The 57,671-nt window shown below is 67.2% G+C and carries 38 protein-coding genes and 9 pseudogenes (1 of these 47 running past the window's edge); 21 read left to right on the plus strand and 26 right to left on the minus strand.

Annotated elements, in window-relative coordinates:
- Nucleotides 1-329 precede the first annotated feature (329 nt).
- Nucleotides 330-1,009: pseudogene (locus ACFZCY_RS38855) on the minus strand (hypothetical protein).
- Between the two features lie 80 nt (nucleotides 1,010-1,089).
- Here ACFZCY_RS38855 and ACFZCY_RS38860 point away from each other — a divergent pair.
- A complete protein-coding gene (locus tag ACFZCY_RS38860; protein WP_391184588.1) occupies nucleotides 1,090-1,596 on the plus strand; it encodes a WYL domain-containing protein in 507 nt (168 codons plus the stop codon).
- A 181-nt stretch (nucleotides 1,597-1,777) separates the two neighbouring features.
- Here ACFZCY_RS38860 and ACFZCY_RS38865 read toward each other — a convergent pair whose 3' ends face one another.
- From ACFZCY_RS38865 to ACFZCY_RS38875, 3 genes are all read right to left on the minus strand, one after another.
- Nucleotides 1,778-2,134: a hypothetical protein gene (locus tag ACFZCY_RS38865; RefSeq protein WP_391184591.1), complete on the minus strand. Its 357-nt coding sequence runs from the start codon at nucleotides 2,132-2,134 to the stop codon at nucleotides 1,778-1,780.
- On the minus strand, nucleotides 2,131-2,400 hold the full coding sequence (locus ACFZCY_RS38870) for a hypothetical protein (protein ID WP_055558216.1): 270 nt from the start codon (nucleotides 2,398-2,400) through the stop codon (nucleotides 2,131-2,133). The genes ACFZCY_RS38865 and ACFZCY_RS38870 overlap by 4 nt, the downstream gene beginning before the upstream one ends.
- A 189-nt stretch (nucleotides 2,401-2,589) precedes the next feature.
- On the minus strand, nucleotides 2,590-4,065 hold the full coding sequence (locus ACFZCY_RS38875) for a tyrosine-type recombinase/integrase (RefSeq protein ID WP_391184594.1): 1,476 nt from the start codon (nucleotides 4,063-4,065) through the stop codon (nucleotides 2,590-2,592).
- Between the two features lie 819 nt (nucleotides 4,066-4,884).
- Between ACFZCY_RS38875 and ACFZCY_RS38880 the strand changes: the two genes are divergently transcribed.
- The gene (locus ACFZCY_RS38880) at nucleotides 4,885-6,018 is read left to right on the plus strand and encodes an SAVED domain-containing protein (protein ID WP_391184597.1); all 1,134 of its coding nucleotides are present in this window, start codon (nucleotides 4,885-4,887) and stop codon (nucleotides 6,016-6,018) included.
- 117 nt (nucleotides 6,019-6,135) lie between these two features.
- Here the strand turns inward: ACFZCY_RS38880 and ACFZCY_RS38885 are convergent, their stop codons facing one another.
- The 4 genes from ACFZCY_RS38885 to ACFZCY_RS38900 form a co-directional block, all read right to left on the minus strand.
- On the minus strand, nucleotides 6,136-7,896 hold the full coding sequence (locus ACFZCY_RS38885; RefSeq protein WP_391184599.1) for a ThiF family adenylyltransferase: 1,761 nt from the start codon (nucleotides 7,894-7,896) through the stop codon (nucleotides 6,136-6,138).
- The gene (locus tag ACFZCY_RS38890) at nucleotides 7,893-8,891 is read right to left on the minus strand and encodes a cyclic GMP-AMP synthase DncV-like nucleotidyltransferase (RefSeq protein WP_391184602.1); all 999 of its coding nucleotides are present in this window, start codon (nucleotides 8,889-8,891) and stop codon (nucleotides 7,893-7,895) included. The genes ACFZCY_RS38885 and ACFZCY_RS38890 overlap by 4 nt, the downstream gene beginning before the upstream one ends.
- Before the next feature lie 623 nt (nucleotides 8,892-9,514).
- Nucleotides 9,515-10,033 (minus strand): ImmA/IrrE family metallo-endopeptidase, encoded by a 519-nt coding sequence (locus ACFZCY_RS38895; protein ID WP_391184605.1) that lies wholly within the window; start codon nucleotides 10,031-10,033, stop codon nucleotides 9,515-9,517.
- Nucleotides 10,020-10,337, minus strand: a complete 318-nt coding sequence (locus ACFZCY_RS38900; protein WP_391184609.1) for a helix-turn-helix domain-containing protein — start codon at nucleotides 10,335-10,337, stop codon at nucleotides 10,020-10,022. The genes ACFZCY_RS38895 and ACFZCY_RS38900 overlap by 14 nt, the downstream gene beginning before the upstream one ends.
- 487 nt (nucleotides 10,338-10,824) lie before the next feature.
- On the opposite strand from ACFZCY_RS38900, the gene ACFZCY_RS38905 reads away from it, so the two are divergent.
- The 3 genes from ACFZCY_RS38905 (at nucleotide 10,825) to ACFZCY_RS38915 (ending at nucleotide 11,816) form a co-directional block, all read left to right on the plus strand.
- The gene (locus ACFZCY_RS38905) at nucleotides 10,825-10,983 is read left to right on the plus strand and encodes a hypothetical protein (RefSeq protein WP_391184613.1); all 159 of its coding nucleotides are present in this window, start codon (nucleotides 10,825-10,827) and stop codon (nucleotides 10,981-10,983) included.
- Nucleotides 10,984-11,075: 92 nt separating this feature from the next.
- Nucleotides 11,076-11,354: a hypothetical protein gene (locus tag ACFZCY_RS38910; RefSeq protein WP_391184616.1), complete on the plus strand. Its 279-nt coding sequence runs from the start codon at nucleotides 11,076-11,078 to the stop codon at nucleotides 11,352-11,354.
- Between the two features lie 273 nt (nucleotides 11,355-11,627).
- Nucleotides 11,628-11,816 (plus strand): hypothetical protein, encoded by a 189-nt coding sequence (locus ACFZCY_RS38915; RefSeq protein ID WP_391184618.1) that lies wholly within the window; start codon nucleotides 11,628-11,630, stop codon nucleotides 11,814-11,816.
- Between the two features lie 62 nt (nucleotides 11,817-11,878).
- On the opposite strand, the gene ACFZCY_RS38920 is transcribed toward ACFZCY_RS38915, so the two are convergent.
- Complete coding sequence (locus tag ACFZCY_RS38920; RefSeq protein WP_391184621.1) at nucleotides 11,879-12,745, minus strand: hypothetical protein; 867 nt, start codon at nucleotides 12,743-12,745, stop codon at nucleotides 11,879-11,881.
- Between the two features lie 294 nt (nucleotides 12,746-13,039).
- Between ACFZCY_RS38920 and ACFZCY_RS38925 the strand changes: the two are divergent.
- Nucleotides 13,040-13,132, plus strand: a pseudogene (locus tag ACFZCY_RS38925) (transposase); the annotation flags it as partial.
- 480 nt (nucleotides 13,133-13,612) lie between these two features.
- On the opposite strand, the pseudogene ACFZCY_RS38930 reads toward ACFZCY_RS38925, so the two are convergent.
- Nucleotides 13,613-14,841: pseudogene (locus tag ACFZCY_RS38930) on the minus strand (MFS transporter).
- Nucleotides 14,842-14,978: 137 nt separating this feature from the next.
- A pseudogene (locus ACFZCY_RS38935) lies at nucleotides 14,979-15,789 on the minus strand (IS5 family transposase).
- 89 nt (nucleotides 15,790-15,878) lie between these two features.
- Here ACFZCY_RS38935 and ACFZCY_RS38940 point away from each other — a divergent pair.
- The 9 genes and pseudogenes from ACFZCY_RS38940 to ACFZCY_RS38980 form a co-directional block, all read left to right on the plus strand.
- Nucleotides 15,879-16,316, plus strand: a pseudogene (locus tag ACFZCY_RS38940) (hypothetical protein); the annotation flags it as partial.
- 77 nt (nucleotides 16,317-16,393) lie between these two features.
- Nucleotides 16,394-16,978 carry a hypothetical protein gene (locus ACFZCY_RS38945; RefSeq protein ID WP_391184623.1) on the plus strand — a complete coding sequence of 195 codons (585 nt, stop codon included), beginning with the start codon at nucleotides 16,394-16,396 and terminating at the stop codon, nucleotides 16,976-16,978.
- A 36-nt stretch (nucleotides 16,979-17,014) separates the two neighbouring features.
- Nucleotides 17,015-17,161, plus strand: coding sequence for a hypothetical protein (locus tag ACFZCY_RS38950; RefSeq protein ID WP_391184625.1), 147 nt, complete (start codon nucleotides 17,015-17,017; stop codon nucleotides 17,159-17,161).
- 174 nt (nucleotides 17,162-17,335) lie between these two features.
- Nucleotides 17,336-17,434, plus strand: a pseudogene (locus tag ACFZCY_RS38955) (integrase); the annotation flags it as partial.
- Nucleotides 17,435-17,517: 83 nt separating this feature from the next.
- Nucleotides 17,518-17,712: a hypothetical protein gene (locus tag ACFZCY_RS38960; protein WP_391184790.1), complete on the plus strand. Its 195-nt coding sequence runs from the start codon at nucleotides 17,518-17,520 to the stop codon at nucleotides 17,710-17,712.
- Between the two features lie 332 nt (nucleotides 17,713-18,044).
- The gene (locus ACFZCY_RS38965) at nucleotides 18,045-18,485 is read left to right on the plus strand and encodes a hypothetical protein (RefSeq protein ID WP_391184627.1); all 441 of its coding nucleotides are present in this window, start codon (nucleotides 18,045-18,047) and stop codon (nucleotides 18,483-18,485) included.
- Nucleotides 18,482-21,337 carry a tetratricopeptide repeat protein gene (locus tag ACFZCY_RS38970; protein WP_391184629.1) on the plus strand — a complete coding sequence of 952 codons (2,856 nt, stop codon included), beginning with the start codon at nucleotides 18,482-18,484 and terminating at the stop codon, nucleotides 21,335-21,337. Before ACFZCY_RS38965 ends, ACFZCY_RS38970 begins: the two co-directional genes overlap by 4 nt.
- Nucleotides 21,338-21,894: 557 nt before the next feature.
- Nucleotides 21,895-24,660 carry a DEAD/DEAH box helicase gene (locus ACFZCY_RS38975; RefSeq protein WP_391184631.1) on the plus strand — a complete coding sequence of 922 codons (2,766 nt, stop codon included), beginning with the start codon at nucleotides 21,895-21,897 and terminating at the stop codon, nucleotides 24,658-24,660.
- A gap of 310 nt (nucleotides 24,661-24,970) precedes the next feature.
- Complete coding sequence (locus ACFZCY_RS38980) at nucleotides 24,971-26,290, plus strand: hypothetical protein (protein WP_391184633.1); 1,320 nt, start codon at nucleotides 24,971-24,973, stop codon at nucleotides 26,288-26,290.
- A gap of 480 nt (nucleotides 26,291-26,770) precedes the next feature.
- Here ACFZCY_RS38980 and ACFZCY_RS38985 read toward each other — a convergent pair whose 3' ends face one another.
- The 3 genes from ACFZCY_RS38985 to ACFZCY_RS38995 all read right to left on the minus strand — a co-directional run bounded on the left by ACFZCY_RS38985 (nucleotide 26,771) and on the right by ACFZCY_RS38995 (nucleotide 30,079).
- Nucleotides 26,771-27,466 carry a tyrosine-type recombinase/integrase gene (locus ACFZCY_RS38985; RefSeq protein WP_391184636.1) on the minus strand — a complete coding sequence of 232 codons (696 nt, stop codon included), beginning with the start codon at nucleotides 27,464-27,466 and terminating at the stop codon, nucleotides 26,771-26,773.
- Nucleotides 27,467-29,104: 1,638 nt separating this feature from the next.
- On the minus strand, nucleotides 29,105-29,611 hold the full coding sequence (locus ACFZCY_RS38990) for a hypothetical protein (protein WP_391184639.1): 507 nt from the start codon (nucleotides 29,609-29,611) through the stop codon (nucleotides 29,105-29,107).
- Nucleotides 29,612-29,815: 204 nt separating this feature from the next.
- Nucleotides 29,816-30,079 (minus strand): hypothetical protein, encoded by a 264-nt coding sequence (locus ACFZCY_RS38995; RefSeq protein ID WP_391184641.1) that lies wholly within the window; start codon nucleotides 30,077-30,079, stop codon nucleotides 29,816-29,818.
- A gap of 710 nt (nucleotides 30,080-30,789) precedes the next feature.
- Between ACFZCY_RS38995 and ACFZCY_RS39000 the strand changes: the two genes are divergently transcribed.
- The 5 genes from ACFZCY_RS39000 (at nucleotide 30,790) to ACFZCY_RS39020 (ending at nucleotide 39,275) form a co-directional block, all read left to right on the plus strand.
- A complete protein-coding gene (locus ACFZCY_RS39000) occupies nucleotides 30,790-32,286 on the plus strand; it encodes a hypothetical protein (RefSeq protein ID WP_391184643.1) in 1,497 nt (498 codons plus the stop codon).
- An 11-nt stretch (nucleotides 32,287-32,297) separates the two neighbouring features.
- A complete protein-coding gene (locus ACFZCY_RS39005; protein WP_391184645.1) occupies nucleotides 32,298-33,098 on the plus strand; it encodes a hypothetical protein in 801 nt (266 codons plus the stop codon).
- A gap of 12 nt (nucleotides 33,099-33,110) precedes the next feature.
- Complete coding sequence (locus tag ACFZCY_RS39010) at nucleotides 33,111-37,574, plus strand: hypothetical protein (protein WP_391184648.1); 4,464 nt, start codon at nucleotides 33,111-33,113, stop codon at nucleotides 37,572-37,574.
- Nucleotides 37,555-38,670: a hypothetical protein gene (locus tag ACFZCY_RS39015; protein ID WP_391184649.1), complete on the plus strand. Its 1,116-nt coding sequence runs from the start codon at nucleotides 37,555-37,557 to the stop codon at nucleotides 38,668-38,670. Before ACFZCY_RS39010 ends, ACFZCY_RS39015 begins: the two co-directional genes overlap by 20 nt.
- 194 nt (nucleotides 38,671-38,864) lie before the next feature.
- On the plus strand, nucleotides 38,865-39,275 hold the full coding sequence (locus ACFZCY_RS39020) for a hypothetical protein (protein WP_391184651.1): 411 nt from the start codon (nucleotides 38,865-38,867) through the stop codon (nucleotides 39,273-39,275).
- Between the two features lie 14 nt (nucleotides 39,276-39,289).
- On the opposite strand, the gene ACFZCY_RS39025 is transcribed toward ACFZCY_RS39020, so the two are convergent.
- The 10 genes and pseudogenes from ACFZCY_RS39025 to ACFZCY_RS39070 form a co-directional block, all read right to left on the minus strand.
- Entirely contained in the window at nucleotides 39,290-40,381 is a 1,092-nt protein-coding gene (locus tag ACFZCY_RS39025; protein WP_391184654.1) for an integrase core domain-containing protein, read from the minus strand.
- Nucleotides 40,382-40,501: 120 nt separating this feature from the next.
- Nucleotides 40,502-41,409: pseudogene (locus ACFZCY_RS39030) on the minus strand (integrase); the annotation flags it as partial.
- A 989-nt stretch (nucleotides 41,410-42,398) separates the two neighbouring features.
- Nucleotides 42,399-43,460, minus strand: coding sequence for a DUF317 domain-containing protein (locus ACFZCY_RS39035; protein WP_391184658.1), 1,062 nt, complete (start codon nucleotides 43,458-43,460; stop codon nucleotides 42,399-42,401).
- A 12-nt stretch (nucleotides 43,461-43,472) separates the two neighbouring features.
- Nucleotides 43,473-43,736, minus strand: a complete 264-nt coding sequence (locus ACFZCY_RS39040; protein ID WP_391184661.1) for a hypothetical protein — start codon at nucleotides 43,734-43,736, stop codon at nucleotides 43,473-43,475.
- A 53-nt stretch (nucleotides 43,737-43,789) separates the two neighbouring features.
- Nucleotides 43,790-44,266, minus strand: a complete 477-nt coding sequence (locus ACFZCY_RS39045; RefSeq protein ID WP_391184663.1) for a DnaB-like helicase N-terminal domain-containing protein — start codon at nucleotides 44,264-44,266, stop codon at nucleotides 43,790-43,792.
- Between the two features lie 65 nt (nucleotides 44,267-44,331).
- Nucleotides 44,332-44,871, minus strand: a pseudogene (locus tag ACFZCY_RS39050) (methyltransferase domain-containing protein); the annotation flags it as partial.
- A 34-nt stretch (nucleotides 44,872-44,905) separates the two neighbouring features.
- A complete protein-coding gene (locus tag ACFZCY_RS39055) occupies nucleotides 44,906-45,364 on the minus strand; it encodes a hypothetical protein (RefSeq protein ID WP_391184666.1) in 459 nt (152 codons plus the stop codon).
- 68 nt (nucleotides 45,365-45,432) lie between these two features.
- The gene (locus tag ACFZCY_RS39060; protein WP_391184668.1) at nucleotides 45,433-46,362 is read right to left on the minus strand and encodes a hypothetical protein; all 930 of its coding nucleotides are present in this window, start codon (nucleotides 46,360-46,362) and stop codon (nucleotides 45,433-45,435) included.
- Nucleotides 46,363-46,925: 563 nt separating this feature from the next.
- Entirely contained in the window at nucleotides 46,926-47,627 is a 702-nt protein-coding gene (locus ACFZCY_RS39065) for an MFS transporter (RefSeq protein ID WP_391184671.1), read from the minus strand.
- A gap of 153 nt (nucleotides 47,628-47,780) precedes the next feature.
- Nucleotides 47,781-48,443: pseudogene (locus tag ACFZCY_RS39070) on the minus strand (hypothetical protein); the annotation flags it as partial.
- Nucleotides 48,444-49,935: 1,492 nt separating this feature from the next.
- Between ACFZCY_RS39070 and ACFZCY_RS39075 the strand changes: the two are divergent.
- The gene (locus tag ACFZCY_RS39075; protein WP_391184674.1) at nucleotides 49,936-52,485 is read left to right on the plus strand and encodes a tetratricopeptide repeat protein; all 2,550 of its coding nucleotides are present in this window, start codon (nucleotides 49,936-49,938) and stop codon (nucleotides 52,483-52,485) included.
- Between the two features lie 773 nt (nucleotides 52,486-53,258).
- On the opposite strand, the gene ACFZCY_RS39080 is transcribed toward ACFZCY_RS39075, so the two are convergent.
- Entirely contained in the window at nucleotides 53,259-53,966 is a 708-nt protein-coding gene (locus ACFZCY_RS39080; protein ID WP_391184677.1) for a hypothetical protein, read from the minus strand.
- Nucleotides 53,963-57,671: the 3' portion of a CHAT domain-containing protein gene (locus ACFZCY_RS39085; protein ID WP_391184680.1), read on the minus strand. It continues 407 nt past the right edge of the window; only the last 3,709 of its 4,116 coding nucleotides appear in the window; the start codon falls outside the window, past its right edge; the stop codon is at nucleotides 53,963-53,965. Before ACFZCY_RS39085 ends, ACFZCY_RS39080 begins: the two co-directional genes overlap by 4 nt.

Here is a 57,671-nt window from a genome sequence, read left to right on the forward strand (position 1 = left end):
AGGCATGGCGCGGTATCGCGACTCGATACGACAAGACGCCCGAGAGCTACCTCGCCGGCCTCCACCTCCGTGCCTCGATGATCTGGATCGACGACATCCTGAAGGCAACTGGCTGATCACAACATCACACAGGCCCTAGTACTGCAACGGTGCTTGCCGTGACTGCTGACCAGGTCGGTCGTTGGTGTGGTTATGGGTGGGGACCTTGCTGATGTCAGGTTGTGGGTGAGTGAGCTGAACGCTGTGCACGAGCGGTTCGCGCACCGTTTCAACAGGTCGGAGCCGAGAGAGTCGGCACTGCGCGAGTGCCCATAAATCATCTGCACAGCTCAGGTCGCTCGTCGGTATTCGTGGAGGGTTCCGCCGAGCCGATCTCGTCTGCGGACTTCCAGGAGGGTGAGATGGGCTTGTTGCGTGATGGGGGCGGGTAGTGGGCGGAATGAAGCGGCTTGTTCCAGGGCTCTGTGCGGGCGGTGTTCGTTGTAGAAGGATTCGTACTCGCGCAGGGCGTGGAGGAGATGTCGCTGGTTCCAGATCAACGTCCGGTCCAGGAGCTCGCGGCGGCAGGTCTGTATCCCACCTTCACTCCCAGCACGAGCAGCTCGCCGTGGAGGCGTCGGTATCCCCAGCTCGGGTTCTCCTTCGCTAAACGCAGCACCAGGATGCGGATGGAGCGTACGGTGCGCGGTCGTCCCGGGCGGTTGGGCCGGCAGGACGCGGTGTGGCGGCCTGCGGCGAGGTTGCGGTGCCAACGCAGTACCGTGTCGGGGCGTACGAGTAGCCGTAGTCTTCGCAGGACGTGCGGTGGCAGCCGGTGCAGCAGCGCCGCCAGGAATGCTCGATCGCCCGGCGTGAACCTGATCTTGTCTTTCCCGAATTGGCGTTCCAGCACGGTGATCTGGTAGCGCAGGGCGAGGATCTCGGCGTCCTTGTCCCGGTCGGTCATCGGCAGCGGGCGAAGTATCGCGAACGCGTTCGACACACCTAAGTAAGCCAGTCGCAGCAGCACGATCGATCATCATGACGCGCTGACGGCAGCTGCGCGAGAGCGCCGGCTCGAGCGACCGCGGCCAGATTTCGGGAAACCTGATGCACCGACCTGATGCACCGGCCCCCACCAGGGCGGATGAGGTTTCCGGCAAGGGTACGGCCACCTCGCGCAGGGTCGAGCCCTATCGCCAGATCCACCTGCTCCTGAGGTGGTACCTGCTGGGCTGGGACACCGACAAGGAGGACTGGCGCGTGTTCCGCATCGACCGCGTCAGTGAACTCCAGGCGCAGAGCAGGACGTTCGCACCACGCGCGCTGCCCGCGGGGACCGGCGTCGACTACCTCCGCCAGGGCATCAACAGAAACCGGCAGCGTGTGGTGGTCACGATCGACGCCCCGATGACGGAGGTGGCGGACGCGTTCGCGCATGAGGACATCGACCTCACGGCGGCCGCCGGAGGCGGGACCCACGCCGTCCTCATGCTCGACTCCTGGCAGTGGCTCCTGCCGCGTCTCGCCTTCCTCGACGCCGACTTCCGCGTCGAGGAGCCCACGGAGTTCCGCCAGGTGCTGCGGCGGTTCGGCGCCCGCCTCGGCCGACAGTGACCGGCCCGCCGTCCCGGCGGCGCGCGACATCACGAGCCCGACAATTCGAGGAGAACCCGGACGGCGGACTCCAGCGCGTAGTTCATGGACCCGCCATTGGGCTCGTAGCTTTGGCAGGCGGGGCGTCACGCTGCCCACGGGGGACCCGCGGCTGAATGCTGACCGTGAGGCCGTGGTTCTCTCAGGCGCTGGTGTTGCTGAGGTCCTGGATGCGGGCTTGTATCAGGGGGAGGATCTCGGCTGTGGCTTGTTCGACGGAGGTGGCGAGTACTTCGGAGTTGAGCTTGCGGTGTGGCACGTGAGCGAGTTTGTCGCGCAGTGCGATGGGGCCGCTGTATGCCTGTGTCACGGTGCCGTGAGATGCCTGTTTGAGCATTTCGCCGAAGGTGAGCATGCAGTAGGCCAGGGCGAGGAGGCGCTCATTCCCTGGCTTGGGTGTTCCGTCGCGGAGGATTGAGCGCGCTTGGTCGAGTGCTGCCGTTGCGTCGGTCAGGCGTAGCAGTTCCCGGTTCTCCCGGTCCGTGCGTGTGTTGGTCACGCCGCCCCGCGCAGGTCGTTCAGAGGTTCGGTTTCTTCGACTTCCACTCCGGGGCCGCGTGGGACGACTTCCACGAGGGCGCCGAGGATGCTGGACAGGTCTGATTCGAAGCTGGTGATGTCGAAGTAGGAGCGGTCGGCGTCCAGGGTGGCGACAAGTTCCCCGGGCTCGGTGCTCAAGGCGAAGGAGTGCAGGCCATGCCGACGTCCGAGCTGGCGAATGGTCGTGGCATTGGCGCGGAGCTTTGCGGTGGTGGCCGGCCTCACGGCTCATCCTCCCTAGCGCTTTCGGGCACCGGAATCGGCAGGAGCCAGAATATAGGAGTGTGGCAGCAGGATGGGCCTGCTCGGGAGGGGCGCAGGGAGCGGTGTCCTCTTGCTCCGTACGGCGGTGTACGACCCCGAGTCTTCTGCTACAGAGTGGTACGGCTCGTCGCGGAGAGTTGCCGCTGGGGGTCAAGGGGTCGCAGGTTCAAATCCTGTCGTCCCGACCAGCGTTTTCGCAGGTCGGAGGCCGTTTTTCCAGAGATGGGAGAGCGGCCTTCTTCGTGTTGTGCGGCGTGGTGGTCGCATGGTGGTCGCATGCACGCCTTGGGGTGCGGAGGCGCCGGGTGAACTGGCGGTCGGGGCGGCGAAGTAGGGCAGCGTGAGGCGCGCCCGGGGCCTGTTCGGGTGGTCGCGGCGTGGTCGCAGCCAGGCTGGCCAGTGCGGATGGCAGTCGGCGGCCGGGTCGGCTTGGGCGAGTGCGGTGTCGATGGCGTCCACGGCGTCGTGGGCGGCTTGCTGGGTGAGGTGGCTGTAGAGGTTGGCGGTGGTGGAGAGGGTGGAGTGCCGCAGGGTTTTGGAGACGACGGTGAGTGGGGTGCCCGCGGTGATGGAGAGGGTGGCGGCGAGGTGTCGCAGGTCGTGCAGGGTGATGCGGGGGACCCCTGCTTCCTTGGCGCGTCGGCGGAAGCGGTCCAGGACGGTTTGAGGCCGTAGCGGGCGGCCGTCGGGTCGGCAGAAGACCAGTCCGGTGAACGGGTCGTCGGAGCGGTCAGCCAATGCTGACTGTGGCGCGTTGGCTGCGCGGCGTGTGAGCGCGGCTGCCACGCGCGGGGAGATGGCGACCCAGTTCTTGCTGCTGCGGGTCTTGGGTGAGGTGATGACCAGGCGGGCGTTGTTGATGGCTGAGAGGGTGTAACGGACGTAGAGCACCCCTTCGTTGAGGTGCACGTCGTGCCAGTGGAGGGCGAGTGCTTCTCCTTTGCGCATGCCAGTGCCGATCAGGAGTTCGCACAGGTCGGCGATGAGTGGGTCGGTGTGGTGGCAGTAGCGCAGGAAGCGGGTTGCTTCCTCGGCTGTCCAGATCCGTCGCTCGGCGGTGGGTGGTCGGGGCAGGACGGCGGGGCGTGCGGGGTTGTGGGTGAGGCGGTGCTGGCGGACGGCGTCGCCCAGGGCGCTGGAGAGGGTGGCCAGGCACCGGTAGACGGTCACTTGGCCGCGGCCTGCGGCGAGCTGTGTGTGGACGAATCCGGTGATGTGGCGGTGGCCGAGCTCGTCCAGCTTGAGCGCGCCCAGGGCGGGGATCAGGTCGCCGGTGACGTAGTCGCGATACCGGGCCAGCGTGGTTGGTTTGAGCACGTACGCCTTCGTCTCCACCCAGGCAGAGAGGTAATCGGCGACGGTCTGGTTCGGGTCGCCGTTGAACCCGCCGGCCTCGCCCTCGAGGATCCGTTGCAGCGCGGCCTGGGCGGCGTTCTGGGTGGGGAAGCCGCCGCGGCGGATGGTGGTACGGCGGTGGTCGGGGGAGGGGAGGTCGACGGCGAAGGTCCAGCTTCCGTGGTCACAATCGGTTGCCAGTCGTGGGCAGCGGGTTCCGATCTGGTGGCGGCGTGCGTCGCGGCAGCCACAGCGCCGGTAGACACGTCCACGGTGGGTGACGGAGCGCATGGTGATCGCCTCCTGGGTTGGTGCGATGTGCCGACGATCCCAGTCTCCGTCGACGGGCACACCACGCGATCACTTCAGGCTCCATAGGCCTCTGAGCTGGGTGTTCCCCTTGTCGTGGCGACAAGTGCGGAGATCTGCCGGGCGCGGTAAAGAAAAATAGTGGGCCAAGCGTCGAAGATCTCGAGTGCCCAGCGGCGCATCATGCGCGGTATCCCCGGGACAGCCGGGATGCTGGACGAATTCCTGCGCCGCGCCGCCGCTGGCGCGACCAGTACCGCCCCGCCCGCACGGCAGCAGGCCGACCACCAGGCCGCGCTCGACGAGCTGATGCCGCCCGAGCGAGCGGCGGCGGGCCGTCAGATCGCCCGCCGCGACCAGCTCGCCGCCGCAGCCGCCACCCGGGTCGAAACCGCGCTCCGCATCACCCGTCAAGCTGCCGCCGTCGACTGGCCGTGCCCGCACTGCCGGGTCCTCAGGGGGAGGAGCCTGATCCGGCCGTCGCGAAGGAGGCGTTCGACCGCGAGACGTACAAGCAGCGCAACGCCGTTGATTCGGAGGGAATGGTCGTGCGCGGGCTCTGGTCGGCGAGCTGTTTGGCTGTTCGCGCACGTCGGCTCTTCGTGCGGCCGCCTCGCGAACGACGCCCCGTTTTTGTCAAGTTGCTCTAATGCGAGCGGGACTGTCGCCTAACGTCGGATGCGACGGATACGAGGGCGGATGAAGGCGGCAGCGATGAGCGGGGGCAGCAGAACACGCAGAGGGGGCCAGTCGGCCCAGCAGGTGGCTCTGGAGGTGTGGGTTCGCAGCGGAGGCCGGTGCGTGCTGTGCAACAGGTACCTGCTGGAGGGGCCGATGTCGGGGCGGACGGTGCGCTTGGGCGAGATTGCGCACATCGTCGGACAGAGCACGCACGAGCGCTCACCGCGAGGCACGGATCCGCTGGAGGAGACGCTGCGGGACGAGGCGGACAACCTCATGCTGCTGTGTGCTCAGGAGCACACCGAAATCGACGCGAAGGCCACACAGGACGTCTTCACCGTCACATGGCTGCGTGGTCTGAAGCAGGAGCATGAGGACCGCATCAGGCACGTGACCGGGCTAGGTCCCAGCCGTGCCACCACAGTAGTGCGGATGGTGGGGCCGGTGCATGGGAAGGCTGTGGAATTGTCGCGGCAGACTGCCGCGAGCGCGGTGACGGCGCGGCATCGATTCCCGCTGTTCTTGGAATCCTATTCCCGTCATGGGGTGGAGATCGATTTGCAGCACACGCCTGGTGAGGGAGCCACGGCGTCCGGGAACGCTCCGTCTGCAGCGGCCGCAAGCCGCAGCTACTACCGACAGGCAGTACAGGTCATCGATGAGGTGATCAGGCATCAACTGCGGCCGGGCATCGAGCGTGGCTCTGTGCAGCACGTGAGCGTGTTCGGGTTCGCGCGCCTGCCGCTGCTGGTGTACCTGGGGTCTCGGCTGGACGACACTGTGCCGACAGATGTCTATCAGCGTCACCGGCCCGAGCAGTCCTGGGTGTGGCCCGATGAGAGCGGGCCAGGCACGGAGTTCAGCGTGCGTCCGACTCAAAGTGGGTCGGCCTGTGACGAGGCCGTAGTAGTCATGAATGTCTCGGGGGCGATCAACCCTCACGAGATCCCCGCAGAGCTCACGGCCCTGCGCCGCTACGAGATCAGCCCAGTCGGCACGGCGACCTGCCCGGACATACTACGGCAGCGTGCATCCCTGCGGCATCTTGAGGACACGTTCCGAGACTTCCTGGCACGGCTGGAGACCGAGGCAAAAACACTGCGACGGCTCCACGTCCTGCCTGCCATCCCCATGTCCGCGGCGGTGGCCCTGGGTCGCGCCCATCATCCGCAGGTCCATCCGCAATTGGTGATCTACGAGCGGCTGGCGGGGAGTTACGTGCCCACGCTCGAGGTAGGGCAGACCACCAGCTGACACAGCGGGGGGCGGCACCGCTGTTCCGGACGCCTGCGGGCGACTGCCAGCACGCACAACACCTCACTACCCTCGTGTTCCTCGCCGAGGCACGCCGGGACGGGACGTAGGGCGCGCCTATCGGTCCAGGTCCGTGTGGGCGATGAAGTGATGCGCCGGGAGGGTGCCGGTGTGGGGCTGGGCGCACAGGTGGGTTCCTGATACGGGGTGGCGCATCTGGGTGCCCAGGAGGTTGACCAGGGTGGCGGTGGTTGCCATGAGGTCGGCGGCGGAACCGTGAAAAGTGGGGGCGGAACAGCCGCGGGTGGGGCGCAGTTCGTCGCCTGGGGCCGGTTCGGTCCACAGCCGGTGGTAGGGCTCGAGGCTTGGAGTGTCCAGGACGTGCCGCCCGCTGGTGTGGTCGATGGTGGAGAGACTCTCGGGGGTGTTGGGGGCGGCGATGGTGAGGATTCCCAGGCTGGCGGTGAGGCTGTCCGTGGCCATCTGGGCGAGAACGGCTCTGCGGTGGGGGCGTTGAGCGAGGAGGTCGAGGAAGCGTCCGGCGGCCACGCTGACGGTGGCGTCGATGATGAGGTTCGCGTGGTCGGCGGCCTCTAGGAGAGCGGAGTCGGGGGGCGGGCCGGTGATGTCAATGGTGATGTCGTCCTGGATGGCGCGCAGGCGCTGAGCCAGCGCGGCCGCCTTGTTCATGCCGATGTGGTTCTCGGTGTAGTTCTGTCGGACGAGGAGCCCGCCGGTGATACGGCCGGGATCGCTGAGGGTGAGCCGTGAGGCGCCGGCGCGGGTGACCAGCTCGGCTGCCCACGAGCCGATGCCGCCGCAGCCCCAGATGTGGACGTGGGCGCCGTGAAAGGCGTGGACGGGGCGCTGGGCGTCCCGGCGGGTGGTGACCTCGGGGCGTTCGTCGGAGAGGTAGCACCATTCGATGGCGGCTTGGCGAAGTTCGTCGGGCAGGCTACCCAGGCGGCTTGGTGTTCTGCGACGGGCAAGCAGGCGCAGCGCGTCGCTGGGGTGGGGCTGCAGCCGGCCGGCGAGGAGGAAAGGAGGTGTTGTCGGTGTGGTGGGGTGCCGGACGGTTAGGACGAAGTGCTGGGCGGTTTCCTCGGGGTTGCGCAGGGCACAGGCGGCGAGTGCGGTCAGCAGCGTCTGGGATGCAGCGCTCGGCCGCGGGGCGGAGCCGGGCGTGTCGGCGGTGGTGGAGTCGATGAGTGTCATGAGTTCGGCCAGAGTGCTGCCGGCCCCCAGGGGCAGTGAGTGGTTCACTGGCAGAATCGGGGTGCGGTGGCTGTGCACGTCTGCGGGCCGGTCGGTCAGGTCGAGTCGGTCGGGAGTTCGCGGGGTGAGCCAGCCTGTGCTCGGGTGGTGCGGGACGGGTTCTCGCACGACCACCGTAGGAGCGCCTGGTGTGTGGTGCAGGATGCCGCCGACAGGGTGGTAGAGGGCGGTGTCGGGGTCGAATTTGCCGGCCGCCGCGTCGGCGAGCCACTCCCACAGTCGGTTCATGACGGGGGTGATTCCGGCGGTGGGGTCCCATTCCCGGGCGGGGTCGAGGTAGATGCACAGCCGGTTGCCCTGCAGCACGTGCGGGGCGCCGGCGAACCGGTGGTGCGTGGTCTGCACCCAGGGCGGGGCCGTGAGGGTCGGGGGAAGGATGAGGAGGAAGTCCTCGACCTCCCCCACGAGCAGGCCGCCCGGCGCCTGCGGCATGTCGCCGGTGCGGACGCTGACGGGGACGATGACCAGGCCGCCTGGGCCGGTGCGGGGGTGGCCGGTGACGCGCAGGTCCTGGCGGTGCCCGGCTGCGAGTGCCGTGAGCTGGTCCAGCAGCTCTTGCTGCCACGGGTTGGGCCGGGCCCGAGGCGTCTTGCGCTTGCTCATCCGGCACGCCCGTTTCGGGACGTGGTGGTGATCAGCAGCGGGGTCGTGAACTTGGGGGTCGTCGGGTTGACGGAGGCGGTGGGGCGGGGTAGGTCGGGGAATGATTCGCCGAACAGGTTTCGCCACAGCCGCACGCTCGTGTCGTAATCCGGCTCGTCGTAGGCCTCGCGGATCTGGCGGGCATGGGTGTGGATGCGGTCACGGAAGTAGGCGTAGGTCGCCTGGTTCCAACGGTGGTCGAAGGTGACGCCCGACCCGGATGGGTCGGGGATGGAGGGCTTGGCGAGGCGGTCCTGCAGCCACGCGTCGAGGTCCTCGACAATGCTGAGCAGAGCGGTGGGCACATTGCTGTAGCAGCCGGGCTCACTGACAGCCTTGATCTCACTGACTCGCTCACCGAGCAGGGTGGTGAGGATGATGGAGCGGGTGCCGGTGAAGGACTTCCGGTGGTTTCGCAGGTACTTCATCAGGCGGATGACCTTGCGCAGGTTGCCGTCGGCGATGCGATCCTTCTTCTGCATCCAGGCGGTGAAGCCGGCCGGGTTGGTCTTCTCCCACAGGTCGTCGTCACGGTTGATGATCACTTCGCGGCCGTCCTCCAAGTGGAGGTAGGGCACGATGTCGACGTGCATGGAGTTGGCGTAACTCAGCTGCACGCAACGGCACTTACGAGTGTGTGGCATGCCCCCGTAGACGCTGTGCCGGTGGAGGGCGGCGTAGACCTTGTCGAGGTACGTCTTCGGACTGTCGGCCACGACCTCGGCGAGGTGGAGCATGAAGTCCGCGTCGAACTCGGCGCCGCCGACGGGGTTGATGATGGTGCGCTGCGCCCACGACCCCTGTCGCTTCTTTCCCAGGACCAGCGGGCCGAGCTCGGGGTCGGCCTTGAGCGCGCTGTAGATGGTCTCGACACGGATGGCGAGGAGATCGAGCTTGGTCTGGCTGAGGTTCACGGTGTCCCGGAGGAACACCTCGAAGCCGCTGATGTGCTGCACGGCGGTGATTCCCTTCTGTACTGAGCTGGCAAGGGGCTCAGATGGCGGTTGTCTGGGCGTGATGGGGCCACGCGGATGCGTCAGGGGCATGCCGACGGGTATGAAGGCATGGGCCACGGAGAGTGGTGGAGGGCGCGGGGACGCGCCTACGAGGCGGGTGCGCACGTATGGGTTGTCAGGCAAACGCGAGGGTCCTGGTAGGGACTCGCGGGGAGACCGGCCGTGGCACTTCGCAGAGGGCCGGGCGATGCGTGGCATCAGCGGATGGCCGCTCGCTCGCGACGGCTGGCCACCGGATAGAGGTCGGTGCAGTCCGGTCAGTGGTGCCGAGGCCGTCACGGCCAGGCACGTACACGCGGTACCGCCCGGGTGGACTCCTGTCAGCCTCACGCCGAGCAGGGGTCACCCCATACACAGAGAGACTGGTCACTCTCTGCCGTAACCAGTGCACCACATAGGGCGACACTCTCGCAAGACGAATTTTGAACGTCAGTTTCACTGACGTTATCCAGCACGCGTGACCGCTGATCATTGCTCAGCAAACCTATGTGAAGGTTTAATTCAGCGGAGACCTGGTTCGACGCAGCCGACCGGCGGGACCCTTGCCGACGGTCGGAGCGCTGTCAGTGGGCGGGACCGGAGACGATGCCGAGGTTCATCAGGCGGTAGGTCATCGCCATCTCGCTCAATTGGAACTGCTTGGCCAGCACTCGGACAAGATCGTCCGTCGTTCGGAAACTGATGCACTGAGCAGCCCGGCGGACCATCTCCTGGGGGGCCAGCAGCGCTGCGGCGAAGCGGTTGGCGTCGATCTCCTCACGATCGGTGGCCATGCTCGACACCGCGTTGCGGTAGTTCACTCGTGCGTCGGTGTCCAGGATCAACGGCCGCCCCTCGTGTAGGCGCAGGTGCCCCAGCTCGTGCGCCACTGTGAAGCGCTGCCGCTCGTGCGAGTGGGTCTCGTTGACACCGATGACGCAGCTGCCGTCCTTGCGTAGGAGCATGCCTGAGACATCGTCGTCCATGCCTTGAGGGACAACGAGGACATCGAGTCCCCGGGCCAGCTCGAACGGGTTGACCGGGGGCTCATTGATGCGGAACTCCCGCAGCAGCACACGTGCCGCAATGTCAGCCTTCGCCATGACCGTCCCTCATCTTGGCCGCCTGCGCCCACACGGCGGCGACATCGGCAGCATGCCGGGCAGGGAGACCAGCCGCCCCATCGGGACGCAGAGGAGGAAGCAGATCCTCCGGCTGCACGCCCAGTGCAGCGGCAATGAGAACGAGCCGGTAGAGCGGCGGCGCCTGCGTCCCGGCCTCGATGTTCGCGATCGAACCGCGCGACAGCCCCGCTTGACGCCCTACATACGCCTGCGTCACCCCCGCGCGCCTCCGCGCCTCTCGGATGAGCCCAGCCACGGCCGTGTTGAACGCCTGCTCCTCCACATCGCCCCCAAGTACCGCCAGCCTCCCTGACAACCTAACGCCCTACCCCCAGCGCTGCCAGGCCTCCGTTCGAACATGACTGGGCACTCACGGTATCCGCTCGCCACCTGGCCAAAGCATGAAGCAACAGGTCAGCGGGAGTTCGGCACCCGGCCGGTTCGCTGTGGCCTCCCTCGAACACTCACCGTAAGAACCACTCCTCGCAGCGACTCCATCCAGGTGAGCGTCAGCGCCAGAAACCCAGGCCCACCAGACGGGAGCCATGCGACAGCCCTTGGCTGGGCACGTACAGGGGCGATCGCGCACCTCCGCTCCCCCATGAGCGAACCGCCTCTGGCGCAGCCTGAGCCTCAGCGAGGCAGCCTGCCTGCGCCCGTCGAAAGCCTACGGCCTACAGCATTCCCATTACATCTGCAACATTCTCAACCAACATGCAGGGCACCAGGCCGGCTGGCAGCTGCTGTCCCTCCTCGTAGGCGGCTACCAGATGAGCTGGCACATCGCGTCCCGGGATGCTGGCCTGTTCACCCACGTCGAGCACGTCCCCGCCAGCGATCCGCGCGCCCAGTGGGACGGACACAGCACGACCGCGAAGTACGAGCGCATCCAGCAGCACATCGAGCGCCTCGCAACGGACCGCCCCTGAGCAGCACGACGGGGCGCCCTACCAGTCCGGCCAGACCAGGGCGCCCCACACGGCGAGATCACCGTACCCGAGCAGCACAGGAGCAACACGCGATGATCACCGCCGACAGCACCACCCGCCTCACCCTCGCCAACCTCCGCATCATCACCAGCCACTGGGGCGACCTCCACCACGCCCTCGCCACCACCGGCACCGCCACCTGGCCCCCGCCGGGAGGATGGCCGACTACCTCGCCTCCGTCGACCGTCGCACTGACGACGAGCGCGAAGCCGCGACATGGCAAGCCCGAGCGCTCCGCGAACTGGAACGCAGCCCCGAGCAGATCGGCGAGACCCGCGCCCCCATCCGGCTCCGCATCCTCGACACCATGACCACCGTCGAGGCGGACTTGGTCGAGCTGGCCGACCACATCGCCGCCCGCGTCCAGCGCCCCCCGATGAGCCGCGCCCCCCCGCGGCTGGCCCGCCGCCGACCGCGCGCGCCGCGACCAGCTCGCCCGCGAGGACGCGGCCGATCCGCGCCGGTGGCGATACGTCGGCACCCGCAGCGGCCGACGCGCCTCGGCCTGGTTGCTGGCCCGAGTCCAGGGGCATCCTGGCCCGTTCGATCGACTCACCGACGACCAGCTCCGCCGCATCGCCGCCGTGGCTGGCCAAGCCGTGTGGCGCGTCGAGAAGGCACTCGACATGGCCGCCCACAAAGCCGCCCTCGCCCACCCGTGCCCGGACTGCAGCGGCCAGCTGCTCATCGAGGCCGGCGGCGGCGAACGGCCAGCGGTGTGGTGCTCGGACTGCGGGCGCACCTGGCACGAGCCGGAGCCCGCCGCAGCATGACGGTGCGCGGCCCGCTCCGGAGGGTGGTCAGAGCCGACTGCGGCCTGGCCACCCCTTCGGGCTCAGGCTCCGTTCTGCTGCTGCCCGTTGGCATCTGCCTGTCCTGGCACGCCCGGCCCGGTGGCGATCGCCTGCACCAGCGTGGTGAGGACTTCGGCACGCTGCTCCTGGCTCAACTCCGCGTCCGCGACCAGCCGCTCAGCAGCCAGGTAGCGGGAGAACTCAAGCGGCTGGTCGAAATAGGCTCGCAGGTGAGAAGACGCTACCTCCTGGGACTTTACGAACGTTCGGCTGACGTATCCGGCCAGCGCCGCCGACACCGCGCCCAAGCCGCCGGCCACCACACTTCCGGCTGTCGTGCTCGCGTTCAGCGCGATGGCAACGAAGATGACCAACAAGCCGAAGCCGACGAGCATGGCGAGCTGTGCATTTCGAAACGATCTCCGTGCCTGGCCAGTCGCGATGTCGTGATACAGCTCCAGGCGAGTATGGGTCACAGTCCACAGCTCCGGCAGGGAGAGACGGGACGCGCGAGACGGCACGTCTCCATTGGCGACGTTGGTGCTTCCGCCCGCCTGATAGACGCGCCCGGAGCCGGAACTAACCGCCGCTCTGGTTCCCGCCGCCTGGTCCGCAACGCGCAGTGCCGCCTCCAGGTCACGCTCCGCGACGCGCACCCGCTCACGGCTTTCCTGGATGCCCTGGTCTTCACGACGCCGGGCCCGGACCACGTACACCATCAGTCCGGTGATCATGCCGATCGTCGCGCTGAGAAAGAAGACCAGGTACATCAATGGGCTGAAACTGAAGCCCGGCAGCGCAAAGGTCACGGTTAAGGCCAGTGTGGCAGTGGCCGCAACCACCACACTGAGCATCCAAGGATGGAGGAATCGACTGCTGGCGCGGTTGGAGGGCTCGCTGCTCGGCATAGTTGATCAGCATGACGATCATCCACGATGGCGTCCACCGGTTCCACGCAGATGATCTCCACTACGGGGCAGGTGACGGGCTGGTTGCACGGGCGCATGATGACGACCGGCACCGCGCGTCGTCACCACACATCCGGCCCGCCGCCGTGCCATTCGATCTGCGGGGAGTCGAGGTCCATCTCGTCCGCGTCCTCCAGGCCGGCGTGCCGCAAGGACTCGCGGGGATCGGACGGCCCTTACGCGGTGCCGAGGATCGTGCCGTCCACGCGCACCCGCCGGCCGCCGCCCGGTGAGATCGACGACACCGGCTTCCTCAAGAAGGGCACCACCTCCGCCGGGGTGCAGCGCCAGTGCTCCGGCACCGCCGGCCGCACCGAGAACTGCCAGGCCAGGGCCACCAGGCAACGTTGATAGATACGATGGCATGACCCTAGATATCGGAGGCAAGTGCCATGCAGGAGAGTGAATTAGGTTGGGGTGAGCCAGTTGTTATCCTGACGGCTCTCGGCTTGGAGTACGAGGCAGTGCGTGCGCATCTGACGGGCATCCGGCGGCTGGTGTATGGAGACAGATTTCTACGCGTATGACGGGGCTAAGCACGCCGACGACGGAGTGCTGATCCGCCCCGTCGCGTGGGAAGCCTCGTACAGTCTGGAGCAAGCCGCGCAACACGTGCTGCGTGGAGAGGCGTGGATGGAACGTATCACTGCGGGGCGCTCGAATCCGGTCGGGAGGGGCAGAGCCTTACAACGGCTAACAAAATGAGGTGGGTTGGCCTTGTATGCCGTAGCCGGGCCGGGAATCGAGGTCTCGGCTCAGCATGGGGACGTCGGCGCGGTTGTGTCGGATGAGACCGTGCTCGCCGAGCTACTCGTGCGCGTCTGCGTTTCCTGGCCAGTTGAGACGCCTGGCAAAGTGGGCTCCCGCTGTCAGGGCCATGAATACCGCAGTGCAGCCGCCGAGCACCATGACCACGGATAGAGAAGTGCGGTCCAGGACCATTCCCCCCAGAAGCGCGCCGATGGAGATCGTGGCTTGGAAGGAAGCCGTGAACAGAACCGATGCCGCTTCAGGGACAGACGGAGCCGCCTTGGAAAACCAGGTCTGGGATGCGACCGGCACTGCGCCATAGCCGACGCCCCACAAGATCAGCAGGGCAACGGCACCGCCTCCCAGCGGCCCACCATGGGAAGCAGAAGAGTCGCCGCTGCAATGAGTCCGGCCGCAAGTCCGAAGACAGTCCGCGGATACTGTGCCAACCGAGCACCCGCGAGAAAGTTGCCGAGGATACCGGCAGCGCCGTAGATCAACAGGAACGTGGTGATCAGGCCGTCGCCGGCATGGGTGACCCGTTCCAGGAACGGCGTCACATAGGTGTAGGTCCCGAAGTGGGCGAGCACGATCAGGAACGTCAGCAGGAGCGCGAAGCGGGTGTTGCTACTGCGGAACATGCCCCTCAGATCGCTCAGCCGGGTGGCCTGGACGGGAGGTAACGGGGGCGCGACCAGGAGCAGCATGATCAGCACCCCGACTGTCAGCGCCCCCATGACCGCGAATGCCGTACGCCACCCAGCGAGATCCCCGAGAAGGGTGCCGGTCGGTGCCCCGAGGACGGATCCCAACGGGACAGCGGAGAAGATCACGGCGGTTGCCCTGCTGACCGAGGTCGGCGGCACCAACCGTTCGGCCAGCCCAGCGCCTATCGACCAGAACCCACCGATCGTGATCCCCACCATGACCCTGGAGACCAGCACGAGCCAGTAGTCGGGTGCCGCAGCAGCAAGGAAATTCGCCAGGGCCAGCAGGAGCATGAACACGCACAGCATCAGGCGACGGTCGATGCGTGCCGTGGCCACAGTGACGAGAGGAGCAGAGACCGCCGCGAGAAAACCCGGCATGGTCATCATCAGCCCGGCCACACCGTCTGAGATGGTGAAACTGGAGCCGATCGAGGTCAGCAGACCGATAGGCAGGATCTCAGTGGTGACGATGGCGAAGATTCCCAGCATCACCGAGACCACGGCTAGCCAGCCGATCAGCGGCGATGGGGTCGGCAGAGCTGCGTCGTCGACTGGGTTGGCAGTGGTGGGGGACATGGGCTCCGTCCTGGGATGGGCAGTGCGTTGACGAACAGCTCAGCAGGCGGTGTCCCCGGTCGGCTGGCAGAACTACGACAGCACCCTCGCGCTCCGCCGTTGGTGTCGCATTCTTGCCAGACCAACGGCACTTGCGGTCAACACAGCGAGTTGAGTTGTCGGTGGGTGATGAGGCAGCAGGCGAGTTTGAGGAACGCTTCGTGGATGTCGGCTCGCCGTTCCCATCGGATGCGCAGACGTCGGAAGCCGTGCAGCCACGCAAAACTCCTCTCCACGACCCATCGGTAGGTGCCCAGTCCAGTGCCGTGCGGGGTGCCGCGGCGGGCGATCGCGGGCACGATGCCGCGGGCGCGGACCTGTTCGCGGTAGATGTCGTGGTCGTAGCCGCGGTCGGCAAACAGCGAGTCGGCTTACGGCGGGGATGACCGATCCGGCCGCGGACCGGCGGGATCGCGTCGAGCAGCGGGAGCAACTGGGTGACATCGTTGCGGTTGCCGCCGGTCAGCAGGACAGCGAGCGGCGTGCCGTGCCCGTCGGTGATCAGGTGGTGTTTCGAGCCGGCCCGACCCCGGTCGACCGGCGACGGGCCGGTGTGCTGCCCCCTTTTAGTGCTCTGACGTGGGAGGAGTCGACCACGCAGCGGGACCAGTCCAGCCGTGAGACCGCGTTCAGCTCGGCCAGCAGGACCTCGTGGAGCCGTTGCCACACGCCAGCCTCGTTCCAGTCCCGCAGACGGCGCCAGCACGTCATGCCCGAGCCGAAACCCAAGTCCTGCGGCAGGTACTCCCACTGGATCCCGGTGTGCAGCACGTACAGGATCCCGCACAGCATGTCCCTGTCCGGCAACGGCTTGCGGCCGGGACAGCGGAACCTGCGCTCACGCTGCGGCAGCAGCGGCACCAGGCAGTCCCACAGTTCATCCGACACGATCCACGGCGGCGTCCCCATGCCGCACCGAACGCTCAACTGCCGCCCCGGACACGGCAATCGGAAGCGATCCACCTCATTGTGTTAGCCGTTGTTAGGTTCACTTCAAGCCCATCGCGTCAGGGGAGAGTGTGCTGCGTTCTGCTGATTCTGCGCTACGGAACCTGTTATTTCGAAACTTCAACGATGTCGCCGCCATCGAGATGGAGAGCGCCGGGCTTGCGGTTGCATGCGCGTTGAGAGGCATGAAGCCACTCACTGTCTGCGGCATCAGCGACCATGCGGACGGTAGGAAAGCGGTAGCCGACGAGGAGAGGTGTCAGACGCGCGCCGCAGCGCATGCGGCGGCTGTTGTCGCGATCGTGACAGCTCTATCTCCCGTCGCAGAAGAGCCCGAGCCGACCGTCGCCAGCGAGCCTGATGCACAGGCGGCGGGAAAGCTGCAGGTGAACAGCGCGAGCCACGGCGGAGTTGTCAACGCCGTACAGGGCGGCTCACTCACTGCTCACAGCCATATGCCAGGCAGTCCCCGAGGCGGAAGTCACTAATGACCGGAGTCGGACCCTCTGGAGTATCTGGAGAAAGTCAGGAGCCCGTCGTCGAGGATTTCGATACGTACCACTTGGTGCAGCGCAACGATGCCACGAGCGGTGGCGTCATAAACGCTGTCCAGGGCGGGAATCAGACGAATATCTTCCTGACAGCCACGGATCACGGCAACCCCGACTTGGAAGATCAACTGGTCCAAGCCGCCAGCCACCTGACCAACGCAGCCGTCTGGAAGAAGCGTTACGAGGCTTATGAAGCTTTCAATGCTACGTGGGCACAGTTCCACTCATACATGAGAAGTTGTGAAAGAATCCTAACCCGGCCTCTCAGCTCCACCGAGGTGCGGGCGGCGACAGAAAGGCATGCTGAGCTAATCGATGAGTGGCGAATCCAGATGGGGCGCATCACCCTCGTCGACTCGGATATCACTCCAGCGAAAGAAGCGTTGGAGGCAGCCACAAAGGCCATGCAGGAAATGAACCACATCCTAAGTCTCAGGATTTCCATCTTGGAGGGTGAGCACTTTACTGGTCGCGCGCTTCAGGAAAGACGAGAAAAACTAAATAGTGCCAAAAATGTAGCAGATGAACGATTTTGGGAATTCCTGTCACGCTCTTCTGTTAAGCTGGGAATTTCTCGAGATCCTAGCGCCGATCATTAACGCAAGGAAAATCTACAAATATTGGATAAGGTGTTGATGTGTCTTGCTACCGCGCAAGCCGAGGGCATCATCGCGGCAGATTTCTTCCACATCCACATCGCCGTCGGCAGGTGGCTGTACGGGCTGGAGTTCCTGGAGCATGGCACTCGGCGGCTGCACATCACCGGGTCATCGCCCGCGTGACACGTGCCTGGGCAGTGCAGCGGGCCAGGAACCTCATCGCTGACCTGGGCCTACGCAACGAGTCCCTGCGCTTCCTGCTGCGCGACCGCGATGACAAGTACGAGCGAGACGTTCGACGCCGTCTTCCAGGCTGAGGAGATGGAGATCCTCAAAAGTGGGCCACAAGCTCCCCGTATGAACGCGCACTGCGAACGCATCATCGGCAGCATCCGACGCGAAGCCCTCGACCACATCCTCATCATGAACGAGGTCCAGGCCCGCCACCTGCTCGCCGCGTACGAGCGGCACTACAACCAGCACCGACCCCACCAAGCCCGCAACCAGTTACCACCCGACGCCCCGACCAACCCGCCGCGGTGCACCACTTCAACACTCACAACGTCCTGCGCACCCCGGTCCTCGGTGGGCGCATCAACGAGTACAGATATGCGGCACGACGTGGAGCGATCACCTTTCGAGCAACACAGGTCACGGACGCGATCGGCCGGGTGCTGTTCTACAGCCCGACCAGGCACGGCAGCTACGCGGACATCAGGACGCTCGTCGGTTAGGGCTGGTCAGGCTCATGGTGGACGGTTCCGCGGGGAAATCCTGGCGAGCCCCGGCCGGACCGGTCGCCGTCGGCCCTTCTCTACCAGGTCGAGGACATCGTCGTGGTGACCTTGGAGCCCATGCCGGGTGAGGGCACGCACTGGTCGCAGGCGTCCCAGGCTGCTTGTACCGGACTGTCGAAATTGACCATCGGGCGGATCTGGAAGCGGGCAGACGAAGTCCGCCTCTCACGTGGGCCATGGCCCGAACGAGGGCCCGAGGGCGAGACTCGGTCTCGCCATGGACAATATCCGTATAGGGCAGCGTTCGTGGGAGCGTAGGGCGAGGGGACATGATGCTGGAGGAACTGATTCTGGCCGGGGGAACCACGGTGGTCGGGGCCATGGCCACCGATTCCTGGATAGCCGCGCGCGGTGGAGTCGCGAGGTTGTTCCGCCGTCGGGGAGAAGACCAGCAGGCAGCCATCGAGGCCCAGCTGGACAACAACGCGGCCTTGGTCGCACGGGCGGACGACGCCGAGCGGGTCCGCCAGAGCCTGCTTCCGGTGTGGTTGCTGGAGCTGGAATCGTTGTTGGACCAGCACCCGGACGCCGTCGATGAACTGCGTGAACTGATCAGCGAGGTCCAGAAGCGGCTGCCCGAGACGCAGCGCGCATGGGTGCAGAACAACGTTGCCAAAGACGGCGGGCAGCTCTTCGCGGTCCAAGGCGGCAACGTCATCGTGCACCAGGCACCTCCCGGACCGGGAGGCGGCACCGGGGACGCCCAGTGAGCGATGCGGGCCCAGGAACCCGACAGGTCGTCCGCGTCGACAACGGGTTCGGGTACGGCGTCGTCGGTGCCGATCTGCATGTCTTCCCCGACCGAGGTCCGGTCTATCTGCTCTCCGAGTACTGCCCGCCTTCCGTTCCCACGGACCAGGACACCGCATGGTTCACCGCCCAGCCCAGTCGCCTGCTCAACGCCCGCTTCCGGATCGTGGACTTCACCGGCCGCGATCGGGAGCAGGCCGAGCTGGCCGCGTGGCGGGACGGCGGCGGTCCGCGCACCGCGGCCACCTGGCTGCACGGCCCCGGCGGGCAGGGCAAGACCCGGCTGGCGGACCAGTTCGCCGCCGACAGCGCCGCGGCGGGCTGGAAGGTCGTCACGGCCACTCATGGTTCCGGTGCGATCCAGCCACACCTGGGAAGCCAGGACCTGCGACTCGACGGTGCCGCTGGACTGCTGCTGATCATCGACTACGCCGACCGCTGGCCCTTGTCCCACCTGACCTGGCTGTTCAGCAACAAGCTGCTCGACCGGCCACTACCGACCCGGCTGCTGTTGCTGGCCCGCTCGGTCACCCCCTGGCCCGCCGTACGCGCCGCGCTGGAGGACGCCGCGGTGGGGACCGGCGACCACGCGCTGCGGCCGCTGACGGACCGGGCCGGTGAACTCGGCGAGCGCCAGGCCATGTTCACTGTGGCCCGGGACTGTTTCGCCGCCCGCTACGGACTCGTCGACCCGTCCGTCATCGATCCGCCCGACTACCTGGACCGACCGGACTTCGGGCTGATCCTCGCCCTGCACATGGCCGCACTGGTGGCCGTCGACGCCCACACCCGGGGAAGCAGCGCCCCCAGCGACATGGCGGGCCTGTCCGCCTATCTTCTGGGCCGCGAACGCAGGCACTGGACCCAGCTCTACGAGAACCGGCTGGAGGGCCTGGACTTCGAGACTCCGCCCGGCGCAATGAGCCAAGTGGTCTTCACCGCCACCCTCACCGGGGCCGTCGCACACTCAGAGGGCACGGCGTTGCTGAGCCGTCTGGATCTGGAGCGCCCCGGTCGGCTGCTGGCCGACCACACCGCCTGTTACCCGCCGCAGGAGCCCGGTGCCGTCCTGGAACCGCTCTACCCCGACCGGCTCGCCGAGGACTTCCTGGCACTGAGCCTCCCCGGGCACGAGGCGACCGGCTACCCCACCCTTCCCTGGGCGGTTGACGCCACCGGCAGGCTCGTCGCCCGCGACGCACAAGGCTCGCCGCCCGCACACCTCGCCCGCGCCCTGACCTTCTTGGCCTCTGCGGCGGCGCCGCACCGCTGGCCGCACACCGTCCGGCACCTGGAATCCCTGCTGCGCGCGGATCCCGCCTTGGCCGTCGCTGCCGGCAGTGCGGCCCTGACCGCACTCGCCTCCCTCGACCTCGACACCGCGGTCCTGGAGGCCGTGGCCGCGCACATTCCCCGTCACGGTCAGGTGGACCTCGACGCCGGGGTCGCCGCCTTCACTCAGCGCCTCACCGGCCATCGGCTCGCCGCCACCGACGACCCTGCCGAACACGCCCGTCTGTATCAGGACCTCGGGTTCAGGATGTTGCGGGCGGGGCATCGGGAGGAGGCATTGGCCGCCACCGAGAAAGCAGTAGGCATTTTCCGTCGGCTGGCGGCCGCCGCCCCCACCACGTATGAGCCCGTCCTCGCCGCCGCACTGGCCGATCTGAGCGAGCGCGCCCTCCAGGCGGACCGCAAGGAGGAGAGCCGCCGAGCCGCGGAGGAGGCGGTCGGCATCTTCGAGCGCCTGGCCGCCGCCGATCCCACGACGTACGAACCCGGCCTCGCGCTCTCCCTGTCCCACCTCGGCCAAGGCATGTCGGAGGCGCGGAAGCCGGAGGCGGCCCTGGCTGCCACTCAGAGGGCGATGGGGATCTTCCAGCGGCTCGCCGCGACCGCCCCCGCGCTCTACGAGCCGGGTCTGGCGATGGCGCTGGCCAACGCGGCCGTCTACTCCTGGAAGCTGCGCCGTTGGCCGGAGGCCCTCACCGCCGCGGAGCGGGCCGTCGAGATCACCCGGCGGCTCGTGGCCGCCGCCGGGCCCGCGATGGACGGTCCCGACCTCACGCGATCCATAGCGATGGACGAGGCAGGGTTGGCGACGGCACTGACCAATCTCGCGACCTTCCGATGGGGCGCGCGCCACCGCGATGGCGCGCTGAGCGCCCTGCGGGAGGCGGTCGAGATCGGCCGGCGGCTGGTGGCCGTCAACCCCGCCGCCCACGAGCCCCTGTTGGCCACGATCCTTGCCTCCCTCGGCATCTGCCTTGCACAGAGCGGGCAGGGGAAGGAGGCCCTGGCCGTCACCGGCGAGGTCGTGGAGATCTACCGGCGGCTCGCGGCGCGAGGACCCTCCGAGTTCGAGGAGCCGCTGCGCGAAGCGTGTGAGGCGCACGAGGCTGTACGGGACCGGCTGAGCGGCGTGCCCAAAGAGAACGACAGGACCTGGACGCTGGAGGAGCACTATGTGACTCTCCTCAACCAGGACGAGGTCTGGCAGGACGCCCAGGACCGCCGCCACCGCCTTGACGACATGGACGCCCAATACTGCGGGAACGTGCTCCGTTTCCTGCTACGTCGGGCCGACGTCCTCTTCGAGAAGCTGGCGGACGGGCTCGGCACCTCTCCCGAGTCGCTCGGCCGGTGGGAGGGCGAGGACGCCCGGACCTGGCTCGCACGGCAGCCACTCGCCGTCGCGCTGCGCCGCCGCTCGGAGGGCAGGCCCGCCCGGTCCGGACTCTGTTACTGCGGATACGGGATCCAGCCCGGCTGGCATCATGATCACTGCTACCCCGGCATCATCGTCGACTGAACACCGCGGACAGAGGGGGACTAGTGGGGGACGCGGCCGAGTTCGGCCAGAGCGTTGTGGAGGTCGTGCGGGAGCGCTGGGGCGTCGTCCTGGACAACGGCCGGCTCATAGCGCGTTTCACCGAACCGGGATGGAGCTACGGGGAGGAGGTGCCGCGCGCCTGCCCGGAGTGCGACGGACGGATGCACTCACTCCGCAGGCCCTATGAGTCGGCCGGGCGGGTCTATCGCTACGTGGCTGTTGTCTGCCCGGTCTGTCCTGCGGCTTACACCCTCGCTGATCTGGGCGTGAAGACCTACGACAAGCTGTGTGCGCGGTCCAAGGCGGCGGATGCGGGGCCATCGACGGGGACACAGGATTCGGGGACACGCGGCTCCGCGGAGGCGAAGGACGCGGGGCGGGGGAGGGAGCCGGCGGCCCTGCGGCGCAGGGTGACCGCACCTATGCCGGCGGCAAGGGCGTCGTCCTTGCTCCTCGGCCCGTGCCCCACGGAGCCCGGCGTCACCATCACCCCCATCTACGCCTCTCCCGGCCCCGCGTGGCCCGCGGATCTGCCGATGGCGACGGAGCCCGAGGAGCGCCGCCTGCTGTGGTGCAAGGTGACCGACCCGGCGTGGCGCCCGCCCGAGGGGGCGGTATCGGGGGCCGACGACGTCCGGGTCATCCTCCCCGAGGGGCCCGCCTTCGACGACCTGCGCACCCACCTGGCCGACCGGGGCGTACGGTTCCGTTGCGTCCGGCATTGGATGGAGGGTGAACAGGTCGGCACCGTAGCCGACTTCGGTAGTTTGACGGGGCTGGTGGCCCACCCGGCCCTGACGTTTCCGGCTGTGGGCTCCCCGATGCCGCCCGCGCCTGTCGCGGGTCCCGGCGCGCATGCGGCCCGGGACGCGTTCGAGGCCCAATGGGACGCCTTGGAGGACAATCCGGCCGCCGACGACACCCCGTATGTACCGGTGACCGACCTCGTCCCCGAGGACTGGATCCGCATGCTGCCACACCCCACCTTCAACCCGGCCCAGGCCGGCGCCGTCCCGGCGGTGATGGAGGGCGACGACCATCTGGTCGTCGTCGCTCCGACCGGTGCGGGCAAGACACCGATCGGCATGGTCGCCGCGCTGCGCGCCCATGCCCGCGGGCGCAAGGCGGCCTGGCTGGTCCCGCAACGGTCGCTGACCGACGAACTCGACCGGGACCTGGAGAACTGGCGGCGGCACGGACTCGAAGTCGTCCGGCTGACGGGCGAATACGCCGTCGACACCCAACTCATCCGCGAGGCTCACGTCTGGGTCGCCACCACCGAGAAGTTCGAGGCGATCTGCCGGAACGGATCGCTGGGCGGCGCCCTCGCCGAGGTCGGCTGCCTGATCGTCGACGAGATCCATCTGCTCGGTGATCCGGCGCGCGGCGCGGTACTCGAAGCGGTCCTCACGCGGGTGCGCGAGGACAGTGCCCAGACCCGCATCGTCGGACTGTCGGCGACCGTGGCCAACGCCGACGAGGTCGCCGACTGGCTGGGGGCCCGGCTGATCCGTACCTCATGGCGGCCCACCCGGCTGACCTGGCAGATCCCCATGCTGCCCGCATCGCGTGACGGCGAATGGTCCACGCGGGCGGCCACCGCGCGCACAGCCGCAGCCGTGCGGCTGGCGCGGGCCGTCACCGACGAGGGAGGCAGCGTGCTCGTCTTCTGCAGCAGCAAGCGCGGGGTGCGCGCCACGGCGCTCGCCCTCGCCGCGGACAGAGGCGTACCGACGCGTGGCGTCGACGCGGACGACACGGAGCTCGTCCAGCGGCTGTGCGGCAGCGCCGGAGTGGGCCTGCACTACCGGGACTGGCCGTTCAAACGCGAGGCCGAGCGGGCGTTCCGGGCCCGCGAGACCGATGTCCTGGTGGCGACCTCCACCGTGGCGGCCGGGGTGAACCTCCCCGCCCGCGCTGTCATCGTGCGCGACGTCCGGCTCGGCCAGGCCCGGATCGAAGTGTCCATGGTGCAGCAGATGTTCGGCCGTGCCGGGCGGGTGGGGGCGGGTGAGCGGGAGGGCTGGGCCTTCCTGCTGGCGGACGAGACGGAGCGCCCGCAGTGGCAGGCCCGGCTGACCGCCGGCTACACCGTGCGCTCGCGGATCGGCGACGGGCTGCCCGACCACGTCCTTGCCGAGGTGGTACAGGGGCGGGTGAGTTCCCTGGAGGAGGCCGAGGACTGGTGGACCGGGACGTTCGCCTTCCACCAGGGCCACGACAGCGTGGAACCGCTCCATGACGCCGTGCTCTACCTGGCGGAGGCCGGGTTCCTGCGCACCGCCTCCGGGCCGCAGGGCACGGAGTTCCTGGAAGCGACCGAACTGGGCACGCTGACCAGCCGCTTCATGGTCGACTCCGTTCCGGCGTACGAACTGGCCGAAGGGTTGCGCGAACGGCCCGTACCGGAGGACCCGGGCCACGCCGAGCAGTTACTGACAACGCTGCTGACCACTCGACTGCCCGAACTGGCGGAAGCCGCCTTCAGCGACCGGACGCGCGCCACGCTGCGGCGGGTGCTGAGCCACGATGGTCGGGCGGAGCGGCTGGAGCATGACCGGGAGCCACCGGACCGGGATGAAGGGCTGATGCCGGGGGACCTGGCCCGCGCGGTGCTGCTGCTGGTCGCCAACAGTCCCCAGGCGTTCACCACGCGCGGCGGCTACGTCCTCGGCATCCCGGCCGATAGCCTGACCGGCATCCTGGACGAGGCCCAGCGCTATCTGGCCTGGCTGGGAGCCCAGGGCGAACTCGGCACCGTCCACCCGTGGGCGGCTGTCGTGGCTGCAGATCTCGCCGAGCGCATCCGCTGGCGCACGCTCGGCCCTGGCCGCGGGGCTGGACGGCTGCTGTGGATGTGTGGGCGGATGGCCACGCCGCAGCTCGCCCACCGCCTCGTACCACGGATGTGGCGTGCAGCTCTGGACCGGGGGGTCGGCGCCCCGGACTGGACGGGCACCACCCCGCCGCGCGACAGCGCGCTCTCGCCGGAGCGCTACCGGGCGCTGCTGAAGCAGCGCGCCACTGGCACCGTGTTCGCCCCGCACTCCCGCTCTGTGCGAGTCGACGCCCCGAATGGTGCGACGATCTGCCTGTGGGACGGTGCGACGACAGCCCGGTACGTGTCGGACGGCACCCCGACCCGGCTCGACTACCCACCCGCGGCCTCCGACGACCCGTCGTCGGGCCGACGGGGGGCTGCGGTCTTCACCCGCGGCGACCGCTTCGCCGCCGGTTGGCTCGAGGCATACAACACGACCGGGGTGCCCGAGAAACCCGACGAACTGCGGCACACTCAGTGAATCCCCACCAGGCTGCACATTGACTGCGATCCCTTGACGTCATGGCACTGTGCTCGTTGGGGGCGAAACAAACGAAGGCACTGCGGGCCGACCGATTCGTGGACCTGCGCGTGAGCGTGAGGTGGACGCTTCCCGGCCGGGCAGCATGTCGACGGGATGGCGGGTCTCGATACCGATCAGCCGTGGCGGCTCAGCCATTACTCAGTGTGGCCGCGCTACAGAAGTGAGCCAGAGACGTTCTCGTGCACAGAGCCACATGGATTTCGTCGGTGTCCGTAAGGTGTGGGTAAAGGAAGTCCTAGGGGGATCCATGGGTGCAGGCGGCAATGGGGGTGCGGTGCGGGCCGATGTGGTGGTCCTGACCGCGCTGGAGGTCGAGTACCGGGCGGTGCGGGCCCATCTGGAGGATCCGCGTGTGGTCCAGGCGGAACGAGGTGCGCTGTTCGAGCTGGGTGTGTTCCGCGAGGGGGCCGGGGAGCGGAGCGTCGCCATCCATATGACGGGTCCGGGGAATCCGGGTGCAGCGGTCTCGGTCGAGCGGGCCGTGGCGGTCTTCGCGCCCCGGGCGGTGCTGTTCGTGGGGGTGGCGGGCGGCCGTAAGGATGTCGCTTTGGGCGATGTGGTGGCGGCTGACGCGGTGTACGACTACGAGACCGGCAAGGACACCGAGTCCGGGTTCCTGCCCCGGCAGAAGACCTATCAGTCGGCGTACGGGCTGGTGCAGCTGGCCAGGCTGGTGGCGGCGGGCGACGCATGGCAGCGGCGGATCCGCTCGGGGGACGCCGCGCCGCGCCCCTATGCCCATGTGAAGCCCCTCGCAGCGGGCGGCCGGGTGGTGGCGCACCACCACTCGGACGTCGGGCTCAGGCTCGCGGCCAGCGCGGGCGACGCGCTCGCGGTGGACATGGAGGGCTTCGGCTTCCTCGCCGGCGCGTACGTCAATCAGCAGTTGGACGCGCTGGTGATCCGCGGCATCTCGGATCTGCTCGGCGACAAGGGCGAGGCACACGACGAGCGCTGGCAGCCTGTGGCCTCCCGGAACGCGGCCGCCTTCGCCTTCGAACTGATCAGCCGCATGCCGACGGCGGACCCCCTGAAATCAGGACCTTCCGCAGGGACTGGGCGTGAGAACAGCCGGCGTCGGAACAGTCATGGGGGAGCGGTGACCGTGGAATCGTCGGCGGCGTTGGCTGAGAGGGCGGCGACCACGCTCGTGTCGGCGATGGGCACTGATCTCTGGCAGAGCACCCGGGACGGTGTGGCGATGCTGTTCCTGCGCCATGCCCAGGACCGCGAGAGCGGCGTGGTAGCGCTGCTGGACGAGGACGCCCGCACGGTGGACTCCGTGGACGGCGGCGAGGCAGGTGAGGTGCGCCGGGAACTGGTTCCGGTATGGCGGCGCAGGCTGTTCGCTCTGCTCACCGCGCAACCGGAGGCGGCGGCGGATCTGCGCGAGCTGGTCGACCGGACCGCCCCTCAGCCGTCGAGCGGTCGGCAGGGATGGGTGCAGACCAATATCGCGCGCGATCAGGGGACGGTGTACGCGGTGCAGGGCGGGAACGTCATCCACTACCACCAAGGGCTGCCCGCCGTGCCCGGCACCGCCGGTGGGGACGGTCAGCAGCACTGACACTGCGGATGCCGAAAATCACGTCCAGCCTGGTGAGAAGCGTGTTTCTATCTGGTGAGCTTCCAGCGCGTGTGGCGGAGAGTTTGAGCCTGCGCCCAGAGGACGATCTCACGGCGAATCGGGCCAGGCATGAATGTGAGTGCGACGCTCAACGAGGTCGCCCCGGGAAGTGTGGATCGCTTGGTGGCGATGCTGTTGGGGCGGCGGTCCGAGGCGTAGGGCTGGCGGAAGGACTTGAGGGGGCAGAGGGTCGGTGCGGAGCTGGAGTGGCTCACCTTCAAGGGCTGGCGGGTGCAGCTGTGTGCTCCGGATGTGGGCGCAGGGGCGGGACGGTCGAGTGACAGGTGGAGTCCGAACGGTGAGGCGCGCCGGGTTGGCACTTGACGGCTGCGGTGTACAGCGCTGTATGGAGCTTGACGGAGCGGTAGGTCTGCGAGAGTCTTAAAGTGGAGCATAAGAGGAGAATTGTCGCACTGGGGGTCAAGGGGACGCAGGTTCAAATCCTGTCGTCCCGACCAGCGTTTTCGCAGGTCGAAGGCCGTTTTTCCAGGGATGGGAGAGCGGCCTTTTCCGTGTTGTGCGGCGTGGTGGTCGCATGGTGGTCGCACGCACGCCTTGGGGTGTGGAGGCGCTGGGTGAACTGGCGGCCGGGGCGGCGAAGTAGGGCAGCGTGAGGCGTGTCCGGGGCCTGTTCGGGTGGTCGCGGCGTGGTCGCAGCCAGTCCGGCCAGTGCGGATGACTACCGGCGGCCGGATCCGCTTGGGTGAGTGCGGTGTCGATGGCGTCCACGGCGTCGTGGGCGGCTTGCTGGGTGAGGTGGCTGTAGAGGTTCGCGGTGGTGGAGAGGGTGGAGTGCCGCAGGGTTTTGGAGACCACAGTGAGTGGCGTGCCTGCGGTGATGGAGAGGGTGGCGGCGAGGTGCCGCAGGTCGTGCAGGGTGATGCGGGGGACCCCTGCTTCCTTGGCGCGTCGACGGAAGCGATCCAGGACGGTCTGAGGCTGTAGCGGGCGGCCGTCGGGTCGGCAGAAGACCAGTCCGGTGAACGGGTCGTCGGAGCGGTCAGCCAATGCTGACGGCGGCGCGTCGGCTGCGCGGCGTGTGAGAGCGGCTGCCACGCGCGGGGAGATGGCGACCCCGTTCTTGCTGCTGCGGGTCTTGGGTGAGGTGATGACCAAGCGGGCGTTGTTGATGGCCGAGCTGCAGCGCGCCTTGGGCGGCGTTCTGGGTGGGGAATCCGCCGCGGCGGATGGTGGTACGGCGGTGGTCGGGGGAGGGGAGGCCGACGGCGAAGGTCCAGCTTCCGTGGTCACAATCGGTTGCCAGTCGTGGGCAGCGGGTTCCGATCTGCTGGCGGTGTGCGTCGCGGCATCCACAGCGCCGGTAGACACGTCCACGGTGGGTGACGGAGCGCATGGTGATCGCCTCCTGGAAGTGGTGCAGTGTGCCGACGATCCCAGTCTCCGCCGACGGGCACACCACGCGATCACTTCAGGCTCCACAGGCCTCTGAGCTGGGTGTTCCCCTTGTCGTGGCCACAAGTGCGGGGCGGTAGCAGTCGGTGCTTCGATGATCGATTTTGCTGCTCACAAATAGTGTGCCAAGCAGTGCACGCAGTCTGGCGACGTCGAGCAGGCCCTTCTAGGGTCACGTTGTGGAGTGGGCGACTTTGGCCAGTGCTGCTGCGGGTGCTGTCATAGCGACGGCATCGGCCGCGTTCTTCGATCGCCATCGGTGGCGGCGGGAGCGGAGGGCCCATCTCTTGGAGGTTCGCCGAACGCTGTACGGCGAGTATCTGACCTGCTTATCGAAGGCGCGCAACGCGTTTCGCCTCCTCGCTCGAGACCATGAGCTTGGGGCGCTGGAGCGAGAGAGGGCGGCGCGGGAAAGGTTCGCATCGTGCTACGAACTGCGCTACCAGATGACGATCACCGCGTCAGCGCCCGTGGTTGAGGCATCTGAGGAGACCTTCCGGCGGCTTCGGGACGTGCGGGACCCCGCCGCGGCTGGTGTGCTCGCGGGCGATGAGGCTTACTCGGGAGGCCGGGGCGCATACGAGGGGGCGCTCACTCGGCTACGCCTGGCCATGCGAGCCGAACTTGGGTCAGATCAGTAGTCGACTGGCAGGGTCTGGCCGCCGAGCGCATGACGCACGAGTATTGAGGCGGGGGTGATGTTGTGTCTCGTCGTCCGTGGGTGCGCCGGAACGTCGGTGAACAGCGGTTGTGGGTGTGGATGCCGTATCAGGAAGGTTCCAACCGACGCTGGATCCTGGAAGAGCTGGGAGAACGGATACGCCCGGAGTGGAACAACGCGATGACGCCGGGGCGGTGGGAGATCGCTCGTCCTCACCTGCGCACAATCGTCTCCGCGCTCGCAGAACGCTTCGGTGAGGTGGACGTATACCTGCAGTTCTCCGCCACGGAACGGTGCGACACGCGCTGCCGGGATGCCGCCGGGGACGACTGCACATGCTCCTGTATGGGGGAGAACCACGGCGGAGCCGCGTACTGGCGAAACTGGATGCTTGTAGGAGAAACGACGCTGGTCGACGTTGCCCGGAAAGAGCGGCACTTGCTTGTGCGGAGTCGTTCATGACGTCGAACATCTCGCACATTCCGGGCCAGACTTCGACCATGGCGGGAAGTCGACATTGTGCACCGCATGCTCGGACTCATCAGCCACGCTGCCAACCCACGGCACCTGGGCCTGTCTGACCGCTCTGAACCGCCCCGGTTCGAGCGACCGCGGCCGACGAGTGGGTTCGGTGCAGACCTCCGACCAGGGCGGATGACATTCTCGGCAAGCACCCTTGATCAGGCGCGGAGACTCTTCCGCCGCACCCGTAGGGAATAGGACGTGCCTTCCGGGCCGCTGCTACTGCCCCAGCCGACGCTGGTCGCTACGCTCCAACCTTGCTGCTCCCGCATCTGCTTGGCGAAGGTGTCCAAGTTTCGGATCTCGCACCCGCACTTCATCGTGAGGCGGATGCTGATGTACGGGCTGCGAGGGTTGGTGTTGTAGGCCACCTCCTCGGTCCACTCCACATCGTGGACGTGCTCGCTGAGCCCGGTGCGGTCCTGGTCGTGCTTGATCCCGTGTGCCTTGGCGTACTCGTCGAGGTCGTCGATCAGGAAGAGGTCGCTCGACCACTGGCCAGGCCATACGGCGAACAGCCGGGACTTGCCCGCAACGGCCCGTTCGTATCCGGCCCGTGAGTCTCCGTGGGTGACTCTGCCGTCATCATGGACTTCGATGTAGCAGGTCGTCCCTGCCGTATAGGGAAAGTCTCTCCCCGCAGCGGCTGCGCTTCTCGGCTCCACTTGCCCCCCCTGGTCAATGATCGCCCCCTGCGGCGGGTGCGCCCGTTGGCAACCACGATTCCCGGGCTGCGCACGCGCCAACGTAAGGCACACAACGTTAGCCTCAGGCTCGCTCAATATCTGGACTTCACCGCACGAGGCGCTGGTGCGGCCGCTGTTCGGGCTGGTGGCCGCTGATCAGCGGCGCGGAAGCCTGCCTGTGGGTCAGCTGATCCAGATGCCCTTGGACGAGAGCCGGCGTGCGAGGCGCTGGCCGGCAGAACTGATCGGGGCCGACCAGGACACATCGGCAACGTGGCCTCCGAAGTCGTCCACGAGTGCCTGCACGAGCGCGGCGCCGACTCCCCGGTGGCGGTAGACGTCCGCCACCCAGATCAGGATGATGCGCGGGCGGCGTCGTGGGCGGTCAGGTAGCCGATGACGCACCCGTTCGCCTTCAACAGATACCCGCACATTGTCCGGGGTCACCTCAGGCTCATCAAAGTGGGACACGAGCTGAAGTCGTAGTGGCTGGGGAAGCCGCCGCGACGGACGGTGCGTCGCCGGGAGCCGCAGGAGGGGAGGTCGACAGCGAAGATCCACCTGCTGTGGTCGGACTCGGTGCGCAGTGAACGATCACCTCCATAGTCGGTCCTCGCTCGCGGATCATGCGATCACCCCGCGACCACTTTCTTCCTGGCGTGCTACCTGAGCTGCGGTGATCCCTTGTCGTGGCGACCAGTGAGGGGGAGAGACGGTTATGCCACGCGGTGACGGTGTCCGTGGGCATCTCAAAAAATAATGTGCCAAGCAGTTCCATCACGTACTGTTTGAAGATCATCACCCTCGGCAGCCTCGGAGGGTGACTGTCGTCACCGAACCGGGCTCGACGAACTGTTCGACCTGATCCGCGTCAAGCTACTCGGTCAGGGCAAGGCGGGGTGCCGCTAAGGGTGCCGTTGGAGCGAGAAGTGTGACCCACCAGGTCTTTCTGGTGGGTCATGAATCAGCCAATATGTTGAGATGTTCTCTGAGTTGTGGTGTATCCGCGATAGGGCTCTTATTAAGGAAATCCGCAGCAAATGAGACCATAGGGTCAGAAGTTACTGTCGGGTCACCAGGGAGGGGTGCCGCCGTGATTCTCGCCATGCTTCGTGGATCAGGTGACATCCGCAGCTTCCAGCATGTCTAGTGACGCCATGAATGGTCAGGGGGGCGAACGGAACGTATGGGGCGACGAAGGGCTCACGCGCAGGCTCAAGGCCCTGGCCTGCACCGCGCCCTTGCACGACCTCGACATTCGCAAGGCCAAACTGTCATGGCTGGACGGCTCTCAATACCAGATGGCCGAGGTGGCTCTGCAGATCATCGATCACGTGGCCATCGCGATGGACTACGACACAGGGGCGAACCACGAACAGGTCCTGCTCAGGGCCGGGGGTTTCGTCGGCTGGCAGGCGCCTGACCGCCCGGCCGACGAGCACACACGCGTCGCTGGATGGGTGCTCGACTCCCTGATCAACGTACGGGACACGGACAGGGGCTTCAGCCGCTTCTACGGAGAGGTGGACGGCGCGGGCGCGTATGCGCTGAGGAAGTGGGACTTCAAGCTGATCGAAGAGCGTTCGGACAGCAACGGGGACCTGTATCTGCGTGCTTCCAATGAGGCGTTGAACGTTCTGGTCGGCGCGTTGGACACAGATGTGGAATCAGCTCAGATCGCCGCCGAGGTGAGGTTGCGCAACCTCATCGGCAGGGGGCGGCTGGCCGACGCGAAGGCCGTGGCCGAGCAGGCTCGTATCCGAACGATTCAGTACGCGGAGATCATCCGCGCCCAACTCGACGCGACGAGCCGGAATGTGACGTCGGTCGACTGGACTGACGAGGTACCGGACCTCCTCAACGAGGCTCTCGACCACGTCGACCACCGGCTCCAGGAAGAGTCCGCGATAGCCCGGTCCGTTTCCACCGAGCGTGACCAGTCCGAGGACCCGGTCCGTAGGAGCCAGGCGGCCGACCTGGTCGACATCGTGGAGGACTGCATTCGCCGACACACCCGGCTGCAGATCCGTTTGCGCGGCGCTCGCACGCTCTTCCTCGACGAACAGGACCGCCAACAATTCTCCGGCACCGCCCTCAGGGCTTCGGTGGACGTGTACGGCGACCTCCTTCAGCCGGTGCTCGGGCTCACGCTGGCCGATGCCTTCCATCCGGTGCGCTCCTTCTACGAGCAGTCCATAGGGCCGACGGCGGATGACCAGCTTTGTCTGGCCACGCTGGTTCCTGCGTTGCTCGCACCGTCTCCCGAACGAGCCCGGTTCACGGGAGAGGAGGAGGAGCCGGAGCTCGTCCCGGTCGTGGAAGTGCGTGGGTACGCCGACGAGCAGCAGCGCGTGGTCGAGTCCTTGCTCGATCTGGCCGACGAGGCGCGGCCGTTGTCCGAGCTGCTGGAGGAGGCTGCTGCTCTTGATCCGGAACTCCCTGACCTGCTGGTCTTGTTGGCGCTGCGGGCCTTCAGCCCGCAGTTAGGGGCGGCGTTGGGCGAGGGAGTCGACCGCGTCCTCCTCGCCGTATCGGCAGGGATCCCCTTGGACAGCCAAGGGTTCGAGGGTGACGACTTGTTGCTGACGTATGCGACATTCGACCGTGCGGCTCTGGACGCTGACCGTCGGGAGAGGAACAGCGGACGATCATGACAATCGAGACCATGGCTGAGGATGCGGAGGCTGCGGGCAGACTCATCGGCTACGGCTTCAGGCCCAAGATCCGACCCGCGCGTGACAGTGCCTACGCGGCACTCGTGAAGCGCTATGCCGAGGATCCGGACTTCGAGACGCTCGTCACCCGATACGCGGTGGGCATGGGGCTGAGGGTCATCGCGGTCACCTCGCGTGCTGGAATGGTGCATACCGCGCTGCCGGGGTCGGCCTTCGAGACTCGGATGGACCAGTACGCCCGACACGTGCGGATGCGGGAGAGCCGGGAGGCCGAGCGCATCCTGTACGGCCTCACGCACCTGGCTGTCGCTGCCCTGGCCTTCCCCCGGCCCGAGGACTTGGCCGATGACGGCTACCAGGGCAAGGTCCGGGTGTCGTCCATCGACCGGCTCGTGCGATCGGTGTGCCGAGTACTGGCGGAACGCGTCGCTGAGAGCGAGGGGTCGCAGGATCCACCGGCTCACGCTCCGGAACTGGAAAGGGCCTGGCGAGCCTACGAGCGCCGGCCCGAAGTCGCCCCCACCAAGGGTGGACGATCAGGGGCATCGGCCACCCGCAGCCTCATAGGCCGGGCTCTCGCGCACCTCGTCGACCGCGGAATGTTCCACCAGGGCAGAGCCGACTCCGAGGACGGGGAGAAGATCTTCGTCGCCACCCACCGCTATCAGGTCCATGTGCGCGAACTGGCCAGCACACGTGCCTATGAGGAACTGACCGAACTCGGGGTGCTGCCTCCCGTCGCTGGGACCGGGACGCTCCGGACCACCCGCGCCGAGACGCTGTACGACTAGGAGAACCGTGCCATGTATGAGCTATCCCGCGTCCGGCTGAGAACCGTAGGACCGGCCGGTGCCCGCTTCCACGACGTCACTCTCGACCTCAGTGGCGCGGGACGCCCGGTGGGTGCCGAGCAGGGAGCCCTCTTCGACGCCACCGCCACTACCTACCGGCCCTCGCCCGCCAGCCTGGTCCTTCTGGAGAACGGGGGCGGCAAGTCCGTTCTTCTCAAGCTCATCTTCTCCGTCGTCCTTCCCGGGCGTCGCCACACAGTGGGCACGACCAACACGCGCGTCCTGGAGAAGTTCGTCATGCCCAAGGACGTGTCCCACATCGTTCTGGAGTGGATGAACCCGCTCACCGGCGATCTGCTGCTCACCGGCAAGGTGCTGGCCTGGCGCAACCAGGTCGCCTCTGAAATCTCGGACAACCTCAGCGAACGCTGGTACTGCCTGCGGCCCAGTGACGAGAACAACCTTCGAACCCTCCCGATGGCGGTCGGTACGAAGTCGTGCACTCTGGACACATACCGGGACGAGCTCCAGGAGGCATACGCGGCCGACCAGAGCCTGGACCTGTACTGGACCCGGCATCAAGGCGACTGGACGAATCGGCTGCAGCTGCTTGGCATCGACCCCGAACTCTTCCGATACCAAAGGGAGATGAACGTCGACGAAGGCGAAGCGGCAAACTGGCTCAAGCTCGATTCGGACGTCAAGTTCGTCGACTTCCTGCTGCGGGCGATCGTCAGGTCCGAGGAGATGGACGACCTGGCGGCGCTGGTCTCCGAACACGTGGAGCGGCTCGCGGGCCGTGGGTTGCTCCTCACCGAGCGGGAGTTCGTCGCCGGAGCGCTCGATCTCCTGGGCCCGATCGTAGAACTGGCCGAAGCAGTCCGGCTATCGCGGCGCCGAGCGGAGCAGGCCGCCCGTGATGTTGCGGAACTGGGCAGACGGCTTCGGGCGCGCGCGCGAAATGAGCAGGACGTGGTGCTCGGGCAGCGAGCAAAGGTCGTCAAGTCGCAAGAGGAACTCGATGAGCTGACACACGCGGCCGGACGTGCCGAGGCGATTGTGACCGAACTGCGCCGCCACCTAGCCGATTTGAAGCACAAGAGTGCTCAGCGGGAGCTGACGGCGAGCGAGAAGGGACTTTCCGAGGCCCAAGCCCTGGTCGCCGCATGGCGAGAGACCTCGACCGTGCATGAGTACGACGACAGCATTGCCCAGGTAAGGGCGCTGACCGATCTCATTGGCGCCGAGGAGGAGAAGGCGCGCCCGGCACTGGAAGAGCGCGACAAAGCGGCCCGCCGCCTGGCCCGCAGCCTGTGGGCGACGGCTGACGAGGCTGCCCAAACAGCCTCCGACGAGATGAAGCGCGCCGCGGCGGGGGAGAAGGAGAAGAGCGCGGCGCAAGAGCGTGCTCGCGAGGCGCATCGGGACGCCACGAAGGCCGAACACGAGGCCGCCCAGTTCGACCAGTGGATCACAGGTCTGCGCCAGGACATCGCCGCAGCCGTCGCCGACGGTCTGCTGCATGACGCCGCCGCATTGCCTCGGACCGTGGAGACCGTTCAAGAAGGACGCGACAACGCAGCCCAGCGCGTCACGGATCTGGAACGAGAATGGGCGGAGCTAGCAGATCGAGAGACCCTCGCGCACGACGAGTTGCGGAAGGCCGAGGCGGAGACAGGCGACCTGCGTGGGCGCCGTGATCGCCTCACCGCTCGCCTGGACGAGGTCCGCACACAGACAGTGCGCTTGGAGGCGAATTCCCGGCTCGCCAGGCTCCTTGACGTGCCGGACATTGACCTGGAACGCGACGTCGCCTCGCTCCTGGACGCATTGAGCACCGCACGCAGTGAGGCCGAACGAGAGCGGACCGAACTCAAGGTCGTCGAGTCCATCGACGAACAGGCACGCCTTGCCCTGGCCGCAGGCGACCTCCTTCCGCCCGCCCAAGTAATCTCCGACGCCTGTAAGGCGCTTGAGGACGCCAAAGTGGTCGCAGTCCCGGGATGGCGCTACCTCGCTGCCATCCCCGATGCCGACCGACGACGAGACATTGTGGAGCGACTGCCGCACCTGGCCGCAGGTATCCTCCTCCACGATCCTGACGACATCAACCGGGCCCGGGAAGTACTCACGGCCCTGCGTCCCCAGCCGACCGTCTTTGTGTCGGTTTCGACAACCAGGACTTTCATCGACCCCGAGGCGGAACTGGCAGGCGGCGTCGAGACGGTGATCCCGCCTCACCCCGCCCTGTACGACGTGGACGCGGCGGCCGCCGAGCACGAGGCGATCGACGCTCGGCACGCCGTACACAGCGCCCGGGCCGAGGAGCTGTCCACCCGCATCGAGCAGGACGGCAGCCTGACCTACGCCCTCACGGACTGGCGGTCGCGCTACCCGGAAGGCAGCATCACCGCACTGACCGAAGAACACGCGGGTGTGGTGCGGGAACACGCAGCTGCCGAAGCGCAGGTGGTCGAACGCCAGGAAGTGCTCCAGACGCTCCAGGAACGGCGGCAGAAGATCAAGGAGGAGCTCCCGCCCCTGCGTGAGACTCGGGACTCGCTCGCCAAACGGCTGGAACGCCTCAAGGAGCTCGCCAACCGCCACGGCCATCTGTCGGAATGGACAGAGCAGGCCTCGGCCTCGAAGGAGAGGATGCAGGAGCGCCAGGAAGCCGCCGGGAAAGCGGAGGATGAGGCTGTCGAACTGCAGAAGCTCGTCATGGACCATCAACGCAGGGCGGACGAACACCAACGCACTGTGCGTATCGTCAACGACGAACGGGCCAAGCTTCCCGGAAGCGAGGATGTCCGTCGTTCCGATCCTGTTCCCGAACTCTCCACAGCCTTGCTGCGGAGCACGTATGACCAGGCCGCGGCGCGATACCTACGCGTCCAGGTCGGGAGCGACCTGTTGGAGGAGCGTGAGCGAGCCAACGAACGGGCCGCCAAAGCGAAACGTGGCTACTTCGCGCTCGCCGAGGAACTCCGTGACAAGGCGGCCGCACTGCTGAAGAGTCCCGAAGGTTCCGACGAAGCGGCACGAGCGACTGCCCTGGAGAGCGCGGTCCACGCGGCGCAGGCAGCCGGCACCAGGGCACGGAAGGCAGCAGTGGCCGAGTCCCGCTGCGCGGACGACCTGGCAACTGCGGAGAATCGACTGACAACCAGAGTTGCGGTTTCCAAGTATCCAGCCGATATCGAGTCCTGCGCCGAGGCCGTCGAGGAAGCGAGCCGACAGCAGACGTCAAGCGCTCGCAAGGTGGCGGACCAACAGGAAATACACACGCGGCTCGGACGCCAACTGGAGGATGCCGAGGCGTCGGCGAAGGCCTTCCAGTTCATCGTCGACGGACTCACCACAGACCTACACGAAGGCGATAGCGACGCCGACACCGCGCCCTACGAAGGGGACGCGGACACGGCCCAGGAGCTCGTCACCCAGATGACCAAGGAACGTACGACACGCGAAGCGAATGCCCGCACCGACGAGCAGACCCTGCGCGCAGCAACGGAGAAGATCACTCACCACGCCGCCGCCCAGGAGTTCAAAGACCTGCATGTCCGCGTGCAGACACAGATTCGTATCGCGGGTTGGGAAACGGTGGCGGCCCGCGCCACCGAATGGTCCGACGCCCTCAGGCCGCGTCTGCGCGCCTTGAACGAGGAGATCGACCAGACAGAGCGACACCGCACACTGATCGTGCGGAACCTCAAAGCACAGGTCGACAAGGCATTGGCCTCGTTGCGTCAGGCGCAGCGGATGTCACGACTGCCAGCGAGCCTGGACGACTGGGCCGCCCAGGAATTCCTCCGCTTCCGCTTCACCCCGGCACAGGACGACACCGCGCATCAGCGCATCGGAGAGGTCATCGACGATGCGGCGAAGGGACATACCGCAGACGGGCGGACTGTGCGCAGAGACGGGATGTCGCTGCTGCTCGCGGGTGTGAAAGCAGCGGTCCCCAAGGGGTTCCGGATCGACATGCTCAAGCCCGACGCCGTGCTGCGCAACGAGCGCATCAGAGTCTCTGAGATCAAGGACGTATTCTCCGGCGGACAGCACCTCACCGCGGCCATCCTCCTGTACTGCACCATGGCCGCCTTGCGGGCGAGCAACCGGGGCAGGGAGAGGGACACTCACTCCGGCGTCCTCTTCCTCGACAACCCGATCGGCCGGGCCAACGCGGACTATCTGCTCGCCCTCCAACGCAAGGTCGCCGAATCCCTGGGCGTGCAACTCATCTACACCACAGGGCTGTCCGACGACGGAACGCTGAAACGCTTCCCCCTCATCCTGAGGTTGCGCAACGACGCCGATCTGCGGGCGGGGCGAAAGTACCTCACTGTGACCGACCGGATACAGGAGGCGCTCGACGCCTTGGCCGAGCCGGACGGCACAGGCAGCGTCACCACCACCAGACTCTTCAAGCGAGAGACGGAAGACGGACACACCCGTGAAGCACAGGCAGAGTGAGTTCATCCGGCACCTGCGAGCCGGTGCCACCGAGGCGGGCTGGAACGGCGCACGCAGGACGCGCGTCGTGCTGGACGACATCTGGACGGCATTCCGAAAGGTGAACAACCGGAACCCGGACGGCGAATACGAACCCCTGCTCATGTCGCGGCTGTTGGACGAACTCGAAGAGCACGGCCTGATCGAGCAGATGAAACAACGTACCCGTGACAGAGTGTCCCTGCCTCTCAAGATCTGGCTCTGTGCCACCGCTCCACCTCGACCCGCTGTACCGCCCATGCCGCACTGGCACCCCGACCTCTACCGGCTCGCCCGGGAGTGGCCGACGGCGACGTCGAAGCAGCGCTCCGCGTACGTGGCCGTCAACCAGTGGCTGATGAGCGATCCGGACGTCTTCCCCGTACCGCTTCGGGAGCGGGCTCTGGAGATCTTCGGAACGTACGGAAGTGAAGCGGATTTTCCCATGCCGGAAAAGACCTTCGACACCTTGCGCTCGGGGCCGATCTTCGGCGACCCCGACCGGCTGCACGCGACATTGCGTACGTTCACGACGCATCCGCCGCTGCTCACGGAAACGTTCCTGACCGAGATCGGGGACGGGTACTATCAGCGTGTCGGCGCCGGAGACATCCTGCTTGTGGTCGAGAACTCGGCCACCTGGTGGTCTCTCGTGCATAGTCTTCCCGAGAACCACCGGCTGGGGTACGTCGCCTGGGGACTCGGCGGCACATTCCGCGCATCGGTTAACACGCTTGCGGCCAAGCACCGCATCGCGGAGATCCGCTACTTCGGCGACCTCGATCTCAGCGGGATCCGCATTCCACACGCGGCATCCAAGACAGCTAGCGACCGGGGCCTTCCGACCGTCCAGCCCACTGAGCGTCTTTACGGCGCGCTGCTGGAACTCGGATGCGCACGCGATGCGAAGGAAAAGGCCATTGAGGCGGGAGAGGCTTCTGTCCTGGCTAAATGGATGCCCGGGCCGCACCGGGCCAAGACAGTTGGCCTCCTTGTGGCAGGCCGACGCCTGGCACAGGAGTGGGTTGGATACCGGTACTTGACCCGCGACACGGCTTGGCACGCCGACCTCCTTTGACCCGACAGGGCCGGGCTCATCCCGGGGCCGGAGAAGGAGCCTCTCGCTCTCGCGCAGCTGTCGCGGCAGTTCTCGGGTCGTCAGTGACCGAGATGTCGTGGGGGTGGCAGATGCCATCGATGCGGGCTGTGTTGGAAGCGGGGCAGCAGGCTGCGGCCTTGCGGGTGGAGGAACTTGAAGCCGAGCTGGAGTAGGTGCGGGCGGCTCTCGCGGACGCGGAAGAGGTGCTTCGGCGTCGGGTGATCGGCTTGGAGCAATATCTGGAGGCTCTGGCTGAGGCCCCAGAGCCCGCCCTGGTGGCCGACCGGGTGTCGCAGAGAAGGCCCGTGGGGTCGCGCCGAGCGGTGCCCCACCGGGACAACGCACCCGGGATCGAGGTCTTGTCGGTGGAGTACCAGGCGTTGATGGCCGCCACCCTGGAGGCGGGAGCCGACGGGCTCGACGACCAGCGGGCAGCGGTGGCGCTGGGCTGGGAGAGCGCGTCCGCCTCCCGCATGAGGGAGGCAGGGCACGGCCTGAAACGGCTGGTGGAACGGAGCTGGCTCGTGGAAGACAAGCCGGGCCAGGGTACGCTGCCTGCCCTGGAACAGTGCGGGTGCCGATAAATCATCCGCGCAGCTCAGGCGGCGTGCTGGTACTGGTGGAGCATTCCGCCGAGCCGGTCTTGTCTGTGGACTTCCAGTTGGGTGAGCTGGGCTTGTTGGGTGATGAGTGTGGGTAGTGGGCGGCATGGGGCGGCGTTTTTCAGTGCCCGGTGCGGGCGGTGTTCGTTGTAGAAGGCCTCGTACTCGCGCAGGGCGTGGAGAAGGTGGTTCTGGTTCCAGATCAAGGTCCGGTCCAGAAGTTCCCTGCGGCAGGTCTGTATCCAGCGCTCCATGAGCGAGTTCATCCGTCGTATCCGAATGCCGGTGGTGACGACCTTGAGACCGGCATCGGTCATGAGGGCGTCGAAGGCGGCTGTGAACTTCGAGTCGCGGTCGCGGATCAGGAACCGTGCCCTGCTGCCCGCGTCTTCGAGGTCCATGAGGAGGTTGCGTCCGAGCTGCACGATCCACTCCGCGGTGGGGTGTGCCGTGGCGCCGAGGACCCTGATACGACGGGTGGTGTGCTCGATGACGGCCAAGACGTACAGGCGCGCCCCCGTCAGCGTGCGGACTTCGAACAGATCGCAGGCGAGAAGAGCCTTGGCCTGGCTGCGGAGGAAGTCGGCCCAGGTGGTGCTCTGCCGTTCGGGGGCGGGTGGGATGCCGTGCTCGCGGAGGATCTCCCAGACGGTTGAGGCGGCGACCTTGATCCCCAGCGCCGCGAGTTCGCCGTGGATCCGTCGATACCCCCACGAGGCATTCTCCCTGGCCAGGCGCAGGACCAGGGCGCGGATCGACCGTAGGGTGCGTGGGCGTCCGCGTCGCCTGGGTACGCAGGTTGCGGCATGGCGCCGCCTGAGCAGTTCGCGATGCCAGTGCAAGATGGTCTCGGGGCGGACCAGCAGCAGAAGGTGCCGCAGTCTGTCTTTGGGGAGGTGGTGGAGCAGGCCGGCGAGGATGGCACGGTCGCTGTCGGTGAAGGTCGGCTTGCCGAGCTGACGCTGCAGGACCAGCAGTTGGTGCCGGAGTACGAGGATCTCGATGTCCTTGTCTCGGTCGCTCATCGGCAGGAGGCGTAGGAACGCCAGGGCGTTGGTCGTGGCGAGGTAGGCCAGGCGCAGCAGCACGACAGATCATGATGCCGCCCTGGCCCTTTGCGGGTGAAGGCACTTGGGCGAATGTCGAGGAGAACCGAAGATCCGTGATCAGGCCCCCCGACCTGCGTGGATGATTTATCGGCACCCGCAGTGTCGCTGGTTCCAGATCAATGTCCGGTCCAGGAGCTCGGGGCGACAGGTCTGTATCCAGCGCTCCATGATCGAGTTCATTCGTGGCATCTGGATGCCGCTGAGGACGACGTCGATCCCTGCGTCCTGGAGGACGGTATCGATGAGGTCGGGGAACTTCCCGTCCCGGTCCCGGATCATGAACCGTGCGCGGTAGCCGAGGTCTTCGAGGTTCATGACGAGGTTCTTCGCCGCTTGCGCTACCCAGGAGGCGGTGGGATGCGTGGTGGCGCCCAGGACGCGGATCCGGCGGCTGCCGTGTTCGATGGCCACGAGCACGTATATCCGTATCCCCGACAGGGTGACTGTCTCCATGAAGTCACAGGCCACCAGGGCATCAGCCTGAGCGCGGAGGAAGGTGGCCCAGGTACTGGAGTTCCGCTCGAGCGCAGGATCGATGCCTGTCTCCTTCAAGATCTCCCAGATGGCGGACGCGCCCACCTTCACCCTCAGCACAAGCAGTTCGCCGTGCAGACGCCTGTACCCCCAGCTCGGGTTCTCCTTCGCCAGGCGCAGCACCAGGATGCGGATGGAGCGCACGGTGCGTGGCCGTCCCGGGCGTTTGGGCCGGCAGGAGGCGGCGTAGTGGTGTTTGACGAGGTTGCGGTGCCAACGCATCACCGTGTCGGGGCGTACGAGCAGCCGTAACCGTCGCAGGACGTGCGGTGGCAGCCGGTGCAGCAGCGCCGCCAGGAACGCCCGGTCGCTCGGCGTGAACCGGATCTTGTCCTTGCCGAGTTGGCGTTTCAGTACGGTGATCTGGTGGCGCAGGGCGAGGATCTCGGCGTCCTTGTCCCGGTCGGTCATCGGCAGCAGGCGAACATCGCGAACGCGTTTGTCACACCCAGGTAAGCCAGTTGCAGCAGCACGATCGATCATCATGACGCGCTGACAGCAACTGCGCGAGAGCGCGAGCTCGAGCGACCGCGGCCAGATTTCGGGACACCCGAAGAACCGCCCCCACCAGGGCGGCTGAGTTTTCCGGCAAGGACAGTCCTGCTGCAGGGCATCCGGCAGGCGGCGCTCGGCTGACCGTGCCGAGACTGCCTCGCTAGCCGGAAATGCCCCCAGTGCGGGTTGCGTCGACTCGGCGAGCGAGTCGCGAGTACGGGCCTGCCCGCGTCCCGCCTTTTCGAGTTCGTGTGACACAGAAAACTTGATTCGGTATAGCCTTAAGAGTCAAGTTTTATGTGTCATCCGCGTCTTGGCCTGTGGCTGCGACCGGGGGCCCGGCTGGTTGCCGGGCCCCCTAGTTGGCAGGTGCCCCTCTGACCGCCAGCCTCAGCGTGCTACGAACATGCTGAGGCTGGCTCACAGGATTGCGTCGGTGATCCTCTCCGCCATGGGGTGAAGAAACGCCGCTACTGCGGTCAAGAGCAACTGTGCGCCGAGCTTTCGGAGCAATTCCGTCACCCGCCGCCTCACCCACTCAACCACCTTGCTGAGGTGCTGATGCATCCTGTGCATCAGCACCCCTAATCGTCTCGGCATGCCTCGTCCTCTCTGTTCCCGGTTTGCTGAGTCCCGGCCGGAGTTGGCTGGGACCGTCATGGGGGATGGAGAGAAGCGGTGGCGTGCCTGAGCACTGGGGGTCAGCCTAGGGCGCGAATCTGCTTAGCGTGGTCGACTTTCCACAATTTGGTGGATTCAAGTACGCGTTGGGCCTGCGGACAACCGTCAGTGAAGTCCTGTCAGCTTGGCGACGGGGTCTTGGCGTGGCTGGAGCGGGGGTGTGGTGCAGCCCGAGCCGTGGGGTGCGTCGCCGTCAGCGACAACCTCCCCTCTGCTGCTGGCTCCTGCCGTCGTAGGCGTGAGCGTGTGGTCAGTGGCGCCGACCAGTCTGGAGTCTCGGGCTGATCTACGGCACTGCGGGGAGCCGCGTGGTGGGCTGGGGCGGCTGCCGGGGCGCGCCGGAGCGTGGCTGGTGCCGGGGGCCAGTGCTGTGCGCGAGTTCCGCGACCAGGTCGGCGATCACCGCTGCCGGAGCGGAATGCGGGGCGCGGAGGGTCCAGGTCGGCCGGTAGATGCTAGGCCCGGCCCAGATGGTCCAGGTGGTGAGGAGGCTGTCGAGTTTGTGGGCGGCGAAGTTGTCGAATCGGACACCTGCGTCGTGGGAAGGGTTCGTCCAGCGGAGCCAGCGTCCGTCATCGATGGTGTGCGTCCAACCGGATTCTGTGAGGGGCTTGGTGGCGTCGGCGATGTGCTTCTCGGCGGCGGGACTACCGATGGGGCTGTCCCAACCTTCGCCGTCGGCGAGGAGGTCCAGCAAGGTCTGGAGTACCGGGGCTGAGGTGGAACCGGTCGCGGTGAGGTGCCATAGGCGCTCCGAGACGGGCGTCTCGAAGGCGGCCACCGTCCAGGCTGTCTCGTGGGGATGGGCTTCGTGGACGCGTTCGATGCGCAGGGTCTGTGACTCGTGAATGGCGTGGGTCGTGCCGTCGGACCAGGTCCGCCATCGTTCCCAGTCGCCGTGGGCGTCGAGGAATCCTTCGAGGATGGCGTTGTGGTCGCCTGGGTCGGCCGCGTGGGCGGGCACGATCTCCGGTTCAGCGGTGTGAGGTTCGGGCTGGGCAGCCGGTATACCGAGTGAGGCGCGAGCTTCGGCGGCCTCGCGCTCGGTGTCGGTCATCGGCGCGGACCCGGGCCGCATGGTGTCGCCGTGGAGCTGTTCGAAGGACACCAGGGCATGGGCGGGTGAGTCGAAGAAGTCGGCGATCTGTCGCAGGTGGTCCTCGCCGTGGAGGTAGACGCTCTTTCCGCCGTCGAGATAGGTACCGACCCCGACGGTGGTGTGGCTGTCCTTGGCATGGGCGTGGATTAGAAGCCGTCCGCGGCGGATGTCGTCGTACAGCTTCTGGGCCTCGTTGGAGACCTCACGGACTTCCTCCCGGGAGCACCAGGTATCGAGTAGTTGGCCCACTCCCACTCCTCGTCAATCGCTTCCTGGAGCCGGGCGGTGATCTGGGTGGTGATCCCCTGGGCAGTCAGGGCTTGAGCGGCTCTCCGCCCAGTAGGGCTCTTCGCGGTCGATGCGGACCATGACCAGGGTGTGATCGTCGAGGGCTTCGAAGCCGTGGGCGGCCAGCAGGCCGTGGGCCAGGTCCTGCCGGGTGCCCGTGAGGGTGGCGGTGGCTGCGCTGGAGTGCGTGGGGTGGGTGTCGAAGTGGACGTGCGCGTTGATGGGGGGTGTCGTCACGAAGGAGTGCGCTCTTCTGCCGGTGGCCGGTCCGGCCACCGGCGAGTTCGGGGTCAGCGGGAGAAGCGGACGGTGGGTGGAGGCGTGGTCCGGGGCGGCCCGGCTCGAGGCGAGGCCCTTGCCCCGGTGCGCGCCGTCCTTGTCGCCGCGGGTGAGGTGGCGTGGTGCCAGCGGGTGCGTACGGCGGACAGGTCGGCGAGCGCGCGACGGCTGCAGACGACGAGTTGGTACGGCGTGGTGGCCGGGGCGTCGGTGAACGCCTCGATGCGGCGGCCGATGTGGTGGGCGGTGGTGAGGATGGAGCGCTGGAGGATGCGCTCGCCCCAGTGCTCGGGGGACCCGGCTGGTGAGCCGAGGAGGTCGAGGAGCTGTGCGGGGTCGACGCCGGGTGGGAGGAGGCCGCGTTGATGGGCCTCCCACAGGACCGTCACGGGGTCGACGGGGGCGTGGCGCCGAGCCAGTGCGGTGAGGCACTGCCACAGCCCGGCGTGCAGGGGCAGGGTGAAGTCGGCCGGGGTCAGCCACCGCATCTGGTCCGCGTCGTCGGGATGCGCGGTCGCGGTCGCGAGCAGAAGTCGCTCCTCGTCGAGCGCCAGACGCCGATCCGGCCCCCTGGCTTCAGGACGCGGAAGGTCTCGGTGAACACAGCCTGCTTGTCGGTGGACAGGTTGATCACGCAGTTGGAGATGACCACGTCGATCGTGCCCGCCGGCAGCGGGATGGCTTCGATGGTGCACAGGAACTCCACGTTCGTCGCGCCGGCCTTCGCCGCGTTGGCCAGCGCGAGGGCGAGCATCTCCTCGATCATGTCCAGGCCGTACGCCTCGTCGGTCTCCCCGACCCGGCGGGCGGACAGCAGGACGTCGATGCCGCCGCCGGAGCCCAGGTCCAGGACGCGCTCGCCCTCGTTCAGGTCGGCGACCGCCGTGGGGTTGCCGCAGCCGAGCGACCCCGCGACGGCGTCGGCCGCAAGCTCGTCGGTCTCACCGCCGCTGTAGAGGGTGGAGCCGAAGTTTTCGTCGATCTCCACCGGCGCCGGTCCGCGGCAAGCAGTCCCGCCCTCGGTGACCTTCAGAGCGGAGGCCGCGTAACGGGCCCGGACTGTCTCGCGGAGGTCGGGGGACTGGTCGGTCATGGCGGACCTCCCAACTTGCCGTTGGTGCGTGCGGTCAGCCGGTCAATGCCTTGACTTCCTTGTCCACGGAGTCGGCAGCAGGGGTCAGGTCCCCATCGAGCGAGTCCAGAATCAGTCCAAGGGCGGCCTGCGGGTAGTACTCGCGTCCGTGCAGCGGTTTGTGGCCTGCACCCTTGAGGCGCGCCAGCATCCCGTTCTCCGCCTCTCGGGCAACCCCCGCAGGAAGGCCGGTGAAGAGCCGGTGTCGGGTGTTGTAGCCGTCGCGGGCGTGCCGCGACAGCCGGACCTCTCCGTCCCCGTTGCTGATGCCGAACTTGACCCCCGGCTTGCCGGTCACCCGGTCTGTGCCCGTCACGACGTAGAACACATCCTTCGGCTTGACGGCCCCGGCTTTGGCGGCTTGGCCGGTCCTAGCCTTCCGCTCGGCAGCAGCAGCGGCGCGTACTTCCTGCGCCCGGGCCCGTGCCTCCCGGTCGGCCTTCAGTTTCTGCATGGCAGCCTCGCGCTCAGCCCGCTCGGCAGCCTCGCGCTCAGTCCGGAGAGAGGGTTCACGCGCTTCCGCTAGTTCCGCTCGGTCGCGTGCACACGCATCACGTGCATATAGGCGCGGAAGCGGTCATAGTCGACGCTCGGCTCGAACCGCACGATCGCCTCTGCGATGTGCGCCTCGTTCAGCGTGTACTCGCCATCCTGATGATCGTGATCCTCCCAGCTCGCCTCGACGATGCCCCAGAGTCGCGACGTCTCGATGCCTCGCAGGCCGGCCAGGTGGTAGTTGGCCTGGATGAGGTATCTGCCGACAGGGTCGTCCCAGAAGGGATCGTAGATATCGGGGCCGGGGATTCGACGGTCGGTGTTCTGCGGAACAGCGGCACGGACGCCCCTCAGGCGGTGCCGTGAAGCGGCGTACGTGTCGACCCCTACGTCACGCGCAGCAGCCCGCAGAGCCGTCACGGCCTGCGCCAGGGCGATTCCTGCAGAAGTGACCGCCTCCATACAGGCAATCACCTCGGCCGATTCGTAGACCTCGCTCGCGCACACCTCGATCGCAGCTGGGTCTGACTGCGGCTCTTCCGCCGAAACGATCGGCGCCACTCCCGCAAGGGCGGCTAACAGGTGATCGGCGTCCGCCCACGGGACCGTGATGTGCACGAACCCGGAGTCAGGGAGTGGGTAGACGCCATGCCCAGCGCCGTACTTGCTGTGCTCACCGTGACAGGTCAGGTCGATTCCGACCCGCTCGGCGAGGAGCCGGATCCCTCGGACTGCTTCGTCGGCCCAGGCGTTTCGTACCTTGATAGGGGCGCGACCGTAGCGGTCGACGACCCCTTCGTATGGCGGGGCAGGAACCTCGATGAGTACTCCTTCATCGCCCCTGGCGAGAAACGCCTCCGCGTCCGGAGCACCCCCTTCCCTGAGAACCGTTTGGAGGCCCCGCCCAAGACTCTGCTTCTCGTCCTCCGTGTACCTGGACCACTTGCGCACACGCACGCTGTCTCCCCCTCGATGGCCGGCCACCGGGCCGGAACGGCGACTCTATTCCGCTGCTCTGACATCTCCGCCGAGCGGGCGTACCAGGACTTCGTCGAGCGGGACTGGACCGTCCCCGCCGCCGGGGTGCGCACACCGGCGGGGCACTGTCGGAGCCGGGCAACATCGGCGCGGCACCGGGCATTCCGCACCTTGGAACATCCCGCTGTACCAGCAACGGCCATAATTAGATCTCCTCCAAAGGGTCGGAAAGAAATTGGGGTTGCGCCCTGATCAGGGCGTCTTGTGCTGGCCTGGGAGCGGGCGGCGGTACTGGCCGCGTGGCAGTTGTCCGGTGGGGCCGAGACGTCGGCGCGCTGCGAGCAGGACGGTGAGAGCGAAAGCCGCGCTGGCGGCGGGGAGCGCCGCGCTGGCCAGGGGCCGCTCGGCGAGGCGTCCGGCGAGGACGGTGCCGACGGCCTGTCCGGCCCCGATCGACAGGATCAGTCACGCGTACGCCTCGCTTGTGCGGCCCGCGGGGGTGAGGGGGTCGGTGGTGACGTAGGCGCAGGCGACCACGAGGGTCAGGAACACACCGGGCACGCCACCGCGGAGGTGGCCACATACGGGACCGGGAGGGCAAGGAGCGGGAGCCACCCGGTCAGGAACGCGGCCGTGGCGATGGACCACACGTTCATGGCGCCGATTGCGAACCCGATGCCGGTGAGGGAGACGAACAGCAGTAACACGGCAGGGACGGCCAGCCGCTGAGCCGGGGTGGCGTTCTGGCTCCCAGATCGTTCGGGTCGCCAGCGCCGCGACGGCGGCGTGAGGGTGACCGCGGCGGTGCCGACCAAGCCGAGGGCGGCGGTGACGGCGAGCGCGACGGTGGGGCTGTAGGCGGAGGCGAGTGCGGCGACGAGCAGGGGGCCGACAATGTACGGCAGGCCCTGCATGCCGGTGTCGAGCGCGAGAGCGGCGTGCCGCAGCCGAGGGTCGGGCAGCACGCTAGGCCACAGCGTCCGCAGCCCGGCCTCCAGGGGAGGCGTAGTCAGGCCGCCGCCAACGACGATGGCTGTGGCGAGGCCCGGTCCGCCGTACGGTCCGGACAGGGGCAGGGCCGCCAGGAGGGCCGAGTTGAGTAGGGCGGCCGGGAGGTGCACCGCGCTCTGGCCGTGGCGGTCCATGAGGCGTCCCTTGACCGGCTGGGCCAGCGCAGACGACAGCCCGTACAGGGCGCTGAGCAGTCCGCCGAAGGCGACGCTGGGCCGCTCGCGGTGGCCCACAGGAGGATGGCGACGGGCGCCATGCCGTTGGTGAGTCGGCCGGTGAGGGTGCCGCCGAGGAGGCGGGCGACGTAGGGGCTGCCCAGCACCGCGCCATAGGTGATGCGCGGGGCCGGAGGTGCGGTCAGGGACAACGGGGTGTTTTCTCGGTGCTTAGCGGCGGCGGGCGGGCGTGCTGGCGCGGAGCGCCGGTGTCGGCGGTGTGGTGTCCACGGCGGGGCGTGGGCGGATTCGCAGCACGGGGGTGCGGTGCGGCGGCAGGACGGCGACGGTCGCGCCGAGGTCCTCGGCCGCCTCCTCGACCTCGCGGGTGAGGAACTTGATCTGCCGGCCCAGCGCCGAGAGGCGGGCGGCGATCTGCTGGCCCTGCACGGTCTCCAGGGCGCTGGCGAACTGACCGCTGGTTTCGAGGAGTTCCTGGAGACGGACCATCGGGCCCGCGTCGTAATACTCATGGGCGTAGTGTCCGATCACCTGCCAGCCTGGTGAGCCCGGGTCGCCGCTCAGCGCGACCACCGTCGAGTCGTCGTCTTCGACGAGGTAGGCGAGGGTGATCGACTGTCCGTCGGCGGCGTACCACGACTCGGTCAGCTCCAGCTCGCCTCGTCTCTGCGCGGCCTGGGCCTTCTCGGTCCACATCTGCCGTTCTTCGTCGGTATGCGGGGCCTTGTGGTGCTGTCCATCGCTCTGGTCGGCGAGGTTGCTGGCGATGAAGCTGTGATCCGCCCAGGCGGTGAGGTGCGGCCACAGGGCTGATGCTGCAGGATTTCCCGGATGGTCGAGGCGCCGACCTTGCGTCCCAGGCCGAGCAGTTCGCCGTGGAGCCGTCGGTATCCCCACCCCGGGTTCTCCCGTGCGAGGCGCAGGACCAGCTGCCGCAGTGCTTCCGGCTTCGGCGGTCGGTCCGGTCGGTGGTGTGGATAGGTCCACTTCCTGGCCTCGAGGCGTGCGTGCCAGCGCAGGACCGACCGTGGAGTGACCAGCAGCGCCAGCCGGGCACACTGCTTCTTGTTCACCAGCCGGAGCAGCGCTGCCATGACGACGCGATCACTCCAGGAAAATTGAGGTCGTGGCTGGACGCGTTGCACCACAACGAGTTGATGTCGGGGCATCAAGATCTCGACGTCTTTCGCCGCACTCGACCGGGAAAGCAGCGCAAGCCATCGGAGAGCTGGCACGCGAGTTGATAGATCAGACGTATCGCCACGACCCAGCATGATGCCGCACAGCAACCGCCAGCCTCCTGCGCTCTGGCAGATCCGAACCCGCACTCGGGTGACACGGTTTCCGACACCCACAGGGCTCTGGCGCGGTGCTCGTCGGTGTCGGCGGGCTGGTGGCCGGCCAGCGCGGTACCAGGTGGTGACTACGGTGCAGGCGAGCAGACCAAAAGGGACGGTGCGTTCGACTGCGCGGCGGGTGCGGTTGCAGGCCTCGCCGACGCCGTGGTCAGCTGCTCCCCGCACCCGCGGGGATGGACATCCGAGCGTCGACAGACCAGGACGCATACCCGGACGCTCAGGATGATGGGCATTCGCCTGGTGACTCAGGTGGGAGCGCGGCGACCTATTATGTCTGCGAGGAGTGGGGCTTTGTGTACGAATTCAGGTCACGACCGGGTGAGCGGGGCTACGGTCAAAACACCGGTTGCCGACGGACGAGACGAGTGCATAAGTGTGCCGCACGTGTGGGAGGTTTTGATGGTGAGTAGCTCGGGATCGGGCCGTGGCGCGCTATGGGTGGCTGCGGTACTGGCGGGCACGGCGTCGGTCGGGTTAGTTGCCGTGGCAGTGATGGCCGATTTGAACACAGCAGCACTCGTATCAAGCCTCATAGGCGCAGTGGTCGGCCTAGTGGGTGCGGTGGGCTCCTTCGTCGCCCTGACCCGCACCCCCAGAGGTCGTGGTCGTGTGGGACGCCAGGTCCGGGCAAGACGAGGTGGGTTCGCTGCCGGCGGCAATTTCGCTGGCAACGCCGTCGGTGACCGGTCACAGGTGTCGGGACCGCGCACTCCTGATCGTCGGCCTACAACCCCGGGAGGCCACGATCACGTTCAGGCCGGCCCAGGTGCCGTGGTAGCTGGCGGGGACATGACCGACAACGCCTTTGGTAACGAGAGCCGTCGGTGACCGCGCTGCCGTGGCGTCGCGGAAGGTCGTCTGCCCGCCCCAGCCCGGAAGACGGCATCCCTGCGGGGAGTGACCGGGACGCGGACTCTCATGCGCCAGAGCCGGGCACCGCCGTTCCTTCTGGCAGCGCGCGACACGTGAGGGTGAGCCGCGGCGGCGTAGGAGCGGGCGGTGACATCGTGGGCAATGCACTCGGCCCCTACAGTCGGGTTACCAATATCGGGGAACAGCACGTGCATCTGCCGCCTGACCGAGGGCTGGGGGTGACATGGCCGCTGGAGATCGGGGCGGTGCCGGCGTTGGCCACGGCGTTCCAGCCTCGGAGCCAACTGCGCAAGGAGGTTGAAGCGGCCCGTTCGGGCGGCGGAGCCGTCGTGTTGACCCAGGTGCTCTCCGGTGGTGGCGGCGTCGGCAAGTCCCAGCTGGCTGCCGCCTACGCCACAGAAGCTGTGGCGGATGGCACGGAGCTGGTGGTCTGGGCATCGGCTACCCACACGCACCAGGTGATCACGCAGTATGCACAGGCAGCCATTCGAATCGGAGTTCCGGGCGCCGACTCGGGGGACCCGGAAGTAGTTGCCCGTGCCTTTCTTTCGTGGTTGGCCACCACTCCCCGCCGATGGTTGGTGGTTCTGGACAACATCACCGACCCCACCGGGCTCGCCCCTTGGTGGCCGGCCAGCCGCACCGGCACCGGGTGGGTACTGGCCACTAGCCGTCTGCATGACGCTCGGCTCTCCGGCGGTGGCCGTACCCGCATCGCAATAGATGTCTACACTCCTGAGGAGGCGCACGCCTATCTGCGTGCCCGGCTGGACGGCGACGGCATGGGTCATCTCCTCGACGACCACAACGAAGCCCTAGCCAAAGCCTTGGGCTACCTCCCCCTCGCTTTGGGGCACGCTGCCGCCTACATGATCAACGAGGATCTCTCCAGCGCTGAGTATCTCGACCGCTTCCACCGCACCCGGTTGGAGCAGGCGCTGCCGGAATCCGCTGACGCCGATGGCTATGGACGACAGATCACCGCCACCCTGCTGTTGTCCCTGGAGGCAGCGCAGCGTGCCGACCCCACTGGACTGGTCACCCCCGCCCTGACCCTGGCCGCCCTCTTGGATCCCGCTGGCCATCCCCGTGGTGTGTGGGGCACCCCCGTAGCCCTCCGCTACCTCACCATCTGCCGCATGCCGCCGCATGCCTCTCAGCATGAGAAGGGACCAGCGGCCACTGCCGAGCAGGCTCATGCCGCCTTGCGTATCTTGCACCGCTACGCACTACTGACGTGTGATACGCGTGGCGAACCCCGGGCAGTGAGAATCCATGCCCTCACCGCCCGTGCTGTTCGGGAATCCACCCCGCCTGAAGTCCTTCCGGGAGTTGCAGCCGTAGCTGCCGGTTCACTGCTTGAAGCCTGGCCCGATCCCGATCAACTTCATCCGGATCTCGCAGCCGCTATGCGAGCCAACACTGAGGCTCTCGCCGACCATAGCGGCGGCCACCTCTGGCACCCCGAAGGCCACGCAGTTCTCTACACTGCTGGCTACAGCCTCGCAAACGCAGGTCTGACAGCCTCCGCCACCGCTTACTGGCAGCAACTCGCCGCTGACAGCGATCGTATATGCGGGCCCCATGACCGAGGCACCCTCGTTGCCCGCATCCAGCTCGGTGCCTCACTCCGTCAAGCAGGGCAGATCGAAGGCGCTGTTTCCGTCCTGAGGCAGGTACTCACCGACTGTGAAGAGACGTTGGGGCCCGACAACCCCGACACCCTCGTTGCCCGCGGCAATCTTGCTGGCGCCTACCAGCAAAGTGGGCGCGTGGACGACGCCGTTACCCTCATGGAGCAGGTAGTCGCTGACTGCAACAGGAGGCTGGAGCCTGACCATCCCAACAGCCTCGCGGTCCGGCATAACCTCGCTGCCGTCTACGGCTATGCCGGACGTACTGATAAGGCCCTTTCGATCGCCGAGCAACTTCTCGATGACTGTGAACGCACGATGGGCTCCGATCACCCCAATACCCTTGCCGCACGCGGCAACCTAGCTGGCTATCTCCGCTTGGCGGGGCACATCGGTCAGGCCATGAGCATTGAGACGGAAGTGCTCGCCGCCCGGGTGCGGTCTGCGGGACCCGACCATCCCGACACCATCATTGCCCGTAGCAGTCTCGCCGCCTCCTATGAGGAAGCCGGGCAAATCGCTGACGCCGTTGCCTGCCTGGAACAGGCACTTCGCGACAGCGAAAGGATCCTAGGCGCCGACCACCCCGATACCCTCAACATTCGTCGCCGTCTTGCAGATTGCTATTACCGCCATCTAGGGCGCATCGAAGACGCCCTCGCTATTGAGGAGGAGGCATTGGCCACCCTGGAACGAAGACTGGGGCCCAACGATCGCAGCGTCCTCAATGGCCGCGCCAGCATCGGCAGTGCCTACTGTCAGGCGGGACACGTCGATAAGGCCATCACCGTCCTCGATCGGGTGCTCGCCGACAGTGAACGAGTTTGCTCTGATCACCCCGACACGCTCTCGATCCGCGGCAACCTTGCTGCAGCCTACTGGCAGGCGGGCCGCATCGACCAGGTAATTGCTCATATGGAGCGACTACTTGCAGACAGTAGGCGAATCCATGGCGCCGACCACTCCACCACCGTCGTTGCACTTGCTGGTCTCGCCGCTGCGTACGTACAGGCAGGGCGGGCCGACGAACTCAGCACCCTCTTGGAGTAAGAGTGTAGTTCTTCTGATGAAAGGATGCGTGAGTGGAGGCCATGCTAATCGGGGTGTGCCCCAACAGTCCGTGTTTAACCTGGCGGTGGCGGAAGGTAGCCGTTCGAGCACCCCGGTTTCCCAGTCTCCGGAAGCGAGTCAAAGCTTGACTCGACCCCTCGGATCAGGCCTGCGCGCGCTCCGCGCGCTGTAGTCCCATGTCGCCGCGATAAACCTGCGATGCCAGGCCAACAGGGTGCCGGGCGTGACCGGGAAGACCTCACGCTACCGGCAGCGGGCAGCCCCGACAGCGCAGCCAACCAGAACCAGAACCGATCCAAGGGCTCACAGCGTACCCCGGCCGCTGATCTGGCGACGTAGCACCGCGTTCTCGTGCCGCAACACGAGCAACTCCGCGTCCTTCGTCGCCTCCCTGCGCAGCAGTATCCGGGGTATGGACAGCAGCTTGCGAACGACCTAGTACATCAGCGAGACGGTCACGCGAACATGCTGCCAGCCCGAGACCGAATACCTGACGTACCTGCAGCGACAGCTTTCCGGGCCCTACAGCATCCCGTTGGCGACCGCGTGGGTCGGGACGATCTCGACGTTCGTGAATCCAACGGCTTCCTGCCTCCGCCAATTCTCAGTGGAAGAGAGGGGCCAGGATTGCTCCGCTCCCTCACGATCAGCAATGCATCCGGCCTTTTCTCCGCATACGTGCTCACTGTGGAAAGTCACAGGTCGGTCTCTCTACATTAAGCGCCGCTCCCAGGCAAGGCAGCCGTTGTGTTTCAGTCCCGCCGATCAGTCTGATGACGCAGGTCGATGGTCCGCAATGTGGCGGGGAGATCTGCCCGGTAGGGAATCAGGCCGAATCGCCGATGCTTGATGGTGGCCGCCACCGTCACCCGGGCCTGAACGGGCGCGCCGGCGGTGGCCTTGACGATCAGCATGAAGGTCTCGTCGCCGATCAGGGGGTGACGGCTGGTCGCCTGGATGCGCCATTCCGGGTCGCTGTCTCTTTCACCCATTCCGATGACGAAAAGATCCTCCCTGCCTTGGCCGGGGGTGAGTTCGAGGGTGGATTCGACGATTGCGAGCTTGGCGCTCAGTCCGATGGTGGTTGCCCTCTCCACCGGGTGGGAGCGCTTCTTGGGAGAGATCGACCAAGCGATCGGCTGTCGGTCCGCAGGCTCATCAGGGGACTCCAGGAGAACGCCGACGGCAGCGTCGGCGAAGGGATCACCGTTCGCCGGTGGGCGGAAGGCGCACGTGAGGCTGAGAAGGAGATAGTCGCTGTGCGACGCCTCCGCGGTCAGGAAGCCGAGCCATTCCGCCTCGCCCGCGGCTGCCTCCTCCGCCGTCAGTGGGTGGACGACGGCGGTGCTGAGCGATACCCGCCCTTCGATGCGGTGCTGCGGGGCAGGCGACTGCAGCCGGGGCACCTCCACCAGGTCGATCTCCTGGAGCGGGGTCAGGGGTAGTTCCAGATGGGTCACGAGGCAGCTCCGTGGTTCGAATCCGAATGGCGCCAGTCGCCGATGAAGCAGAACGAGCCCCAGTCCCGGAATGCCGGATGGCGGCCGCGGACTGCCGACTGCGCGGCACGGAAAGCGGCCCGTCGGTCCGCTGTCCGCGCAAGGCACTCGTAGAGCGTCTCGAAGAACTCGGTCGCCACCTGTGGGTGGACCGGCCATAGACATCCGATGACGGCCGAGGCGCCGGCGGAGAGGAACGCGGCGGGCAGGCCGCGCAGATTGTCATTGACGTCGAACCGGCCCAGGGCAGATTCGCAGGAACTCATCGTCACGAGTTCGACACCCCGCAGGTCGGCCTGCAGCACGTCGTGGGCGAACACACGACCGTCGTTGTCCGCGTCCGGCGACAGGAACAGGCACTGATACCACGACGCCCACTCGTTGTGTGCCCCGTGCGCGGCCACGTGGACGTAACGCGCGCCGGCGAGTTCTGTGAGCAGTCGCCGCGGTGTCGCCGCGGTCCCCAGCACCGCGTTACCGCCCATCGCCAAAGCGACCTGGCTGGCGTGTGTTTCCAGGGCGTCCTGAGCAAGGAGACCGTGCCGGGCGGCCCCGGCCGCGGACGCGAAGGCGACGAGCCCACGCCCAGGCGGACGCTGAAGACCGGGCGCCTGCGTGCGGAGGAAGCCCAGGCTCGGCACCTGAGTGACGGTCCACTCATCGGCGAGGGGACGGCCGTCGACCTCCAGCAGGTGGTAAGGAAGGTAATGCAACGGGCCGTTGGGCCAAATGCATAAATGCCGCTTTCCCTGGGCCCGCCAGCCGTCCAGCGAAGCGGTGAAGCCCGCCAGATGGGTAACGCTGTCCTCCCTGAGCTGTCTTTGTGCCTCACGGCTGACAGGCCGGTACAGCGGGTCCGCGACGATGGCCTGCCGCAGGGCGGCGACGTGAAATGCCACCGGGTGGGCGGAGAGAGAGTGCTCTGCGCGCGTGAAGCGAATAAGCCCCGCTTCGAAGTTCGACAGGAGTACGGTGTGGTGCTCCATGTCGTCGCGGGTCACCGCCAGGCCAGACAAAGAGGTCACCGGCGCCTCGGTTCCGTCGCGGCGTGCGTGGCCAAGACACAGCGAGAGCAGCACTGTGTCCTCGGTCAGGAGTGCCTGCAACTCGTCAGGGAACATCATCGGTATGCAGTCCATGCGACCGGCGGCGAGGAGTTCCTGACTGATCCACCGGTCCGCGGCACGCTGCGTGTTGCGGTGCTCCGTTTCGGCATCGCTTCCGAGTTCGGACTCGCCGGTGCCCACGTAGAAGAGCATGGACTCTTCGGGGCCCGGCAGTTCGGGCTCGCTCAGCGGTCCGGACAGCTGTGACGCGTCCGCTCTGATGCGGGCCAGTAGTCGCGAGAGTTGCGCGGAGGGTGCGAACGGGCCGGGTCGTCCGGCGATGACCGTGAAGTCGATTCCCTTGGCAGCTTGGTGAATTGCCATCATCAGGGCGTAGGAGATGGTGGGTCCGCTCAGTTTGAGGATCAGCTGTTGGTACAGATCCCGGAGCTTCCATCCGATGGCTTCGTCGACGCCGCCCCGCAGCCATACAGCGGCGGGGATCAGTGCCGCCACGGCCGCGCCAGCGCTGCTCTCGTCGGCTGCCAACGCACTGCGCAATGCGGCATCGAGGCTGTTCAGCGCCATATCGGTCTGGCCGCACAAGGCATAGGCGGCGAGTGCGTCGGCGAAGTGACGTGCGGCGAGGGCCTCCTGTCCCGTCCCCGACATGCGCAGCCCTATATCGTACGAGAGTGTGCCGTCGAGGTAGTCCAGTGCGGGACCGCACCGGCGGCACAGCTCCGGAGCCAGGTCCCGCGCCTCCGCTGTCAGAGCGCGGCCGAGGTGTTCCTCCTCGTTTCCCCGGGCGTGGGCGGCGAGGTGGATGAGGGTCGCCGCGCGTTCCTCGGGGGGCCAGCCCTCTTCGTCCGCGCGGTTGCGGAGCTGACCTGCGGCTTCCTCCACGCGGATCAGCCCTGCGAAGCAGCCCAGGCGATTGTCCGCCAGACAGTGCACCTCGCTGGCCCAGCGGCGACGTCGGTAGGAATCCGTGGGCAGGTCCGGCAGTTCGCGGTCAGCGGCCTCGATCAGCTGGAACTCCAGGTCGGGCCGGCGGGCCTCCTCCGCAAGCGTGAGAGCCTCGGCGAGGACGCTCGCGGCCTCCCGCATCCCCTGTCGGTCCCGGACGGCTGCCAGCGGCAGGGGCAGCACGTCCTGAAGGTTGCCGGGCAGCGAGAGCTCGCCGGACAAGCACAGGATTCTCAGCAGGTATAGATGGGTGAGGGGATCCCGGACCGGGTCTAGCAAGTCGAACGCCTCACGGGCAGCCGCCCGGATCTCCTTGTCATGCGACTCCTGCTTGAGACCGGCGACCATGGACAGGGCTTCAGCCAACGCCTTGAGGACACGCCCCCGCTCGTGCTCGCGCGACAGGTCGGCGGCCTCACGCAGATACCGGACCGCCTCCTCGGCGGCGACCAGTGGAGGGGGCATCTCCGCAGTTTCCGGTGCGACGGAATCGTCGGGGTGGGCTGAGCGGTGCCGAGCTTGGCGTTCGCGCCACAGATCATGAGCCGACTCGAAGGACAGGCCCGACATGTTCCCCAGATACGGGCTGACGCGCAGCAGCCCCGCGGCGAACAGCGTCTCCGCGAGTTCGGCGACGTCCTCGGCGCGGCCGCTGTCGCGCAGAACGGCGATCTGTTCGTCCGCCACGGCACAGGCGCGGCTGAAGAGCATCCCGTCGGCCACGTCGATCAGCGCATGTCGTCCTGCTTCGACGTAGGCATCGGCCGCCCACCACCATGGCGTTCCGTGTCCGGCACCCCAACGGGAGCGCGCGGCCTCCAGAGCGAGGGTCAGTATCGGCACCGCATCGCGCGGCGTGCCAGCTTGTACGAATCGTAAGGCCCCGTGCACTACAGAACCCGCGGCGGCCTCCGAGAGCTCAAGGGACTGATCCTTCACTCGGCGTATAGCCTCGCTCTCGGTCACCACCCGCGCCGAAAGCTGCCCAGCAAGGTCGGCCAAGGTTTCGGCCTGGCGCCGGACCGCAGGATCTTCCGGATGGGCTGCTCGCTCGTCCTCGGCCGCAACAGCGTCGTTGGACAACGGAAGCCGCCTGGCCATCCTGGCACGGGACGTCCACTCAAGAAGAAGCCTCATGACTCTGCTCAGGTTGGCCAGGTACGCCTCGCGACCCGCGCCGTTCGTCAGATCGACCGCCCGGCGCAGCCACCTGGCCGCTTCCCGCAGCACCGAGACGATGCCGTCCTCGTCACCGACTGTCGCTTCCGCTGCTTCCGCTCGACGGCCGAGAGCTGAACCGAGTCCGGCCGCCGCACGCGCATACGCGGAGGCGTCCCCGGCAGCGTCCGCGAGAGCGGCCCGACAGACCCTCTCGGCTCGGGTGAGATCCCCCATGTTCTCTGCCACCTCGAAGCGCCGTACGAGGGCATCGGCGAAGGACACTCCGCGGCTCGCGCGCCGTAGGGCGGACGGCTCCGGGAGAGCGGCCACACTGCCCAGCAGTTCCACGGCGGCATCGGCGTCGGTGCTCCGTTCCACCGCAGGACGGTCGGGAAGAGCCGCGCGGTGTTGGAGCGCGAGGCCGTGGACGGTGTCCCGGTACGAGTTGTCATCGCTGTCGGCGACGGTCTTGATCAGGCTGATCGCCTGG

The organism is Streptomyces sp. NPDC007983 (genome assembly GCF_042958345.1).
GTDB lineage: Bacteria > Actinomycetota > Actinomycetes > Streptomycetales > Streptomycetaceae > Streptomyces.

Excerpts from the sequence above, each read along its gene's own strand:
- ACFZCY_RS38885 (WP_391184599.1), bottom strand. The coding sequence starts at position 7,896 with ATGAGCAAGCGCAAGACGCCTCGGGCCCGGCCCAACCCGTGGCAGCAA.
- ACFZCY_RS39045 (WP_391184663.1), bottom strand. The coding sequence starts at position 44,266 with ATGCGGTGGCTGACCCCGGCCGACTTCACCCTGCCCCTGCACGCCGGG.
- ACFZCY_RS38975 (WP_391184631.1), top strand. The coding sequence starts at position 21,895 with ATGGCGACGGAGCCCGAGGAGCGCCGCCTGCTGTGGTGCAAGGTGACC.
- ACFZCY_RS38965 (WP_391184627.1), top strand. The coding sequence starts at position 18,045 with ATGATGCTGGAGGAACTGATTCTGGCCGGGGGAACCACGGTGGTCGGG.
- ACFZCY_RS38950 (WP_391184625.1), top strand. The coding sequence starts at position 17,015 with ATGTGTCTTGCTACCGCGCAAGCCGAGGGCATCATCGCGGCAGATTTC.
- ACFZCY_RS39005 (WP_391184645.1), top strand. The coding sequence starts at position 32,298 with ATGGCTGAGGATGCGGAGGCTGCGGGCAGACTCATCGGCTACGGCTTC.
- ACFZCY_RS38905 (WP_391184613.1), top strand. The coding sequence starts at position 10,825 with ATGAGCTGGCACATCGCGTCCCGGGATGCTGGCCTGTTCACCCACGTC.
- ACFZCY_RS38895 (WP_391184605.1), bottom strand. The coding sequence starts at position 10,033 with ATGGCGAAGGCTGACATTGCGGCACGTGTGCTGCTGCGGGAGTTCCGC.
- ACFZCY_RS38910 (WP_391184616.1), top strand. The coding sequence starts at position 11,076 with ATGATCACCGCCGACAGCACCACCCGCCTCACCCTCGCCAACCTCCGC.
- ACFZCY_RS38920 (WP_391184621.1), bottom strand. The coding sequence starts at position 12,745 with ATGCCGAGCAGCGAGCCCTCCAACCGCGCCAGCAGTCGATTCCTCCAT.
- ACFZCY_RS39000 (WP_391184643.1), top strand. The coding sequence starts at position 30,790 with ATGAATGGTCAGGGGGGCGAACGGAACGTATGGGGCGACGAAGGGCTC.
- ACFZCY_RS39055 (WP_391184666.1), bottom strand. The coding sequence starts at position 45,364 with ATGCAGAAACTGAAGGCCGACCGGGAGGCACGGGCCCGGGCGCAGGAA.
- ACFZCY_RS39010 (WP_391184648.1), top strand. The coding sequence starts at position 33,111 with ATGTATGAGCTATCCCGCGTCCGGCTGAGAACCGTAGGACCGGCCGGT.
- ACFZCY_RS38860 (WP_391184588.1), top strand. The coding sequence starts at position 1,090 with ATGCACCGACCTGATGCACCGGCCCCCACCAGGGCGGATGAGGTTTCC.
- ACFZCY_RS38980 (WP_391184633.1), top strand. The coding sequence starts at position 24,971 with ATGGGTGCAGGCGGCAATGGGGGTGCGGTGCGGGCCGATGTGGTGGTC.
- ACFZCY_RS38875 (WP_391184594.1), bottom strand. The coding sequence starts at position 4,065 with ATGCGCTCCGTCACCCACCGTGGACGTGTCTACCGGCGCTGTGGCTGC.